The organism is Sphingomonas sp. P4_G2, assembly GCF_056401155.1.
The window spans coordinates 1-57,671 of the sequence record NZ_JBFUJY010000003.1 but is presented as its reverse complement, the minus strand read 5'-3'; the positions used below and the strand labels follow the sequence as shown (position 1 = coordinate 57,671).

Genomic DNA, 57,671 nt, shown 5'->3' with positions numbered 1-57,671 from the left:
CAAGACCTATCAGGGCGTGACCGCATTGCGCTGCCGCCGGCCATTGCCACCGGGGCACGACATGTCCTTGGTCTGGTCGGGCAAGATCGCCAGCGCGAGCGGCAAGCCCGCCGGCACCGACCAGCGCTTCGACTTCACCGTGCGCAAGCCGTTCGCGGCGCGGTTCGAATGCAGCCGCACCAATGCCCAGGCCGGCTGCAACCCGGTCGAGAAAGCCTATCTGCGCTTTACTGCGCCGATCCCGATGTCGCTCGCGCGCGAGATGAAGATCACCACTGCCGACGGCACGGTGATCGCGCCGCTGTTCGACAAGGATCAGCAGAAATCGGCGACGATCAGCGACATCACTTTCCCGGCGCCGATGCCCTATGCGACCACCGCCAAGGTCTCGATTCCCGCCGGCGTGAAGGACGAGAGCGGGCGGGTGCTGACCAATGCCGAGCGTTTCCCGCTCGATATCCGCATCGACCAGGCGCCGCCTTTGGTGAAGTTCGCCGCGGGCTTTGGTATCCTCGAGGCCAAGGAAGGCGGCGTGCTGCCGGTCACGGTGCGCAATGTCGAGCCGGCGCTGCAGGGCCAGAACCTCAATATCGGCGGCCAGACGTTGCGGGTCGAAGGCTCCGACGGCAAGATCGCCGAGTGGCTGCGCACGGTGAACTCCGCCGACGACACCAATATCGAGGACATCAAGAAGGGCGACGAGGTCGTCGGCCATATCCAGAATACCGGCGCGACCCCGATCCTGACCGGCGCCAATGCCGGCGCGTCGATGAAGATCGGCCTGCCGGGCAAGGGCAAGGACTTCGAAGTGGTCGGCATTCCGCTGACCAAGCCCGGATTCTATGTCGTCGAGCTGGCCAGCCCGGTGCTCGGGCAGGCTTTGCTCGGCCGCAGATCGCCGCGCTATGTCGCGACCGCCGCGCTCGTCACCAACATGGCGGTCCATTTCAAATGGGGGCGCGAGAAGAGCCTGGCCTGGGTGACCAATCTCGATACCGGCCTGCCGGTCGGCAATGCCGCGGTGGCGGTGACCGATAGCTGCACCGGGCAATTGCTCGCCAACGGCACGACGGACAAATCGGGCGCGGTGTTCATCCCCGCCGGGCTTCCCCAGCCGGCGACCTATGGCGGGTGCGAGAACGACTATCAGGAACACCCGCTGATGGTCTCGGCGCGCGCCGGCGACGATTTCAGCTTTACCCTGACCGATTGGGGCGAGGGTATCCGCCCGTACGATTTCGACCTGCCTTATGGCTATTCGGCGTCGGGCGACGTGTTCCACACCGTGTTCGACCGCGCGCTGGTTCGCCAGGGCGAGACGATCCATATGAAGCACATATTGCGCCAGCCCAACGGCGCCGGGTTCGCATTGGCGCCGGGCTTCAGCGGGACGTTGCGGCTGTCGCATCGCGGGTCGGATACCAATTTCGACCTGCCGCTGACGATCGACGCCAATGGTATCGGCGAGACCGAATGGGCCGCGCCCGCCGGCGCCCCGATGGGCGACTACGACATCTCGGTGATCGACGGCGACAAGACGATCTCGACCCAACAATCGTTCAAGGTCGACGAATACAAGCTCCCGACGATGCGCGCGACGGTGACCGGGCCCAAGGACGCGGCGATCCGGCCCAAGTCGCTGCCGCTCGATTTGTTCGTCGGCTATCTGGCGGGCGGCGGCGCGTCGAACCTGCCGGTCGAGATGCGGGTCGGCTATTTCGGCCGTTCGGCGACGCCCGACGGCTATGACAGCTATACGTTCGGCGGGACCGACGTGAAGGAAGGGACCAAGCCGCTCAACGGCGATGGCGAGGAGGAAAGCGCGCCGCTGCCGCCGACCCAGACCTTGCCCGCGACCCTGGGCAGCGACGGCACGACGCGGACCTCGGTCGATGTGCCGGCGATCGACTCCGCGACCGACATGCTGGTCGAGATGGATTATCAGGACGCCAATGGCGAAGTGCTGACCGCGTCGAAGCGTATCCCGATCTTCCCCTCGGCGGTGCAATTGGGCGCCAAGACCGACGGCTGGCTGATGAAGCAGGACGATCTGCGGCTGAGCTTCGTCGCGCTCGACACCGACAACAAGCCCAAAAAGGGCCAGGCGATCAGCGTCGCGCTCTATAGCCGCCAGGTGCTGACCGCGCGGCGGCGGCTGATCGGCGGCTTCTACGCCTATGACAACCAGATGAAGACGACCAAGCTCGCCGGGTCGTGCAGCACGACCACCGACGAGCTTGGCCTCGCCAAATGCACGATCGACCCGGGCGTGTCGGGCGAAGTCTATATCGTCGCCACCACGCGCGACGCCGACGGCAACGTCTCGCGTGCGGTGCGCTCGGTGTGGCTGGCGGGCGATGATGATTGGTGGTTCGGCGGCGACAATGGCGACCGGATGGACGTCGTCCCCGAACAACAGACCTACAAGGCCGGCGAGACCGCGCGCTTCCAGGTGCGCATGCCGTTCCGCGAGGCGGAAGCGCTGGTCACGGTTGAGCGCGAAGGCGTGTTGTCGAGCTTCGTGACCAAGCTGTCGGGCGCCAATCCGGTGGTCGAGGTCAAGATGCCGGGCAGCTATGCGCCCGACGTGTTCGTCTCGGTGATGGCGGTGCGCGGCCGCGCGCAGCCGGGCGTGTGGAGCTGGTTCCAGGGGATCGGCAAGGCCTTGGGCTTCACCAGCGCGCCGACCGAGGCGCAGGAGCCGACCGCCTTGGTCGATCTCGCCAAGCCAAGCTATCGCCTCGGCATCGCCAAGGTGAAGGTGGGCTGGGAAGCGCATCAATTGGGCGTGACGGTCAAGGCCAACAAGGAACGCTATGCCGCGCGCGACACCGCGACGGTCGACGTCTCGGTCAGGGATCCCGACGGCAAGCCGGCGAAGACCGCCGAAGTGGCGTTCGCCGCGGTTGACCAGGCGCTGTTGCAGCTTGCGCCCAATGACAGCTGGAACGTGCTCGACGCGATGATGGGCGACCGGCCCTTGTCGGTGCTGACCGCGACCGCGCAGACCCAGGTGGTCGGCAAGCGGCATTACGGCAAGAAAGCGGTCGAGGCCGGCGGTGGCGGTGGCGGCGATCTGTCGGGATTGAACCGCGAGAATTTCCAGCCGGTATTGCTGTGGAAGGGCCGCGTGACGCTCGACGGCAATGGTCATGCCCAGGTGCCGGTCCCGCTCAACGACGCGCTGACGAGCTTCAGGCTGGTGGCGATCGCCACCGACGGCGCGCAATTGTTCGGCACCGGCAGTGCTGACATCCGCACCGCGCAGGATTTGTCGGTCTATGCCGGCCTGCCCAGCCTGGTCCGCACCGGCGACAGCTATGCCGCGGGCTTCACGCTGAGGAACGGTTCCGACAAGCCGATGACGGTGACCGCGAACGTCGCGCTCGAGCCGCAGATCGCCAAGGGCAATCCGATCACGGTGACGATCCCGGCCGGCGGCGCCGCGCCGATCGCGTGGAACCTGACCGCGCCGGCACAAGGCGGCCAGCTCAAATGGACGGTCAGCGCCAAATCGTCGGACGGCAAGGCGGTCGACAAGATGACCACGGTCCAGGACGTCGTCCCCGCGGTCCCGACCGAAGTGTGGGCGGCGACGCTGGCGCGAGTCGGGCCCAATACCTCGATCGCGATCACCCCGCCCAAGGGCGCGCTTCCCGGCTACGGCGTGGTCGACATCAAGCTCGACGACAGCCTGGCGCCGCCGCTCGAAGGCGTGCGCCGCTTCATGGCGGCCTATCCCTATGATTGTTTCGAGCAGCGGCTGAGCCGGATCGTCGCCCTGGGCGATTCTGCCGGCTGGCTTCAGCTTGCGGGCGAAATCCCGACTTATCAGGCGGATGACGGGCTGTTGCGGTACTGGCCGCAGGCTTCGCTCAAGGGGTCGGAAGCGCTGACGTCCTATGTGCTCGAACTGACCAGCGATGCCGGGCTGCCGATCCCCGATGCCGCCAAGACCCGGATGGTCGAGGGGCTGAAGGCCGTGCTCGACGGGCGCTTGCGGCACGAGGATTATGGCGATGTCCGCCTGCAACGCCTCAACGCGTTCAACGCGCTGGCGCGTGCCGGCGCGGCGACCCCGGCGATGCTCGGCCAGATCGGCATCACCCCGCAGGAAATGCCGACCTCGATGCTGTCCGACTATATGATGGCGCTCGACAAGGTGTCGGGGCTGGCCAATGCCAATGCCTTGCGCGGCACGGCTGAGAACGTGCTGCGCACGCGCCTGGTCTATGAAGGCACGCGGCTCGATCTCTCGGATCAGTCGAACGCGCCCTGGTGGCTGATGTCGTCGGGCGACGAAGGCGCGATCAAGGCCGTCATCGCGACGCTCGGCCGGCCGGGCTGGAACGACGACGCGCCCAAGATGATGGTCGGCGTGTCGCTGCGCCAGCAGCGCGGGCGTTGGGACACCACCACCGCCAATGCCTGGGGCACGATCGCGGCGAAGAAGTTCGGCGGCCTCTATCCGGCGAGTGCGATCACCGGGACGACCAATCTGTCGTTCGGACAGCAATCGGTCCTGAAATCCTGGCCGCTCGCCGCCGATGCGCGCAAGGCGAGCTTCGCGCTGCCATCGGTCCAGACGCCGCTGGTGTTGCGGCAATCGGCAGGCTCCGGACCCTGGGCGACGGTCCAGGTCTCGGCCGCGGTGCCGCTGACTCAGCCTTTGTTCGCCGGCTATCGCGTGTCGAAGAAGGTCGAGCCGGTCAGCCAGCGCGTGAAGGGCCAATATAGCCGCGGCGACGTGCTCAAGGTGACTGTGCTGGTCGAGGCGACCGCCGAGCGCAATTGGGTCGTGGTCAACGACCCGATCCCGGCCGGCGCGACCCTGGTCAGCGATCTCGGCGGCCAGTCGCAGATGCTGGCCGGACAGGAGCAGGCGGGCGGCGGCTCGCGGTTCAACGTGACCGACAAGGACGGCAAGGTGTGGGACGTCCAGGCCGGGGTCTCGCCGGCTTATGTCGAGCGGCGGCGCGATTCGTGGCGCGGCTATTTCGACTGGGTCCCGCGCGGCAATTTCGCCATCGTCTATCTGATGCGGCTCAATGGGGCCGGCACGTTCAGCATGCCCTCGACGCGGGTCGAGGCGATGTATTCGCCGTCGATCAATGCTCAGCTGCCCAATGCGTCGATGACCATCGCGCAGAAGTGATGGGGTTTGAGGGTATCGGCCCAAAACTCCCCTCCCTGAAAGGGAGGGAGTGTTCGGGCCGAAATGCGCCCCGCGCATTTCTGAACCATGCCGGGGGCATGGTTCACCCGAACACTGGGTGGGTGCGCGCGCCTACTCGGCGACGCCTATTCCTAACCGTCATGCCGGGCTCGTCCCGGCATCCACCGGGCCGCAAGCGCGGGACAAGAAGCTCAAGGATTGCGCTTTGTTGCGCAGTGGATGCCGGGACAAGCCCGGCATGACGAATTGGGCAGTTGAATATCGATCCGCCCCCGCCCTGAGCGACGTTCGATGAGCGGGTGGCACGACCGCGCGCGGTCGGTATGGGCATGGGCTAGAACTGTTGAGCGCCGGGTCGACGAGGGCATCGCGACCGCCGGGCGTTGGCTAATCGACCACCGCCCACGCACCCGAGCGCATTGGATCGTCGCCACCCTCGGCCTGCTCATCGTCGCCGGCGGGGTGATCGACTATCTGACCCTGCCCCCGCCGATCCCGACCTATCGCGACGTCCGCGCCGGCTGGAAGTCGTCCGAGGCCTGGCTCTACGACCGCCACGGCGTGCTGATCGATTCGTCGCGGGTCGATTACGCCCGGCGCCGGCTGGCCTGGGTGCCGCTCGACAAGGTCGCCGACACCACCAGGACGACCCTGGTCGCGGCGGAGGATCATCGTTTCTACGATCACGGTGGCGTCGACTGGCTGGCGAGCCTGGGGGCGCTGCGCGACCGGATCGAGGGGCGCAAATCGCGCGGCGCCTCGACGCTCAGCATGCAACTCGCCGGATTCCTGTCGCCCGATCTGGCGCGGCCGGGTGCGCGGTCGTGGCTCGACAAGATCCGCCAGATGCGCGCCGGAATGGCGGTCGAGAGCGTCTGGGGCAAGGACGAGATCCTCGAAGCCTATCTCAACCTCGCCGGCTTCAGGGGCGAGGCGCAGGGGATCGGCGCCGCCGCGCTCGGTCTGTTCGGCAAGACCCCCGACGCGCTCAGCCGCGACGACGCGCTGATGCTCGCGGCCTTGCTGCCCGATCCGCAAGCCGGTGCGGGCACGGTGGCACGCCGCGCCTGCCTGCTCAGCCACGAGAAGGATTGCTCGCGGTTCGAGGGCGAGGCCTATTCGATGCTCGGCCCCGCGCGCAGCCTGATGCTCGATCCGGGTCTCGCGCCGCACCTCGCCAACAAGTTGCTGACCAAGGCGGGATTGCGCGTCACCTCGACGCTCGACGCCGACATCCAGCGACTCGCGATCGGCGCGCTCAAACGCCAGCTCGAAGGATTGGGCGGCAGCCGCGCGCGCGACGGCGCGGTAGTGGTGCTCGACAATGCGACCGGTGACGTGCTCGCTTATGTCGGCGGGATCGGCGGCAATTCGACCGCGCCCTCGGTCGACGCCGCGGGGGCCTACCGCCAGGCGGGGTCGACGCTCAAGCCGTTCCTCTATGCCGAGGCGATCGAGAAGGGATATCTCACCCCCGCCTCGATCCTCGACGATTCGCCGGTCCAGCTCGACACCGCCTCGGGGCTCTACGTGCCGCAGAATTACGACAAGGGGTTCAAGGGGCCGGTGTCGGCGCGCTCGGCGCTGGCGGGGTCGCTCAACGTGCCGGCAGTGCGGACCTTGCTGTTGATCGGCGTCGATTCGTTCCGCGATCGACTGTGGGACACCGGCTATCAGGGGCTGGTCGAGGACGGCGATTATTACGGCTTTTCGCTCGCGCTCGGCTCGGCCGAGGTGACCCTGCTCGAACAGGCCAATGCCTATCGCAGCCTGGCCAATGCCGGTCGCTTGGCGCCGGTGCGGATGACGGCGACCGACCCGGTCCCGGTGTCCAAGCCGATCACCACGCCGCAAGCCGCGTGGATCGTCGCCGACATGATGGCCGATCCCAATGCGCGCGCGGTCACCTTCGGGCTCGATTCGTCGCTGCGGCTACCGTTCTGGGCGGCGGTGAAGACTGGCACGTCTAAGGCGATGCGCGACAATTGGTGCGTCGGTTTTTCGGATCGCTACACTGTCGCGGTGTGGGTCGGGAATATGGAAGGCGACCCGATGCGCGCCGTCTCGGGCACCAGCGGTGCCGCGCCGGTATGGCGCGACGTGATGCTCGCGCTCCACGCCGACCGCGCCAGCAAGGCGCCGCCGATGCCGAGCGGGGTGGAAGCGCGCGCGATCCGCTTCGCCGACAATATCGAACAGCCACGGCGCGAATATTTCCTCGCCGGCACCGGCATGAACGTGGTCACGGCGGCGCCCGACACCTCGCGCCGGCCGCGCATCACCAACCCCGTCTCGGGCAGCGTCTATGCGATCGATCCCGACATCCCGATCGACCGCCAGCGCCTCGCGGTCGCGGTATCGGGCGACGCGGTCACCCACCGGCTGGTGCTCGACAAGCAGGATCTGGGCGACGCCAGCACCGCGCCGCTGATCCTGCCGGGCCCCGGGCGGCACCGGCTGGCGTTGCTCGATCTATCGGGGAAAGTGGTCGACCAGGTGATGTTTACGATGCGGTGACGGACTCGACGAATCCGCCGCCTATGCGGACCGATAATTTCCGATACCGCCTCACATCTCCAGTGATTACAGGGCGATTTAGGTAATCTGGCGAGGGGATCGCGATGACATCGGAGACGGCGCGCTATATGGATCGCCGCGATATTTTGGCGGCCGCGGCCGCGATCCCGTTATTGGCGCTTGATAGCATGCCCGCCGCCGCAACGGCGTCGCGTGGCGCCGGCGCCAATTCGGGACTTGCCGACTTCGAGCGCCGTGTGCGCGCGACGATGAGCGCGGAAGCGATCCCCGGTATGACGGCGGGTTTCGCGCGAGGCGCCATGCAATGGGTGCGCGGTTACGGCTTTGCCGATCTCGAGAACAAGGTGCCCGCGACGGCGATATCCGCCTATCGCTATGCCTCGGTGCAAAAGCCGATGACCGCGGTTGCCGTGCTGCAACTGGTCGAGCGCGGCAAGATCGACCTCGACGCCGATATTCGCGAGTACGTTCCCTATTTCCCGGACAAGGGCCATCGCATCACGCCGCGCCAGCTGCTCGGCCATATCGGCGGCATCCCCGATTATGCGAGCGAGGCCGACGAGCATCTCACCGAGCACAAGAATACGCGCGAGGCGATCGCGCTATTCGCCGATCGTGCGCTGATCGCGGAGCCGGGCACCAGGTTCAAATATACCAGCTACGGCTACAATCTGCTCGGCGCGGCGATCGAAACGGTGTCGGGCAAGGCCTATGGCGATTATATGCGCGAGCATGTCTGGGGGCCGGCAGGCATGACCTCGACACGGATGGAGGACCCGGCAGTCATCATCCCCAACCGGGTGCGCGGTTACCGCTTTGTCGACGGTCAGGTGCGCAATTCCGAGTTCGTCGACGTCAGCAGCCGGTTCGCGGCTGGTGCCTCGCGCGGTACGGTGCCCGATCTGCTGCGCTTCGGGACAGCGCTGAGCGAAGGGCGGTTGATCAGCCCCGCCAGCATGGCACTGATGCGCACGCCAATGCGGACCCGCGACGGCAGGATCGCGGGATTCCCGCGTACCGACGGCTATGCAATGGGTTGGAGCGTGCTCGGCCAAGGCAAGGATTGCGTGCTGTTCCACGACGGCGGCCAGCCAGAGACGCGCACGATGCTGATTGTCAGCCCCGAGGCTCGCCTAACGGTCGCGAGCGCGCAGAATTACGAGCGCGATATTCATCCGCCGCTGGCCTTCGCGCTCTATGCGGCGGCGACGGGCAAGGCGTTCCCGATCAAGCCGGCCTGAGCCGGGCTGGGGATCGCGAAGGAAAAAAACGGGGCGTCCGGGCGGGCATTGAAAACGCCCGGACGCCCCGCCTTCCACTGGGAGCTTACCAGTAGAAGTTGTGGATCACGCGCAGCACGATTCCGCGACGCGTATCGATCAGCAGGACGTCGTCATAATGGCGCACCCAGCGCTGGCCCCAGCCGGCGGGCGGCAGGCGATAGCGCCAGGGATCGTTGATCCAATAAGCCGAACCCCAATAGGTCGGCGCGATGCGCACGCCCGGGCGGAAGGCATAATAGCGGAACGGCGCCCGCCAGGTGCCGCGCGCATAGATGCCGCGGTTACGGCCGCGCCAGTCGCGCCAGTCATTGTCGCCCCAGCGCCGGTCACGGTCCGCGTGCCAATCGCGACGGTCCTCGCCCAAGTCGCGGCGGTCGCGTTGCAGATCGCGGCGGTCCTCGCGAATCTCGCGCTGGTCGCGACGGACGTCGCGCCAGGACTGCGCTTGCGCCGCGACCGGCATCACGGTCGCCGCGATCAGCGCGGTGAGGATCAATTTACGCATGATCGTCTCCTTCTTTTTCGGACGGCACGTCTCCAGCGCCGCCATGTCGGGGAGGATTAGGACCGCGACGCTGAACGCGTCGCGAACGTCTCGGTCAGGTTACAGCAAGGGTTTGCAAGGCCAGACGATGGTGCCAGGAACTGACGTCACCCCGGGCTTGTCCCGGGGTCCACTGATCCGCAAGCTGAGGGTTCTCGGCTCCGTGGATGCCGGCACAAGGCCGGCATGACGAATTAGAGCGTCGCCCGAAGACCCTACGGCTGGCTGTCGTCGCCGCCGCCGGTGCCGGCACCGGCCGCGCCGACCGAGCCGATATTGCCGAACAATTCCTCGAAGAAGCTGCGCTTGCGACCCAAGGTCGGCGTGGTCTTGCCGTACGGCCGGACCGACGCGACCTGATCCAGGCCAGTGCGGGTGATGTTCGACACGACGCCCTTCTGGTCGAACGCGATCTTCAGCGTCAGCTGGCTCCGCGCCTTGGGGTTCATATAAGCGAGGTTGCGGCTGTCGCGCGCGACATAATACCATTCGCCCGAATTGAACTGGCTGGCGAAGCTCGGCTTGCCCAGCGTCTGCATCACCGAGGCGCGGTTGTCGACACCCGGCTGGACCGAATTCACCAGGTCGGCATCGATGATATAGCCTTGGTGCGAGCGCAGCGAGGTGCAGCCGCCGGCGAGCGCCACAACCGCGATTGCCGCGGTCAGGCCGCCAAACCGACCAACCATCCGGACTGCCTTCACCATTCGATACTCTCCGTGCGCCGACGCCAATCACCCGGCGCATTTGCATCGCGCGCCGTTCGCCTCAATATGCGGGGTGGGCGGACGGCACAAGGCCGACGCCGCAATGGCCCCGCACAGGACTCCCAAAGGCGAGATTGATGGGTTTTTTCGACAGGTTCAGGGCGAAACGTGACGAAACCGCGGCGCTGTACGCGGCATTGGTGGCGCGCGCGCGCCAGCCGCATTGGTATCTCGACGGCGCGGTCGCCGATACGGTCGACGGACGGTTCGACATGATCGCGGCGGTGCTGGCGATGGTCATGCTGCGGCTGGAGGCCGATCCCGCCGGAGTCGCCGCGGCGGCGCACCTGTCCGAAGCGTTCGTCGACGACATGGATCCGCAATTGCGCGAGATCGGGATCGGCGACTTGCTGGTCGGCAAGCATGTCGGGCGGATGATGGGGATGCTCGGCGGCCGGCTGGGCGCCTATCGCGACGGGCTGGCGGCAGGCGACCTCAAGCCGGCGCTGGTCCGCAACCTCTATCGCGGCGAGGCGCCCGATCCGGCCGCGCTGGCGCATGTCGAGCGCGAATTGCTGGCGTTGCGCCAGGGCCTGGACGGCGTGGCGCTCGATGCCTTGGTCGCGGGTCAGCTCCCGTGACTGTCGAATTCGCGCGGCCGCAGCGCGTCGACACGATCGGCGACGACGCGCGCACGATCGAGATCGAGGCGGACGTGCAGGAACGCGCCGCGCTGGCCAAAAGATTCGACCTGATCGGCATCGAGAAGCTGACGGGCAAGTTCACTATTCGCCGCGACACCGCCGGGATCGTCGCCGAGGGACGCGTCGCGGCAGCGGTGACCCAGGCGTGCAGCATCACCGGCGACCCGCTGCCCGCGACGGTCGACGAGCCGGTTGCCCTGCGATTCGTCGCCGAAGAGGATTCCGGCCAGGACGAAGTCGAACTGGGCGACAGCGATATCGACGTGATTCCCTATGACGGCGGGACGATCGATTTGGGTGAAGTCGCCGCCGAGACGATGGCACTGGCGCTCGATCCCTTTCCCCGCGGGCCGAATGCCGAAGTGGTGCTGAAGGAAGCGGGTGTGTTGAGCGAGGAGCAGGCCGGGCCGTTTGGCGCGCTCGCCGGGCTGAAGGAAAAGCTCGCGAAGAAGTGATGAAGCGGCACGGTTAGTCGACGTCGAGGTCCTTGAGCGAATCCTGAATAGGAAGGCCGAGCCGGCGTCCATCCAGCCAACGCACATCGCGTCCATCGTCTTTGCGAGCTACCAAAAGATCGACATGTGCCGTTTGCATAGCGAGTAGCGCTGCCTGGATGGGATCAACGCCATAGATGGTGCGCCGGCGAGGCCCTTCCGGCCAGGCAATCTCGTAGGTGCAGCAATAGTCTCCCCGGTCCAGTTCCGGTTGGAAGAAGCTGCATCCGACCTCGACACCGTCCACCACAAAGGTGCGCGTCAACATCGGGGGGTGGCCGTCAATCGGCATCCGGCCCTAGCCCCGGGTCGAGATCGCGCGGGCGAACGAAAGTCGTGAGCGTGCAGCCGCCCGCCGCGACGTCGGCCCAGCTGTCGGCCTCGCACGTCATCACCGCCAGGCTGGCGGTCGGGAATTTGACCTCGACCTGGTCGCGCCGAGTGTCGCCATCGGGAACCAGCAGGAGGATCAGATCCTCGAGCCCTGGATTGTGCCCCGACAGGAGCAGGCTGTCGGCGATCACCGGCGCGTCGTGGACCAGTTCGAGCAAGGTCGCGGCAGAGGCGAGATAGGCGCGGCGGTCCCAATCGGGGTCGATGCGGCGGCCATAGCCTTGCGACGCCTGTTCGAGCGTCTCGATCACGCGCGTGGCGGGAGAGGCGATGGCATAGTCCCAGCTCAGGCCGATCGCGCGCATATGGCTGCCGACCGTGCGCGCGGCACGTTCGCCCTTGGGATTGAGGCCGCGGTCGAAATCGCGCACGCCGTGATCGTCCCAACTCGATTTGGCGTGCCGGAGCAGGATGAGCGTCTTCATGGCGCCTTCTGGTTCAACGAACAGTTTCGTTCCCTTGCCCGACCTGTGCGACAGAAGAAAGACGCGATCTCACGCGCGCGACCGCCTCATCGAGCGGCACCCGCGCGATCGGCACCCCGGCGGGGAACGCCGAAAGCAATCGGCTTGGCATCGCCGCCGACAGCAAGATGAAGGCGCCACGGTCGTCGGCGCGGCGGATCAGCCGGCCGAATGCCTGGGCGAGCTTGGCGCGGACGATGCGGTCGTCATAAGCGGAGCCGCCGCCCGCCAGCCGCCGCGCGGCGTGGAGCACGGTCGGCTTGGCCCAGGGCACGCCCTCCAGGATCACCTGGCGCAACGATTCGCCGGGGACGTCGACGCCGTCGCGCAAGGCATCGGTGCCGATCAGCGAGGCACGGCGATCGTCGCGGAACATGTCGACCAGGGTGCCGGGATCGATCGGATCGACATGCTGGGCGTAGAGCGGCAGACCATCGCGCGCGAGGCGGTCGGCGATCCGGGCATGGACGCCGCGCAGCCGGCGGATCGCGGTGAACAGGCCGAGCGTGCCGCCGCCCGCCGCCTCGATCAGCCGGGCATAAGCATTGGCAAGTGCGGCCAGATCGCCGCGCTTGACGTCGGTGACGATCAACACTTCGGCCTGATTGGGGTAATCGAACGGGCTCTGCGCCTCGAACAATCCGGCGCCGCGATCGAGATGCGGGACGCCGGCGCGTGCCTCGGCGGTCACCCAGTCGGGATCGCCCGCCTTGAGCGTCGCCGACGTCACCAGCACACCATGCGCCGGCTTGAGCACGGTTTGCGCGAGCGGGCGTGTCGGGTCGAGCCAGCGGCGATGCAGGCCGATATCGATCTCGCGCCCCTCGATCCGCTCGACCGCCAGCCAGTCGACGAAATCGGGATCGGCCGGGCCGCCGATCCGCGCGAGCAGGCCGATCCAGGCGCCCACCGTGTCGGTCCGCCAGCCGAGCGAGGCGATCGCGCCCTCGACCCGCGCACGCGCCTGCCCGTCCATCCAGTCGGGCGCTTCGGCCAGCACCGCTTCGAGCCGCTGGCCCAGCGCCATGAGCGGGCGGAGCAACGCTTCGAGCCCTTGCGCGGCCTCGGCGGCGGCCTCGATCAACGCGCAGTCGGGTTCGGCGAGTTCGGTTTCGAGACCATAGCCGGCATCGCCATCCTGCGCTGCCCGCGCATAGGTCAGTCCGCGTACCGCGGCGAGCAGGCGTTCGACCACGCCGAATGGCTCGCCTTCCGCGACGCGCTGCAACCAGCCGTCGCTGGCGAGAGCGCGCGCGGCCTCGACCGCGTCGTGGATCGCGCGCCCGCCGGGTTCGTCATAGCTGGCGACATCGCTCAGCCGCGCGGCAAGCCCCCGGCGGCGGCCGCGCGAGGTCGATTCGGGGCCGACGATCCAACGCCTGAGCTCGATCGATTCCTGGCCCGACAAAGCGACCCCGAACATCGAATCGGCGGCGTCGAACAGATGATGGCCTTCGTCGAACACGTAGCGAGTCGGGCGGCTATTGGCCTCGCGGCCGCGTGCCGCATTGACCATCACCAGCGCATGGTTGGCGATGACGATGTCGGCTTCGGCGCTGGCCCGCGCCGCGCGCTCGATGAAGCATTTGCGGTAATGCGGGCAGCCGGCATAGACGCACTCGCCGCGCCGGTCGGTCAGCGCGGTCGATCCGTTGCGGCGGAACAAGGTCGGCAGCCAGCCGGGCAGGTCGCCGCCGATCATATCGCCATCGGCGGTATAGGCCGCCCAGCGCGCGACGAGGTGGGCGAGGACCGATGCGCGGCCGGCGAACCCGCCTTGCAGCGCATCCTCCAGGTTGAGCAGGCAGAGGTAATTCTCGCGACCCTTGCGCGTCACCACGCGGCGGCGGCGCTCGACCGGGTCGGGGATCAGCCGCGACGTCTCGTGGTTGAGCTGGCGTTGCAGCGCCTTGGTGAAGGTCGAGATCCACACCGGCCCGCCCGCTGCCTCCGACCAGAGCGAGGCGGGGGCGAGATAGCCCAATGTCTTGCCGATCCCGGTGCCCGCCTCGGCCAGCACCATGTTGGGATTGTCGCGCAAGATGCGCGGGGCGAAGGCGGCGGCGCAGGCCTCGGCGAAGGCGCGCTGGCCGGGACGCTGCTCGGCGCCGGCGCCGGTCAGATAATCGAGCCGCGCGGCGATATCGGCGTCGCGCAACGTCACCGGCCGCGGCGCCGGCCGCGGCGCGGTCTCGTCCCATTCGGGCAATTTGGTGAACAGCCAGCGCTCGTGCTCGCGCGGTTTGGCGATGCGTTCGGCTACGAGCGGCGACCACGGCCAGCGCAATCGCGCCAGGCTCTGCGCGGCGGTCCAGGCGCCTTCGCGCTCGGGCCAATCGCCCTCGGCGAGCGCAAGCAACGCTGCGGCGGCGTCGCGCAGGAACGGGGCGATGCGATCCTCGCTCTCGGGCTCTGTCAGGCCGAGCGCGCGAGCGAAACCGCGCGGCGTGGGAGCGAGGAAGGTGGCAGGTTTGAGGAAGGCGTAGAGTTCGAGCAGATCGAGCCCCGACAGATCGGCATAGCCCAGCCGCTGTCCGATCAGCGGCGCGTTGAGCACGATCATCGGCGTATCCGCCGCCAACCGGATCGCTTCGCCCCGTCCGACCGCGCGGCAGCCGTCGCCATCGGCGATCCACACCCCGGCATGACTGGCGTGGAGGGCAGGATAAGGCGGGATCGGCATCGCGCGACGGTGCGCGATGCAGAACAGATTGGCAACAGTGATTGCGGCGGGCGGGCCGCGGCTCAATAAGCGGCGGGCGGGTTCCGGCACATGCCGGGAATGAGGACGATGTCGAACAGGAGCCAAACGCCTTGGATCAGGAGTAGAGATCCCCAAGTGCTGAAGCTGTACGGCGAGAGGTACATCACACAGAAACCGACCACCCCGATCACCGACTGCAGCACCGCCGAAATGTAGCGTCCGCAATAGATGCGGTGGGCAGCGAGGCCGCCAACGAAGAACCACAAAAGGTAGGCGATCAGCCGCGACTTGGTCCAGCTTCGTCCCGACGTCGGCGTATCCCATGCCAGGGTACGGACATCCTCTGCGCCGTTCGGCCGCTCTTGTGCAACGAAGCCCGTGCGCGGTTCGGCATAGGGATCGCGGCGCGCTACCGCCGGCGCGACCGGGCGCGACATTGGCGCGGGCGCGGCGGCGGCGCTGCCCGCTGGGAAGCCTTTGCGGCCGAACCCCTGAGCCTCCATTCTCTCGCCCTCCAATTTTTCGAAAGCGGAATAGCGGCATCCGCTTAAACCCGCGTAAACGGAGCGCGTTCGGCCCACTCCGTGGCAAGATTGTCGGATACCATCAGCCGATCGCAGCGACCAAAGCGCCCGCGAGGTTGCAAAACCGACCTGCTTCGCGCACTCGGCAGGCATCATGACAGCGGAAATCGAACAGACAGCAAACGCCCTGCGCACAGCGGCGATCGACTCCAAGGCTTGGCCGTATGAGGAAGCGCGCAAATTGCTCAAGCGCTACCCCGATGGCGCACCGGCCAAGGGGCATGTCCTGTTCGAGACTGGCTACGGACCGTCGGGCCTGCCGCATATCGGCACGTTCAACGAAGTGCTGCGCACGACGATGGTGCGCCGCGCGTTCGAGACCCTGTCGGACATCCCGACGCGGCTGATCGCCTTTTCGGATGACATGGACGGCCTGCGCAAGGTGCCGGACAATGTTCCCAACAAGGAGATGCTGGCGCAATATCTCGGCAAGCCACTGACCAAGATCCCCGATCCGTTCGGCACGCATGACAGCTTCGCCGCGCACAACAACGCGATGCTGCGCGACTTTCTCGACCGTTACGGCTTCGAGTACGAGTTCGTTTCGTCGACCGACTATTATCTGGGCGGCAAGTTCGACGACGCCCTGCGCAACGTCCTGCGCAATTATCGGGCGGTGATGGACATCATGCTGCCGACCCTGCGCGCCGAGCGGCAGGCGACCTATTCGCCAGTGCTGCCGATCAGCCATAAGTCGGGAATCGTCCTCCAGGTGCCGGTCGAAGTGGTCGATGCCGAGGCCGGGATCGTCCGCTTCGTCGATGAGGGCGAGACGGTCGAGCAGTCGATCCTGTCGGGCGGCGCTAAGCTGCAGTGGAAGGTCGACTGGGCGATGCGCTGGGTCGCGCTCGGCGTCGATTACGAAATGGCGGGCAAGGACCTGATCGATTCGGTGATCCAGTCGGGCAAGATCACGCGCGCTTTGGGTGGGCGCCCGCCCGAAGGCTTCAATTACGAGATGTTCCTCGACGAAAAGGGCGAGAAGATCTCCAAGTCGAAGGGCAACGGCCTGTCGATCGACGAATGGCTGACTTATGGCCCCGACGAAAGCCTGGCTTTCTACATCTATCGCGAGCCGAAAAAGGCGAAGTCGCTCCATCTCGGGCTGATCCCGCGCGCGGTCGACGATTATTGGCAGTTCCGCGCGAACTATGCGGGCCAGCCGGTCGAGCAAAGGTTGGGCAATCCGGTCCATCACATCCATAACGGCCCGCCGCCGGCGGAGACCTTGCCGGTGACGTTCGGGCTGCTGCTCAACCTGGTCGGGGTGATGGGCGGCGACGCGACCAAGGATCAGGTCTGGGGCTATCTCGGCAATTATGTGGCCGATGCGTCGCCGGAAAAGTATCCGGCGCTCGACCAGCTGATCGGTTATGCGCTGGCCTATGCCCGCGATTTCGTCGCACCGACGCTCCAGCGCCGCGCGCCCGAGGGTGTCGAGATCGAGGCGCTCAAGCGGCTCGATGCGGACCTCGCCGCGCTGCCGGCGGGCGCGCCGCCCGAGGATATCCAGAACATCGTCTACGAGATCGGCAAGACCGGCGGATTCGCCGAGCTGCGCGACTGGTTCAAAGCGCTGTACGAGACATTGCTCGGATCGAGCCAGGGACCGCGCATGGGCAGCTTCATCGCGCTCTATGGGGTGGACAATACGCGGAAACTGATCGCCGAGGCATTGGCGCGGTAGGATTACCAAGCTAACCAAAAACCTGCGTCACCCCGGGCTTGTCCCGGGGTCCACCGTGCCGCAAACCAACCGAGTGCGGCGCTTGCTGCACAGTGGATGCCGGCACAAGGCCGGCATGACGGAGTGAAGTGATGGTGGCGAAACGCGGGTCCATCCTCCGGGATTTCCTCAAGGACGAAGCCGCCGGCGGTATCGTCCTGATCGTCGCGGCCATGCTCGCGATGATCGCCGCCAACTCGCCGGTCGCCGCCGATTATTTCCACCTGCTCCATATCGAAACCGGCCCGGTGCTTGCGCCCAAGCTCGGACCGATGACGGTGCATCTGTGGATCAACGACGCGCTGATGGCGGGGTTCTTCTTCCTCGTCGGGCTCGAGATCAAGCGCGAGCTGGTCGATGGCGAATTGTCGCGGCCTGCCGATCGCACCTTGCCGGTGATCGCCGCCGCGGCCGGGATGATCGCTCCGGCGATCGTCTATCTCGCAGTCGTCGCGGGCGATCCGGCGTTGGTACGCGGCTGGGCGATTCCGGCGGCGACCGATATCGCCTTCGCGGTCGGGGTGATGGCACTGCTCGGATCCCGCGTGCCAGCGCCGCTCAAGCTGTTCCTGACCACGGTGGCGATCGTCGACGATATGGGCGCGGTGGCGATCATCGCGGTCGCCTATAGCCATGGGCTCGACCTCGTCTCGCTGGCCGGCGCGGCGGTCGTGCTGGGCATCATGATCGCGATGAACCGCGGCGGGGTGGTGCGCCTGCTGCCTTATATCATCCTGTCCGGCTTGCTGTGGTGGCTGGTGCTGCGATCGGGCGTGCACGCGACGATCGCCGGGGTGCTGGCGGCGATGACGATCCCGATCCGGACCTCGCCGGGCGCGCCTGACGATGTCGAATCGCCGCTGCATCGGCTCGAACACGCGCTCAGCCCGTGGATTGCGTTCATGGTGGTGCCGCTGTTCGGCTTCGCCAATGCCGGGGTGTCGCTCGGCGGTCAGGGGCTGCATGTCCTCGCCGAGCCGCTGGTCATCGCCGTCGCCGCGGGCCTGTTCGTCGGTAAGCAGACCGGCATGCTTGGCGCTGTCGCGCTCGCGGTGAAACTGGGCTGGGCGGAGCGGCCGGGCCGGGCGTCATGGACGCAGCTCTATGGCGTGCTGCTGCTCGCCGGGATCGGCTTCACGATGAGCCTGTTCATCGGCGGGCTCGCTTTCGTCGACCCGGTCCTGATCGACCGGGTCAAGGTCGGGGTGCTGATCGGATCGATCCTGTCGGGACTGGCCGGATTCGTGGTGCTGCGCTGGGTGGCGCGGCCGGCGCGCGAGGCATGATGCGCAACTTCTTCGATCCCCGGCAATTGCTCCACGCGCCGACTCGCGAACTGCACAATGGCGGCTTCACCGATTATGCCGAGACGCCGTCACGTGCAGAGGCGATCCTGGCCGCCGTCGGTGGAGCGGAAGCGCCTGAGGATCGCGGCGAGGCGCCGATCCTGGCGGTGCATGACGGCGACTATGTCGCCTTCCTCAAATCGGCGGCGGCGCGTTGGGCGGAGACCGGCCGGCCAGGCGACGTGGTCGGCTATGTCTGGCCGGTGGTTGGCCGCCGGCCGCTCCGGCTCGACCGGATCGACGCGCTGATCGGGCAGTACAGTTTCGACGCCTCGACTCCGATCACGCCGCAGACCTGGGACAGCGCTTATTGGAGCGCGCAATCGGCCCTCGCCGCGACGCACGCTGTGCTCGACGGCGATCGCGCCGCCTTCGCCTTGTGCCGGCCGCCAGGCCATCATGCCGGGGCGGATTATTATGGCGGCTATTGCCATCTCAACGCGGCGGCGATCGCGGCACAGGCGGCGCGCGATGCCGGCAAGCGCCGGGTCGCGATCCTCGACATCGACTATCATCACGGTAACGGCACCCAGGACATCTTCTGGACGCGCAACGACGTCTTCTATGCCTCGCTCCATGCCGATCCGGCGACCGACTACCCCTTTTACTGGGGGCATGGAGATGAGGCCGGCGAGGGCGAAGGGCTAGGCGCCACGCTCAATCTGCCATTGCCGCAGGGGACGACGCTCGATGCCTTTCGCGGCGCGCAGGCCCGCGCCTTGCAGGCAATCGCCGATTTCGGCGCCGAACTGCTAGTGGTGAGTTTCGGCGCCGACACCTATCTTGGCGATCCCATTTCCGCCTTCCGGATCGAGACGCCCGATTATGCCCTGCTCGCCCAGGATATCGCCGCCGCGGGATTGCCGACCGTGATCGTGATGGAAGGCGGCTATGCGGTCGATGCGCTCGGCGAGAATGTCGCGAGCCTGTTGAGCGGCTTCTGATGCCGCTCATTAAGGGCAGCGCCGATTACCGCCGGTTGACGCTTGCGATGTTGTTCGCCGGATTCTCGACTTTTTCGCTGCTTTATTCGGCGCAACCGCTGCTGCCGTTGTTCGCGCATGATTTCCACTTGAGCGCGGAAAGCGCGAGTCTGGCGATCGGGCTTGCCACCGGGCCGCTGGCGATCGGCATCCTGGTCGCGGGAGCATTGTCCGACCGCTGGGGACGGCGGCCAATGATGGTCGCGGCGATGTTCCTGGCGGGCGGGTTCAGCCTGGCGACGGCCGCGGCGCCGGGCTGGCCGGCATTGCTCGCCTTGCGCTTCCTGACCGGGGTGGCGTTGGCCGGGGTGCCGGCGGTGGCGATGGCCTATGTCAGCGAGGAGGTCGATCACGCCTCGGTCGGATCGGCGATGGGGCTCTATATCGGCGGCAGCGCGATTGGCGGGATGGCAGGGCGGCTAGGTGTGAGCCTGTTGACCGATATCGCGGGGTGGCGCGGCGCGGTGGCATTGGTCGGGGTAGCGGGCATCGCGATGGCGGAGGCGTTCCGCCGGCTCGCACCCGAATCGCGGCATTTCGTCCGTTCGGCACCGCCGCCGGGCGAGGTAGTGCGCGGATTCGTCGCCCTGTTTCGCGATCGTGCGATGCCGTTGCTGTTCCTCGAGGCGTTCGTGCTGATGGGCGTGTTCGTCAGCATCTACAATTATGCCGGGTTCCGGTTGATGGCACCGCCTTATTCGCTGGGCCATGCCGCAGTCGGCGCGATCTTCCTGCTCTATCTGCTCGGCTCGTGGAGCTCGGCCTGGTTCGGCGGCGTCGCCGGGCGGCTGGGGCGCCGGCGCATCTTCTGGATACCGGTCGTGTTGCTGATCGCCGGCGTGGCGCTGACCGCGGCCCGGCCGCTCGCTTTGGTCGTAGCTGGGATCGGTGTCGTGACGGTCGGTTTCTTCGGTGCGCACTCGATTGCCAGCGCCTGGGTCGGGCGTCGCGCGCTCGCCCAACGCGGGCAGGCAGCGGCGCTCTATCTGTTCTTCTATTATGCCGGGTCGAGCGTGCTGGGATCGCTGTGCGGGATCGCCTGGACGCGCGCCGGATGGCTGGGTGTGGCGTTCTTTTGCGGCGCGCTTGGCGTCATCGCGTTGATTCTGGGGCTGATCCTCAGGACGATCCCGCCGCTGCCGCAGAACGAGGTCACGTCGCCCAAACCACTCGGCACCGACTGAAATAATTTCGTCACAAGCGGGAACCCCGCGCGACACCGAGCGTTATTACCTAGCTTGAACGAAAGAGAGAGCATTTCGACGATCAGACGCTTCACGCGTAGGATCGTCTTAGGGAGCCCCGCCGCACTATGTGCGACGGGGCTTACTGCTTTTGGGGCCTACCCGATCTGCGATCGCGCAGTCGGTCGTCGCTCACCCGCACTTCCCTCAAACGGGCAACGACGCGGGAGCAAGTCCCGCGTCGTCGGTCGGCGCTGGAGCGCCGCCGGCCGTGCCCGCGCTCTTCGCCTTGCTCGTTCGCACCGGCGCGTAGCCCTGGGCTACGCGCCTCGCGCGGTCAGAGTTTCTCCGTCAATTCCGGCACGATCTTGAACAGATCGCCGACCAGGCCGATGTCCGCGACCTGGAAGATCGGGGCGTCCTCGTCCTTGTTGATCGCGATGATCGTCTTCGAGTCCTTCATGCCGGCGAGATGCTGGATCGCGCCCGAAATGCCGATCGCGACATAGACTTCGGGAGCGACGATCTTGCCGGTCTGGCCGACCTGATAGTCGTTGGGGACATAGCCGGCATCGACCGCGGCGCGCGACGCACCGACCGCGGCGCCGAGCTTGTCGGCGAGCGGCTCGATCACCGCGTGGAAGTTCTCGCTCGAGGCGAGCGCGCGGCCGCCCGAGACGATGACCTTGGCGCTGGTCAGTTCGGGGCGTTCGAGCTTGGCGATCTCCGACCCGACATAGGTCGACACCGACTGCTCCAGCCCGGCGCCATCGGTCGCGACGACCTGCGCAGAACCGCCCTCGGGCGCGGCCTTCTCGAACGCGGTGCCGCGCACGGTGATGACCAGCTTCTTGTCGCTGGTCTGCACCGTGGCGATCGCGTTGCCGGCATAGATCGGGCGCGTGAACGTATCGGCGCTTTCGACCGACAAGATATCGCTGATCTGCATCACGTCGAGCAACGCGGCGACGCGCGGCGCGATGTTCTTGCCGTTCGAGGTGGCGGGCGCGAGGAACGCGTCGTGATCGGCCATCAATTTGACGACCAAAGGCGCGACCGTCTCGGCCAGCGGGTGTTCGAGCGCGGCATTGTCGGCGGTCAGCACGTTGCTGACCCCGGCGATCTTGGCAGCCTCGGCGGCGACGGCATCGACACCCGACCCGGCGACCAGCAGATCGACCTCGCCGAGCTTGGCAGCGGCGGTGACCACGGCGAGCGTGGCGTCCTTGACGGTCTTGCCGTCATGTTCGACCCAGACGAGCGTCTTCATTTGGCGACTCCCAGAGCCTTGAGTTTGGCGACCAGCTCATCGACATCGGCGACCTTGACGCCGGCGGTGCGCTTGGGCGGTTCGACAACCTTGAGCGTCGTCAGCCGCGGCGCGACGTCGACGCCGTAATCGGCCGGCGTCTTCTGATCGAGCGGCTTCGACTTGGCCTTCATGATATTGGGCAGCGAGGCGTAGCGCGGCTCGTTGAGGCGCAGATCGGTGGTGATGATCGCCGGCAGCGACAGCTTCTCGGTCTCCGACCCACCATCGACTTCGCGCGTCACGGTGACGCTGTCGCTGGTCAGTTCGACCTTGGAAGCAAAAGTGGCCTGGCCGACGCCGAGCAGGCCCGCCAGCATCTGGCCGGTCTGGTTGTTGTCGTCGTCGATCGCCTGCTTGCCCAGGATGACCAGATCGGGCTTCTCGGCATCGACGATCGCCTTGAGCAACTTGGCCACGCCAAGCGGCTCGATCTTCTCGTCGCTGACGACCAGGATCGCGCGGTCGGCACCCATCGCCAGCGCGGTGCGCAAGGTTTCCTGCGATTTCTGCTCGCCGATCGACACGGCGACGATCTCGGTCACGCCCTTGTCCTTCAGGCGGATCGCTTCTTCGACCGCGATCTCGTCGAACGGGTTCATCGACATCTTGACGTTGGCCAAATCGACCCCCGTCCCGTCCGCTTTCACGCGGGGCTTTACGTTATAGTCAAGCACGCGCTTGACCGGCACCAAGACTTTCATTCCATCCACTCCTGTGGTCCCAACTCCTTCCCGGGGAGGAGAGGAGGAGGTTAGAAACTCTATCACCTTCTCCCTTTATGGGAGAAGGATACCGCAGCTTGGCGGCGCAGCCGCCTAGCGGAGGTTGGATGAGGGTGAGCGATTGCCTGGGCAATCGCGCGCTCGCAAGTGCGAGCGCTTACCCCTCTCCCAGCTCCGACTAGGGCCGCGCAAGAGCGCGACCCAAGTCTGCGCAACCCTCTCCCACAAGGGGAGAGGGAAAAGGCCGTCAAGCCGCCTTCTTTACCTCAGCCACGATCTTCTGTGCCGCGTCGCCGAGATCGTTGGCCGGAACGATCGCCAGGCCCGAATTGGCCAGGATGTCCTTGCCCTGCTGGACGTTGGTGCCTTCGAGGCGAACGACCAGCGGCACGCTCAGATTCACTTCCTTCGCCGCGGCGACGATGCCCTCGGCGATGATGTCGCACTTCATGATGCCGCCGAAGATGTTGACCAGGATCCCCTTCACGTTCGGATCGGCGAGGATGATCTTGAACGCCGCTGTGACCTTTTCCTTGTTGGCGCCGCCGCCGACGTCGAGGAAATTGGCCGGGAACATGCCGTTCAATTTGATGATGTCCATCGTCGCCATGGCGAGGCCGGCGCCGTTGACCATGCAGCCGATATCGCCGTCGAGCTTGATGTAAGCCAGGTCGTATTTCGACGCCTCGAGCTCGGCGGGATCCTCTTCGGTCTCGTCGCGCAGTGCGAGCAAGTCCTTGTGGCGGAACAGCGCGTTCGAATCGAAGCCGACCTTGGCGTCGAGCACCATCAGCTTGCCGTCATCGGTGACGGCGAGCGGATTGATTTCGATCTGGCTGGCGTCGGTGCCGAGGAACGTGTCGTAGAGCTTGCCGGCGACCGAAGCGGCCTGCTTGGCGAGATCGCCGGTCAGGCCGAGCGCGGCAGCGACGGCGCGGCCGTGATGCGGCATGAAGCCGGTCGCGGGGTCGACGTCGAACGTGTGGATCTTCTCGGGCGTGTCGTGCGCGACGGTCTCGATGTCCATGCCGCCTTCGGTCGAGACGACGAACGCGACGCGGCCGGTGACGCGATCGACCAACGCCGCGAGGTAGAATTCCTTGGCGATGTCGACGCCGTCGGTGACGTAGAGGCGGTTGACCTGCTTGCCATGCTCGCCGGTCTGAACCGTGACGAGCGTGTTGCCGAGCATGTCGGCAGCGGCGGCGCGGACGTCATCGAGCGTCTTGGCCAGGCGGACGCCGCCCTTGGCGTCGGGGCCGAGTTCCTTGAACTTGCCCTTGCCGCGGCCGCCGGCATGGATCTGGGCCTTCACGACATAAAGCGGCCCGGGCAGCTTCTTGGCGGCATCGACCGCTTCGTCGACGGTCATCGCGGCATAGCCGGCGGGCACGGGCACGCCGAATTTCGCGAGCAGTTCCTTGGCCTGGTATTCGTGAATGTTCATGAAGGGCCTTCTCTCGGCTTTTTCGAAGAAAGGGAATGGGGAGGCCTTAAGCACAGCGCGAACGATGAATCCACCCCCGCTCGCCTTGACCTATCAGTAGTTCTATAGCGCGCGCGATGACCTGGTTCCTCGGCATGCTGTTGTTCCTCGCTACCGTGATCGCGATGGAGGGGTTCGCCTATGTGATGCATCGCTGGGTGATGCATGGCCCCGGCTGGTTCCTCCATGCGAGCCATCACCGCCCGCGGGCCGGCCGATGGGAGCTCAACGATCTCTACGCGGTGATCTTCGCGGTGCCGTCGATCCTGTTGCTGCTCGGCGGCGTCGATCTCGGCTGGTGGTGGGGATGTAGCTGGATCGGCGCGGGAATCGCGGCGTACGGCGCGATCTATTTCGGCTTTCACGACGTCATCGTCCATCGCCGCGTCGCCACCCGCTATCTGCCGCGATCGGCCTATATGAAGCGGATCGTCCAGGCGCATCGGCTGCACCATGTGGTCGAGACCAAGCGCGGCACGGTCAGCTTCGGTTTCCTCTGGGCGCCGCCGCCCGAGACGCTCAAGGCCGAGCTCAACCGCCGCGGCAATGTCGGCGTGCGCGCGCCGGCCGGCGACCTCGCTCGCTAGATATCGATATCGACGCGCGGTGATCCTCGACTGGCATTTCTATGCGCTGGCGATCCCGGCGGTGCTGATGCTCGGCCTGTCCAAGGGCGGGTTCGCGGGACTCGGCGCGCTGTCGCTGCCGATGCTCGCCTTCGTCATCTCGCCGGTCCAGGCGGCGGCGATCCTGTTGCCGATCCTGATCGTCCAGGATGTGGTCGGGGTCTGGGCGTTCCGCCGCACGGTCGACTGGCGATTGCTCGGCTGGATGATGCCGGGGGCAATCCTCGGGATCGTGCTCGGCTATCTGTTCGCCGCACGCTTGTCGGAAAGCGCGGTGCTCGGCGCGGTCGGCGCGATCTCTTTGCTGTTCGGCATCTACCGGCTCTGGGCGGACCGCAACGGCCCGCCGCAGATGGCCAGGGGACTTCCCGAGTGGCTCGGCACGCTGTTCGGAATCGCCTCGGGCTTCACTAGCCAGATCGCGCATGCCGGCCAGCCGCCGTTCCAGGTCTGGGTGGTGCCGCGCCGCCTGCCGCGCGACGTATTGGTGGGGACGACCGCGATCTTCTTTGCCGCCGTCAATTGGATCAAGGTGCCGGCCTATGTCGCGCTCGGCCAGTTCACTCATGCCAATCTACTGACCGCCGCCGCGCTCCTGCCGGTTGCGATCGCCTCGACTGTCGCCGGCGTCTGGCTGGTGCGGCGCGTTTCGGCGGAGCGCTTTTATGTCGCGATCTACCTGCTGATGGTGCTGGTCGGCGCGAAATTGCTGTGGGATGCCTTCGCCTGACGGCCCATCGGTCCGGATCGGCCGGGTCTTTGCCAAATGTTAAGCGCGGCTAAGCATAATGTGCGTCATGGACACGCATTCGTTCGGATCCGATCGAGCGACTGACGGTGACGACGATCATCGCCACCAGCAGCGCGTGCCGATCGTCATGCGGGCGCGATTGCGCGACCGGCATTCCAACAAATATGATGTCCGCCTGCTCGATCTGTCGGTCACGGGATTCCGCGCCGAGGCGCATTATTCGCTCGATGCGGGACAGATCGTCTGGCTGGCGATACCCGGCATGCAGGGACTGGAAGCGACGATCGCCTGGCGCCAGGGCCTGAAGATCGGCTGCAGTTTCCGCCAGCCGCTCTACCCGCCGGTGCTCGATCACATCGTCAAGACGTTAGGGCATTAGCGCTTTTTTCGTGCTCCAGCGCGTCGATAGCCGGCCTCTCGCCGCGGCAAAGCCGCGTCGGACGGCGCCCTTGGCGCCGCCGGCCGGGCCAGCGTCTCTCCCGGGAATAGCGGCTGCTATTCCGGGGGCCGCTTGGCCTAGTCGAACAAACTCGACACCGAACTCTCGTCCGCAATCCGCCGGATCGCTTCGGCGAGCAGCGGCGCGATGGTCAAATGGCGGACCTTGTTCGCGGCGGCGATCGTGTCGTGGTTGCCGATCGAATCGGTGATGACCAGTTCCTCGAGCACCGATCCCTCGACCCGCGCGATCGCGCCGCCCGACAGCACGCCATGCGTGACATAGGCGACGACGCCCTCGGCACCTGCTTCCTTCAGCGCGGCGGCGGCGTTGCAGAGGGTGCCGGCCGAATCGACGATGTCATCGATCAGGATGCAGAAGCGCCCTTCGACGTCACCGATGATGTTCATCACTTCGGATTCGCCGGCGCGCTCGCGGCGCTTGTCGACGATCGCCAGCGGCGCGTTGTCGAGTCGCTTGGCCAGCGCACGGGCGCGCACCACGCCGCCGACATCGGGCGACACGACCATCAAATTCTTGCCCGAATGGCGCGCCAATATGTCGGTCGACATCACCGGCGCCGCAAACAGATTGTCGGTCGGGATGTCGAAAAAGCCCTGGATCTGCCCGGCATGGAGGTCGACCGAGAGCACGCGGTTGGCACCCGCGACGGTAATCAGATTGGCGACCAATTTGGCCGAGATCGGGGTGCGCGGGCCGGGCTTTCGATCCTGGCGGGCATAGCCGAAATAGGGCAGCACGGCAGTGATCCGCTTGGCCGATGCACGTCTCAGCGCATCGATGCAGATCAGCAATTCCATGAGGTTGTCATTGGCCGGGAACGACGTCGACTGCAGCACGAAGACGTCCTCGCCACGGACATTCTCGTTGATCTCGACGAAGATCTCCTCGTCGGCGAAGCGCCGGACGAGCGCATCGGTCAGTGGCAGTTCGAGATAGCCGGCAATCGCCTTGGCCAGCGGCAGGTTCGAATTGCCGGTCATCAGCTTCATTGGTGCTCGCCCCTTCGAGGTTTGCGCGCCTCCTTAGAAGGGAGTCTGCAGCCGGTCCAGCACCCCGCGTTCGGTGATGTAACCCGTGACCAGCCGCGCGGGCGTGACGTCGAAGCCGGGGTTATAGGCATCGGACTGGGTCAGGCGCACCGTTTCCAGCCCGTGATCGGTCGCGCCGGTGATCTCGGTCAGCTCGGCGGGCGAGCGTTCCTCGATCGGGATCGCATCGCCGCTCGGGGTCGCGGCGTCGAAGGTGGTATAGGGAAGCGCGACATAGAAAGGCACGCCGGTATCGTGCGCGGCGAGCGCCTTCAGATAGGTGCCGATCTTGTTGCACACGTCGCCATTGGCGGTGACACGGTCGGTGCCGACGATCACCGCGTCGACCTGGCCGCGCGCCATCAGCAAGCCGCCAGCATTGTCGGCGATCAAGGTATGCGGGACGCCATGGTTGCGCAGCTCGAACGCGGTCAGCAATGCGCCCTGGTTGCGCGGCCGCGTCTCATCGACCCAGACATGCAGGGGCAATCCGGCATCGTGCGCAAGATAGATCGGCGCGGTCGCGGTGCCGTAATCGACCGTCGCCAGCCAGCCGGCGTTGCAATGCGTCAGGATATTGAGCGGACGATCGGGGTTCCTGGCATGGAGGTCCCGCAGCAGCGCCAGACCGTGCTCGCCAATCGAGCGGCATAATTGCTCGTCCTCATCGACGATCGCCTGGGCGCGCGCGAACGCGGCGGCGGCGCGATCGGCTACCGGCAACGCGCGTACCGCGGCGGCGACCTGGTCGAGCGCCCATTTGAGGTTGATCGCGGTCGGGCGCGTCTCGTGCAGGCGTGCGTATGCGGCATCAAGCGCGGCATCGCCGGGATCGGCGGCGATCGCCATCGCCAGGCCGTAGCCGCCAACCGCGCCGATCATCGGCGCGCCGCGCGTCCACATGTCGCGGATCGCGACCGCCGCGTCGTCCTCGCTCCTGAGTTCGACCCAGCGCACTTCCCAGGGCAGCTGGCGCTGGTCGAGGATGCGCGCGCCCTTGCCATCGGCGGTCGGCATGATCGACCGCGTGCGTTCGCCGTCCAGGATCATGGCAATATCTCGGCAAAGCCGGCCACATCGCCCTGGCCGGTATCGCGGTCGATCAGCAGCGCGCGCAGGCCGGCCGATTTCGCCGCATCGGTCTCGGCGGCAACGTCGGACACGAATAGGATATCGGCAGGATCCACGTTCAGCGCGGCGGCAATCTTGGCATAGGATTCAGCTTCGCGCTTGGGGCCCGTATTCGTATCGAAATAGCCCGATAAATAGCCGGTCAGGTCGCCCGCCTCGCTATGCCCGAAGATCAGCTTCTGCGCCTCGATCGATCCCGAGGAATAGATGCAGACCTTGATCCCCGCCTCGCTCCAGCGTTTCAACGCCACGGGCGTGTCGGGATAGACATGCGCCTTGAGCTCGCCGGCTTCATATCCTTCGCGCCAGATGCGCCCCTGGATATGTTTGAGCGCGGTTTCCTTGGCGTCGACATCCATCCAGGCGAGCAATGTGGCGACCGGATCACCCGGCGGCATCGCGGCGATCACCGGCGCGAGTTCCTCGCAATGGATCGGCACCCAGCCAGGAATGCGCGCGCGGGCATAAGGGAACAGGACGTCCGCCACATAGGCGATGCTGGTAGTCGTCCCCTCGATATCGAGCAGGATCACTTTGGGCAGCGTATCGGTCATTGCGGACTCAGGAGGATCGGTTGGTCTTCGGCTCGCCGGCACCGCCATTGTGCCGCGGGAAGCGGTCGGCGATCGTGTCACCGGTGAATTTCGCGACCCAGCCATCGGGATTCTCGAACAGACGGATCACGGTGAAGCTCGGCTCGGGACCCATGTCGAACCAGTGGCGCATGCCGGCCGGAACCGAGATCAGGTCGCCGGCGGTGCACAAGACGGCGTGGATGCGGTCGTCGTCGGTGCGCAGCGTGAACAGCCCTTCGCCGGCGACGAAGAAGCGAACCTCGTCCTCCGAATGGCGATGCTCGGACAGGAATTTCTCGCGCATCGCGGCGCGATCGGGATGGTCGGGCGTCACGCCGATGATGTCGACCGACTGATAGCCTTGCTCGGCCTTCAGTTTGTCGATCTCGGGCGCGTAAGCGGTGAGCACGGCGTCGGTCTCGGCGCCGGCGGTGTCGCGCAACGGCCAGCGCTCATAGCGGACGCCTATCCGCTTCAGCGCATCGCCGATCCATTTGGGGTCGCTGGTGTCGAGCACCGGAGTATCGCCGTCATCGGCGGTAAAGACGCGAAGGCGAGTCATGACGCGCTCTCCCTGAAACTGCGTTCCGCCAGTTCGGCGGCGATCAGCCATTCGACGGCTTCGAGCACGCGCTCGGCTTCGTCAAGGTCCTTGCCCCAGGCATAAAGGCCATGGTCACGGATCAGATAAGCGGGCGCCGCGCCGGGCCGTGCCAAGGCCGGGGCGATTGCGGCTTCGATCACCGTCATGTCCTGACTGTTGTCGACGATCGGCAGCGCGATTTCGGTTTCGTGCGTGGTCTGGCCGGGAAACACCTTGAGCATTTCGTGGCCGACGAAGTTCCAGGCCTTGAGGTCGCGAAAGGCGCGGGTCAGGCCGACCGCTTGCGGCGAATGACCATGGAGCACGGCGCCCGCCGCCGGAAACTGGCGATAGATCGACAGATGGAGATGCGTTTCGGCCGACGGCCTGCCGGTGCCGACGACATGGCCATCCCTATCGAGACGCAACACGCCCTCGTCGCTCAGCCGTCCCTTGTGCCAGCCCGACGCGGTCACCGCGAAGCCGTCGTCGAGCCGGACCGAATAATTGCCTGCCGTCGCCGGCGCCCAGCCGCGCGCGTCGAGGCGGCGGCCCACCGCGATGATTCCGGCCCGTGCGGCGTCGAAACTGGTCGTCGTCATGCCGGCCACTTACGGCGAGTCACGCCGGCACGCCAGCGCGCCGTGGCTCAGGCAAAAAATCGGGCGCCGCTCCGGATAGAGCCGCGCCCTTAGGGGAGGAAAGTGTCATCGGCCGACCACGCTGCCGCTCGGAGCAGTCGGCGAAACCGAAATGGTAACCGGTGTCAGATTGAAGCGCAAGCAGGTAAGGCACTTGCCAAGCGCAACATGATACGGGCAGCACCCCGTTCCAGGTCGAGACGGGACTGGCCTGATGAAGTATCGATCGATTGCGATCGCACAAATCTCTGCTTCTTTGAGACGCCGATGCTTCGAGTGATCGGACCGCAACGGCCGGGAAAACATCATTGATACCGGTGTCATAAGTTTCTATCGATCGGATGCCCGCAAGGGCTTGGGAGAGTCGGCCGCCAACGAGCGTCCAGATGCGAAAGAGAGCGGCATGGCGAGCAACAAGCGGGTGGCATTGCTGGCGGCGGTTTGTGCCGCGGCGATGATCGGGTCGGGCGCGAACGCGCAGGAAGCGCCGCCCAAGCTGCTGTTCCATGTTTCCGCAGACAAGACGCTGGCCGCCGACACGGCGAGCGGCGAGGCCGTGCCCAATTTCCAGTCGAAGGTCGCGATCGTTCCCACCGGCAGATCGGGCGGCGCGATCGAGTGGCAGGATGACGGCTATGTCGCGTGGAAAGCACCGGGCAATATCTATGCGCGGCGCGGCACGCTCTCCTTCTTCTGGCGCTCGCGCACCCCGGTCGGCGAAGCGCCGTTCGTCCTGTTCCGCGTGGGCTTCGCCGACCACACCAGCTGGGACATGGCGTTCCTCCGGATCGACTGGAACGGCCACGGTTTCGACGCCTTCGTCACCGACAACAACCTCGCCCGAGAACGCGTGTCGTTCCGCATGGATACTTTGCCCAGCCCGACCGACTGGCATCATATCGCCTTTGCCTGGGACGAGGCGGTCGGCGTGCGGCTGTTCGTCGACGGCAAGGAAGTCGCGCGCAAGGACCAGAAAGCGGTGCTCGACAGCGGGCTCGACCAGTTCGGCCTGGCCGGGCGGATCATCTCGCCGCATCAGGTGCAGAGCCGCTACAACTTCATGCGCGGCAGCGATGTCGACGAGATCCGAATCTACGACCGGATGCTCGATGCCGGCGCGGTCGCCGCGCTCGCCAGCAACAACGCGCCGGCCGACGACAAGCCGGTCGCGAGCGACGAGCGCACCGCCTTCCTCCATCGCTATGGCTTCGACGGCGCCTCGCCGCCGCTGCTGACCGCCGACAAGACCAGCATCCGCAAGGTCGAGTTCGCCGACGCCAAGGATCTCAAGGAATGGATGTGGAAAGGCGTCGACGGCATCGCCGAGACGACCTGGCCGGGCGTGTACAACCGTTCGCGCCTGCCCGGGCGTGACGATTATTTCGAGCTGCCCGACTGGAACGTCTATGTCGAAGGCGGCAAAAGCTACGAATTGACCGTCCCCGCCAACGAGACCGTCAACCGCGTCGAGATTCGCGGCGCCGCTTATGGCGCGCTCGATTACGCGGCAGACGGCAGCAACTATGTCTCGCTGGCGAAGCGGCCGCAGGGCGCCGAGAAAACGATCACCAGCTTCGGCGACAAGATCGGCGGCAAATTGCGCTTCACCAATATCGCCCAGGAAACGCCGATCCAGGAAATCTGGGCCTATGACGTCAAGCAAGGCGCCGAGCCCAAGGGCACGTTCAAGCTCAGTTATGTCGTCGATTCGAAGACCGCTCCGGCCTTCGCCAATGTCGCGCCGCTGACCAAATATATCAGCGGCCGCTTTCCCGCCGACGAGCGCGCCACCGTCGTGGCGCTGCCGGCCAGCGCGGGACACGCCGCGCCCGGCGCGGGCAGTGCTACCGAAGTCGGCAATGCCGAGCGCGGGCGCAACGAGGCGCCGATCGTCCATATCCTGATCCCGTCGGATTTCGGTGACGCCTTCCCCGGCAAGCCGCTGGCGCGCGCGTGGAACTACACCTGGGCCAACGCCCATGACGGGCTCGACGGCATCGCGCTCGACCTCCCGGCGCTCAAGGTCGCGGCGAACAAGGACGGGGTGATCCCGCTCAATATCCGGATCAAGGACCCGATCTGGCCCGACCGCGATTTGATCGACGTGACGATATCGGTGAAGCCGGGCCAGGCGCGGACCTTGTGGCTCGACCTGCGCGATCGCCTCCTGACCAACGATCCCTTCTACATCACCGTCGCCAGCGCCTCGCGCGATTTCGGCGCGGACTCGCTCGACGGGATGAACGTGCGGCTGGTGTTCAAGGACCGCGACGAAGCGAAGAAGGAGCATGTCCTGGATCGCTTCAACCAGGTGAAGGACAATTGGGGCTTCCTGGTCGAAGAACATACCGCCTCGGGCCGCGAAGGGTTGTTCCGGCGCGTGAAGGGCGACATCACCGACCTGCTCCGCATCGATCCCGACAATCTCGAAGGGCGGCGTTACTGGGCCGATATCAGCTACGGCGCGACGGGCATGCCGCCCTTCACCCAGCCGACGCCGCCGGCCGGCGTGCCGCTCTGGGCATTCCGCCAGCTCGAGGATCTCAAGCTCACCCGTCAGTTCGTCGATTGGTGGATCGATAACCGCCAGGTGCCCTATGGCGATTTCGGCGGCGGCATTTCGGACGATGTCGACTTGCTCGGGCAATGGCCCGGCCTGGCGCTGATGGGAGTCGATCCCGACAAGATCAATGCCTCGCTCCGCGCACTGTCCGACTCGGTCTACACCAACGGCATGCGGGTCAATGGTCTCGGCTACATCACCACCGACGAGCTCCATGCTTATGAGGAAGGGCTCAATTCGGACGCCGAGCGGCTCTATCTCAATTGGGGCGAGCCGAAGGCGGTCGAGCGGTTGATGGCGACGGCCAAGGCGCTGACCGGCATCATCCTCAAGAACCCCGCCGGCCACATGCACTTCGCCAGCAACTGGTATGGCGGGCGCAAAATCTATCGCGAAGGGCCGTGGGAATGGCAGAAGCCATACAGCTTCACCGTCCTGCACGCGCCGATCCTGATGGGCGTGTACAATGCCAATCCCATCGCCACGGGCCTGGTGACGGGCGTGGTCGACGGCTGGATGGCGCATGGCAAGAAGGGGCCCGACGGCAATTGGACCTATCCCAACGAGATCAACTGGCGCACCGATGCGGAGCGCGCCGGTGACGGCGGCGGCGTAGGGACGCCCTATCAGTCGATCTGGGCCGCCTATCGCTTCACCGGTGACGACAAATATCTGATGCCGATCCTCAGCCGGACCGCCAAGAACGGCGCGGGCTCGCTCAACGACCTCAACGAGAATATCGTCGCGGCGCTCGGCAGGGCCGATTGGGGCAAGGCGCTGGCCGGATCCAAGAGCGATTTCGGCCGCATCGCCGGCTGGGACACGACCGGGAACCGCAAATTACTCGAAGACCAGGCGGCCGACGCGATCGCGTTCAAGTCGCAGCACATGTCCATGTACACCGAAGGCCATTGGTGGACCGACCGCGTCGACATGCCCAACGATCTGCTGCAGCGGCAGCGGCTCGGCGGGATCGCGTTGGTGCGCAACCAGACCTATCCGGGCAACACGGTCAGCTGGCGTTTCGCCAATCCCGGCGCGGCGGAAACGGTCGCGATCCTGGTGCCCGGCGCGACCACCGGCCATTTCAAGGTGATCGCCTATAACGCCAGCGATGCCGCGCAGCCGGCGACCATGTCGACCTGGAACGTGACCGCGGGCAAATGGAAGATGACCGCCGGGACCAGCGCGTCGGACGGCGACACCGCCGACGGCACGCCGGTCGCCAGCGAGGTCCCGCTCGAGCGCAGCGGATCGGTCGAAGTCAGCTTCGCGCCGCACACCACGACCGTGCTGGAATTCACGCTGGAGACGCCGGGTGTGCCGACCGAGCGCCGCGCGGATCTCGGTATCGGGGTAGACGATGTGAAGGTTGCCGGCCGTACGGTCGAGGTGACGGTGCATAGCCTCGGCGCGCTTCCGGCCAGCGGCGGCCGCGCCGAACTGATCGACGCGACGGGCAAGGTTGCCGCCAGCGTGGCGGTGCCGACGCTCGACGCGCCGACCGACCTGACGCCGAAGACCGCCGCTGTCCGGATGCCCTCGCCGGCCGGTGCCGGGGTGGGCTGGCGCGTGCGGGTCGCGCTACCGGACGGTGCGCCCGAAGTGACCTGGCTCAACAATGTGGTGGCGCTCCCTGCTGCGACCCGGCGACGGTGATGGCCAAAGATCGAGGGAAAGGAGCATGATCGGGCGGCGCTGCTTCCTGGCCGGGGCGACAGCGGCTACGACGGTGGCGGTCTTGCCCTTGGCCCATGCCGCGGGTGATCGGGATGCCGCGCTGCGTGCGACGCTCGACGGGTTGGCGAAGCTCGACAGCCCCACCGCCAAGCTGAAAAAGGTGGAGGGATTCGACAAGCAGGGCCTGTCGCCCGGCGCGCTGCTCGATCTCGAGGCGGCGCGCGAGGGGCTGGCGATCGACGCGCGGATCGCGGCGATCATGCCGTTCGGGCGGCTGGGGCGAAGTCCCTATTCGATCACGCCGTCCAGCGGAGCATGGCGCGACCTCGCCGCGCCCGATGCCGCAGACCGCATCGCGACCGATAGCGCTGCCGTACGCGAGGCGGCGGCGGCCGGGATTATCCTGCCGCGCGACGCCCTCGACCGTACCATCGCCGGCCTCTCGACAGCAGCAGCCGGCGCCACCGGCGCCGTTGCCACGGCGCTGGCGGAGCAGCGCCTATTGTTGTCGTCGCTGGCGCCGCGGGCCGGAGAGCCCGGAGTCGGCCGGCTACCGCACGGCGCCGACTATTTCGGCCTGTTGATCGATCGCCAGTTCGGCGGACGCGACGCGGCGGCGATCCATCGCCGGGTGATGGCCAAGGCGCGGGACGTGGCGGCGGAAGCAGACGAGTTGCTCGCGCGATTGGGCTATGCCGGCAAGACGACAGGCGAGCGCTTCCACGCCGCCTTTCGCGATCCGCGCTTCCTCTATGCCGACAGCGAAAGCGGCCGCGATCGCGCGGTTGCCGACATGAACCGCTGGCTGGGCCGCGCACGGGGGCGATTGCCGCGCCTGTTCGAGTCGCTCCCGCCGGAATGCGTGAACGTCGCCGTGCGGCGAATGACATCGGCGGAAGAGGCTGCGAAAAAAAGCGGCTATCGCGTCCTGCCGTCGCCCGATGGTGCGCCCGGCAGCTATTTCGTCGATCTGTCCGACATTCGCCGCCGGCCCGACTGGAGCCTGGCCAGCGTGGTCCATCACGAATTGCTGCCGGGCCATATGGTGCAGATGCCGCTCGACACGCGCGCGCGACCGCATGCTTTACGCACTGAATATACGGCGGGGTTCTCCGAAGGCTGGGCAATCTATGCCGAGCAATTGATGGCGCGGCAGGGCGCATTCGCCGGCGACGACCGCGCGCGGCTCGGCTTTCTGCACTGGATGATGTTCCGCCTGGGCAGATCGGCCATCGATACTGGTATTCATGCCGAGCGATGGTCCGTCAGGGAAGCGCGGGAGACGCTCGAGAAGATGCAAGGCGAGCCAGCCTTTTTCGCAACGTTCGATCAGGACATCGAGCGGGTGTGCCTGGAACCCGGCGCACGCGTCGGAGAAGCGCTCGCCTGGCTGGCACTAGCGGATCGCTGCGGTCGGGGTTCAGTCGCTGGACTAGTCCGGCGGCATCGGGCGGCGGTCGCCGACGGGCGCTTGCGCCTGTCATCGCTCGATCGGCGGCTGGCCGCGCGGACGGCGGGACGAGCGATCAGCGGATAGCCTGTCCCAAGGGCGACCCCGGCGAGCGTTCCCCGGAATGACGGCTGATCGTCATGTCGCTCGCCCGGAAACAGATCGGGCGCCGCCTCATGAAGAAGCCGGCGCCCTTAGTGGAGCAAACCAGCCCCGGCTTAGTGAGTGTAGCGCAGCCCGAACATGAAGGTGCGGCCGAAGTGATTGTTCTCGTAGTTCCGGTCGGCCTCGAGATCGACGTAGCGGTAGCGATAGGCGTCGGTCAGGTTGGTGCCCTCGACCGAAACTTCGAAATTCTTGGTGAGTTTGTAGCGGATTGACGCGTCGACATTGGTGATCGAGTCATAGCCCTCGAGCACATTGCCGGTGGCCGAGCCGTTGTCGACGAACCCGCTACGATAGGCGATCGACGCGCGCGCACTGAACTTGCCATCGTCATAATAGAGCGTTCCGTTGAGCGAACGCTTGGCAAGGCCGTAGAGGGTCGATGACGTGACGAACCCTGCATAACCGCCATTGGGTACTGTTGCCGGACCGTTGACGTTATAGTTGATGTTGCTCGATATGAGCGTCACGTTGGCGATCCCGCCGAAGTTGCGCAGAAAGCCGGGCAGGAAGCGGAACGGTCCCTGCAACCCGATCTCGACGCCGCGCACCCGACCGCCGGAGGCGTTGCCGATCGTCGAGATCGTCCAGAGCTGCCCCTCGGGGTTGGACGCCGCCGGCGAACTCGCCAGGATGACCGACAACGGCAAGCCGGTCGAGGCGAACGTGCCGGTGCGCGTCGTCGAGATTGGGAAGCTCTGGATGTTCTTCTGGAAGAAGGCGACCGACAGGACCGATTCCTTGGCGAAATACCATTCTGCCGCGGCGTCGAGCGCGGTGGCGCGGAACGGATCGAGGAACGGGTTGCCGAAGCTGACCTTGTAGTTGAATCCGTCGACCGACCCGCCCGGCGTGAGATTGCCCAGGCTCGGGCGCGTCATCACCTTGCTGATCGCGCCGCGGAGAATGAGGTTCTTCGCCGGGTAGAAGGCGACGTTGAACGAGGGTAGCCAGTCATCGTAGTTGCGCTGCACCGTCACCAGGGTGCCGCTATTATAACCGGTCGACGACTGGTCGGTCGCGACATAGCGGACGCCGCCATTGAAGGCGTAGTCGAGGCCGAGCAAAGTACCCTTGGCGTCGAACTGCAGGTAGAAACCCTTGTCGGTCTCGCGAACCGACCGGATGTTGGTCTGGTTGGGCACCGCGGTGCGTGAGTACAGCTTGGTGTAGGCGGTGGCCGCGGGCAGGTTCGCCACCACCCACGAATTGGTATTGCCCGCAGGCTGGCCGGCATTGCCCAGATTGAACACTTCGGTCAGTGCCGAGGTCACCGGGAAGCCGTAGACTGCCGCCGAGCCGAACACGTTCGACGCCGAACAGGTGATCGTACCCAGCACGACGTCGGGCGCCGCGGCCGGCTTGGTTGGGCAGACGACGGTATCGCGCGCCGCTTCATAGAGGTTGAAGTCGTAGCGGCGATAGACCCCGCCGGCGCGGATCTTGAATCCGTCGGCGACGTCCCAGGTCGTCTTGAGCGAGACCGTGCGGAACTTGTTGGTCGTGTTCGACGGCCGGTCGCGAATCTCGGCGAGCTGGAAATTGGTCGGATCGGTGACGCTGGTACCGAAGGTCAGCTTTGGCGACTTCATGTTGGTATAGTCGTAGCTATACCCCTGCGCGTCACGGTCATCGAGGATGATCGTCGTTTCCTGCGGGATGTCGGCGTCCGATTTCGACAAGCCGGCGAGCAATTCGATATGGATCTTGTCGCCGATGTCCTGCTTCCAGTTGCCGCTGAACTGGTAGAAGGTGGTGTTGAGCTTGCGCTGATAATGTTCGACGCGGACCCAGGCGTCGTTGATCGTCGCTTTGATGAGATTATTATTCGAATCGATCGTATAGTCGGTGACGTCGATCGACCGCTCGTTTGAGCGGAACAGCACCTCGCCCCAGCGCTCCTCGCGCAGTTCCTTGTAGCGCGACCATAGGCCGTCGAACGAGATCTTGGTGCGATCGGTCGGCGCCCATTGGATGCTGCCGGTGATGCCCAGTCGCTCGCGGTTGTGCTCGATCAGGCCGTAACGCGGAATGCGCGGGTGGAATGCCAGCGCGACGGCGTCGCACGCCGCGACGCGTCCGTTAGTGTAGGTGCCGCCGGTGTTCCGCACGGCGGTGTTGCTGGTCGCCGACGTATAGAAGCACGGGACGCCGTTGACCGAGTCGAAGCGCGGCCCGTTAACCCAACGCACGCTGTTGTTGCCGAGTTCGAACTGGTCCTGCTTGCTATAGGCGGCCGACAGCGACACACCGAACTTGCCATCATCGGATTTCCAGCCGATCAGCCCGGCAACACGTGGGCCAAGGTCCTTCGACAGATCATTATACTGGCCCTGTGCGGACAGCGCGAAGGTCAGCCCCGGCTTGCCCGCGAGCGGGTTGCCGGTGTTGAGATCGACCACTGCGCCCAGCGACCCCTCGTCGAGTTGCGGTTCCGCGGTCTTGTTGACCACCAGCGAAGTGAACAGTTCAGACGCGAAGACGTTGAAGTCGAACGCGCGTTCGCGGTCGGCGCTGGCGCCGTCGCTGGTCGTGGTCAGCGCCTGCATGCCGTTGACGCGGACCGCGGTAAACTGCCCCGACAGGCCGCGCACGGTGATCGACCGGCCTTCGCCGCCGTCGCGCTGGATCGAGATGCCCGGGATGCGCTGGAGCGATTCGGCGAGGTTTTGGTCGGGGAATTTGGCGATATCCTCGGCAACGATCGCATCGACCGAGGAGACTGATTCGCGCTTCAGGTCGAGCGCCTTGTTGAGCGAGGCGCGAAAGCCGGTGATGACGATATCGGACGCCTTGTCGTCGGTGCTCTGGTCGGCGGCCGCGGGGGCCGGCGCTGGGGTTTCCTGAGCCGCTGCGGCGGTCTGGTCGGCCGGTAGGGTAGCGGGCTTGTCGGCGGCGCAGGCCCAGCCCGGCTGCATCAGGCCGAAAGCGAGCGCGATGGTCGACCCTCCTTGCGCCATCCGCACGATGCGCACTGCCAACGGTTTCGCTCGGTCTTGCATTATCGTCTCTCCCCTGACTCATGTCGCCATGACACCGGTTGTTGCACCGCGTGCCGCCGGACCGCGCAACAGGTTGGAGAGTTGGTTGTGGGTGGTGTGCCCCTTTTTCCCTCTCCTGACGGCTGCCGGCTTTCCCACCGGTCTTGCCGCTGTTACCTGTCTATTGGTAACCGGTGTCAACGACATGCGACGAGGAGATAATCATGTCAATACGTATCGCCATCGCGGCTGCAGCGGCGTTGCTCACGCAGGAGGCGGCGACGCCCCGAATGGTCGTGATCGACGGAGAAGCGGTCAAGCGCGACGAGCCGCCGCCGCACGGCAATATCGGGATGAGCACCGCCTATCGTTACAGCGACGCGGTGCCTGGCCGCGCGATGGAGTTCCGCAAGCGCGTTCTCCATGTCGGCGCGGCGATCGGCGCGCACAAGCTCGCGCACGACGAAGTCTATTACGTGCTGTCGGGCGAAGGCGAGGCGTTCTCCGGCGACCGCATTGCGCCGGTGAAAGCGGGCCAGGCGATCTATTTCTTCGACGGCGAGACGATGGGGATAAGACAGAAAGGTGCGCAGCCGCTGGCGCTGATCATCAGCTATCCGCTGGCGGTGCGGACGAAGAACTGAGATTCGGCTTGGTTGCTAGGCCGTGAACCCATAAATGCCCGCATCAGTACAAGGGCTGAGCGGCTGAAAATGGGTGGTTTGCTGCCTGTCTCGTTTCCACTGCAAAGCGAAGTTAGCTGCCGTTGCTGGTGCGCTAGAGAACAATGTCTTGCGTGCCGACGCCGCTCAAACGTTCGTCCACGAATTTCACCGCCAAACCTAGGCTTGGCTCCCAAGTGCAGTCGAACAGCAAACCGACGACTCGCTCAGGCGGCTTCCCAAAGGATTCCTGAATGATCACTTCTGACGGCGTCACCAGATGAGATAAGTCTTTGGCGCTAGCGATCTCAGGTGCACACTGATCGGCGAATTGCGGGCCGAAGCGCGCGCGCAAATCCGGCAAATTCTCACGATAGTATGCGAAGATCGCATCTCTCGCAGTGTCGGTCATTTCCACCTTGCACTGCTCAAAAGCCGCATAAGCCTGTCTTTGGGCCGCGCTTATGTCAGCATGTTCTTCGCACGGAATTATCAAACGCGTGTGAGCAAGGTCACCGAGGAAGGGCCACTCGCATTGGCCGACCCACCCAAATTCATATTCGAGGTCACCAAAAAGCGCGTCGTTCACGAACTCTCCTCCGCTGTGGCCGCTGGGGTTTACGTCTGTTCGAAGATTGTCCGCTATTGGGTTGAGCTACAACCATTGAATGCGGCAAATTCTGGGTCGCCTGCCGACAGACCGCTTTATGAGTCTACAGCCTAGACTCCTCCCCGGCGAAGGCCGGGGCCCAGTATCGACGTGGTGGCGACGGTATCCTGCCCAAATGAGCGTGTCGCGACTGGGCCCCGGCCTTCGCCGGGGAAGCGCATTTCAATTCCATCGAATCAAGGCTTAAGCGACAGCCAGCCATCCGCGGCTCTTCGCCCATGCGACGAACAATTCGGGCCAGGCGGCGGCCGGCTTGCCGACGATACCCCGCAAGCCGAACCCATGTCCGCCTTCGCCGAACAGATGGAGTTCGACCGGCACCTTGGCCGCGCGCAATGCCGCGTGGAGCAACAGGCTGTTCTCGACCGGCACGGTCGCGTCGTCCTCCGCGGCGCAGAGGAAGCAGGGCGGGCAGGCGGACGTGATGTTGCGGTCGGGCGAGTGCGCCGCGATCAGCGCAGGCGAGGGATCGGGACCGAGCAGCGCCTGGCGCGACCCGGCATGCGCGACCGACAGGTCCATCGACACCACCGGGTAGATCGGCGCCGCGATCATCGGCCGCGCCGACAGCGCGTCGGCGGCGTCGACGGGCTCGTACGTCTTCGCCGCGAACCGCGCCACGAGGTCGGCGCACAAATGCCCGCCTGCCGAAAACCCCATCGCGCCAATGCGGTCGGGGTCGAGCCGGTATTTCGTGGCGCGCGACCGGATCAGCCGCATCGCCCGCTGCGCGTCCTGCAGCGGCACGTCGGCGCGGTTCGCCCAACCCTCGCCGGGCAGGCGGTAGAACAGGACGAACACGGTGACGCCGCGCGCGGCCAGCAGGCGGCCGATCTCATAGCCTTCCTTGTCCATCGCCATCCGCACGTACCCGCCGCCGGGAAAGACGAGCAGCGACGCGCCGTTCGGCTTGGCGGGACGGAAGACCGCCATACGCGGCGTCGATACGCCGGCGACTGCGCGGTCGTTGAGCTTGGCGGTGTCCTTGCTGCGTTCGGTGGTGACCTCGACCGGCGGTTTGGCCGGCATGCCAGGCGCTTCTTTGGGCCACAGGTCGATCGTCTCGTCGGGCTGCGACAGGGTCAGCGGCAGGTTGCCCGGAGCGGCCGGGAGCGCGGTCTGCGCTGCTGCGCCGCTCGCCGCCACCGCCGCGCCCACTGTCGCGAACAAGGCGGTGCGGCGGTCGAACTCGGTCATGTCAGGTGCCCGGCTGGATATAGGGAATGCGCGCGAACAGCTCGCGCTGCCATTTGCGCGGGTCGTTCTCGATATGGCTGTCGACGTCGAACACCATCGTCGCACGGCGCGCCAGGTCGTATTTCGGCCAGACCGGCAGGCCGGGATGGTTGGGATTGCCGGTCTTGGCGAAGGCGACGAAACTGTCCTGCACCGCTTTGGACGCCGCGCGCGCGTCGAGCCCGGTACCGGTCTGCGATCCCGCCGCGTCGAGCGTGCCGAACGCCAGCGGGATGTCCATCGTGTGGAAGGCGCCGCGGCGCGGGTCGGTGCGCGAGCCGAAGTTCACTTGATAGACCCAGGCCGGGGCACCGGCGCGGGCGCGCTCCTCCGCCTCGATCACCTGGCCGCGCCAGCTCCGTCCGGCAGTGACCGCGGCATAGAAGACGTCGCTCGGCGACCAGGTCGGGAATTGCCTGCGATATTCGGCCACGACCCATTCGGGCAAAGCATCGATGCGCAATTCGGGCGCGAGGCGATCGGGCATATTGCCCCAGGTCAGGCCCTTCACCTTGTCCGAATCGGGCGCGATGAACGCGCGCGCTTCGTCATGGACATTGCCCAGGATCAGCGGGATCGACAGGCCTTGCGGATTGGCGTCGGGCCAGAAGGGATGGCGCGTGAGCCATTTCATGTCGAGCACCGGGCCGAAATAGATCCCGCCGCCAAGGACTGGATCGTCAGCCGACAGCGCCTCGACCAATTTTTCGGTCGGTGCCGACAGCAACGGGCCGAGATCGCGCTCGCTCACCCCGAGCTTGCGCAGATAGGCGCGCGCGCGGTCGGTGGCGTGGAGCGGGCCGGAGGCGGTGACCTGCTGCCCCGACATCGTCACGCCGCGATGGAACAGGCCCCTGGCGGCCGGCATGCCGGTCAGCGTGGCGATCTTGGCGCCGCCGCCCGACTGGCCGAACAGCATCACGCGATTGGGGTCGCCGCCGAACGCCGCGATATTGTCGCGCACCCATTTGAGCGCGAGGATCAAATCGAGCTGCCCGCAATTGCCGCTGTCGGCGAAGCGCGGATCGAGCCGCGCGAGATAGAGATAACCGAACGCGTTGAGGCGGTGATTGACCGTCACCACCACGACATCGCCGCGCGCCGCCAGATTGTGCCCGTCGTTGAGCGGATCGGTGACGCTGCCGTTCGAATAGGCGCCGCCATGGATATAGAGCATCACCGGCTTCTTCGCCGCCGGATTTGGCTCGGCGGTCCAGACGTTGAGGTAGAGGCAATCCTCGGATTGCGGCTGATATTTGCCCGATTGCGGACAGACCGGCCCGAACTTCTGGACCTGGCGCACCTGTCCACGCGCGGCGTAAGGCACCGGCGCGCGGAAGCGTTGCGCCACGCCGTAACGGATGCCGCGATAGGCGATGACGCCGCGGTCGCTTTCGCCGACGAAATCGCCCGCCGGCGCGCGCACATAAGGCGCCGCGACTGCGCGCGCCGTACCCGACAGCAATATTGCCGCCCCCGCGCTCGCGCCGGCGCCGATCAGAGCGCGACGGTTCCAGCCATCAGCGTCGGACATCCAGACCCCCTGCCAGGTACGCGTCGATATCGGCCTGGCGGAACAGACTGGCATCGCCTGGCAGCGAATGTTTGAGCGCGGTCAGCGCCAGGCCCGTGCGCGCGGCGTCGTCGATGCCGCCGCCGTTGCGCAGCGCATGAAGGACGCCGGCGGCGAAGGCATCGCCCGCGCCGATCCGGTCGACGATGCCGGCCAGCGTGATCTCGGCCGATTGTGCATGCGCGTCGCGCGTATCGATCCGCGCCGACAACAAATGGCGATCGACATCCTCGGTGTGCCGTGCGGTCGAGGCGATCGTCTGGAGCTTGGGGAAAGCGGCGAAGGCGGCGTCGGCGGCTTCGCGCCGGCGGTCCTCGCCATCGCCCGAAAACGGCTTGTCGAGCAGCAAGGCGATGTCGCGATGATTGCCGAACATCAAATCGGCTTGTGCCACCAGCCGCGACAGGATCTCGCGCGGCTTGCCGTCCCAGCGTTCCCAGAGCTTGCCGCGCCAATTGCCGTCGAACGAGACCGGGATGCCGCGCGCCGCGGCGGCCTCTGCGGCGGCGATCGCGGCCTGGGCCGGCACCGGGCCGAGCGCGGGGGTGATGCCCGACAGATGGAGACGGTCGACGCCCTTGAGCAGCGTATCCCAGTCCCAGGCATCGGCGGGCGCCTCGGCGAAACTCGAATGCGCGCGGTCGTAGATCACTTCGGTCGCGCGCATGCCGGCGCCCGAGGTGACGAAATAGAGCCCCATCCGGTCGCCGCGGCGCTGGACGGTGCTGGTGTCGATGCCGTGGCCGCGCAGCGTGGCGATCGCGGAATCACCAAGGTCGTTGGCGGGGACGGCGCTGACGAAGCCGACCTCGTGACCGAGCCGGGCGAGCGCGGTCGCGACATTGGCCTCGGCGCCCGCCACCCAGACGTCGAACTTGGGTGTTTGCAGGAGGAGTTCGCGGCCCGGGGGAGAGAGCCGCAGCATGATTTCGCCGAACGCGAGGAATTTGCCCATTACTTTGCCCCTCTAACCCAACCGTCATGCCGGCCTTGTGCCGGCATCCACGGAGCCGCAGGCGCAAGGGTTTGGGGCTCGGTGGACCCCGGGACAAGCCCGGGGTGACGATGACACCGAAACGCGGTCACAGCACCATCACCGCGCGAGCCAGCCGCCATCGACCGCCAGGATATGACCCTGGACATAATCCGCCGCGCGGCTCGCCAGGAATACGGCCGCCCCGCCCAGGTCGCTCGCGTCGCCCCAGCGCCCTGCCGGGATGCGGTCGAGGATCGACTTGTTGCGCACTTCGTCGGCCTGCAGTGCCGCCGTATTGTTGGTCGCGATATAGCCCGGCGCGATCGCGTTGACGTTGACGCCTTTCGACGCCCATTCGTTGGCCAGCAACTTGGTCAGCCCGCCGATCCCGCTCTTCGATGCGGTATAGCTCGGCACACGGATGCCGCCCTGAAAGGTCAGCATCGACGCGATGTTGATGATCTTGCCGCCGCCATTCCCGATCATGTGCCTGCCCGCCGCCTGGCACAGGAAGAACACCGATTTGAGGTTGGTGTCGACCACCGCGTCCCAATCTTCCTCGGTGAAATCGACCGCGTCGGCGCGGCGGATGATGCCGGCATTGTTGACCAGGATGTCCAGCCCGCCGAGCTTGTCCACCGTTTCGTCCACAATCCTTTGCACAGGCTCGATCGTCGACAGATCGGCCGAGACGATCTCGGCGCGACGGCCCAATGCGCGCGCTTTCTCGACCGTTTCCTGAGCAGGGGTACGGCCGACGGCGGCGATATCGGCGCCGGCCTCGGCCAGTGCCAGCGCGATGGCCTGGCCGATGCCGGTATTGGCGCCGGTGACGATGGCGACTTTGCCGGAAAGGTCGAAGGGGTTGGTCATTGCTGTTTCCGAGTTCCCCTCCCGCTTGCGGGAGGGGTTAGGGGAGGGCCTGTCGAGAGGAGTGGGAAATTGGGACACGCCCTCCCCGACCCCTCCCGCAAGCGGGAGGGGAGTTACGCCAGCTGGCAGATATCCAGCACGTTCATGTCGGTATAATCCTGGTTCTCGCCGGCCATCGCCCAGATGAAGGCATAGGCCTTGGTGCCCGCGCCCATATGGATCGACCAGGGCGGGCTGATCACCGCTTCCTCGTTCTGCATCACGATGTGCCGCGTCGCCTCGCCTTCGCCCATGAAGTGCATGACGCGATCGGTGTCGAGATTGTCGAGCTCGAAATAGAAATAGATCTCGCTGCGGCGCTCATGGATGTGCGGCGGCATCGTGTTCCACACGCTGCCCGGCTTGAGCACGGTCAGGCCCATGACGAGTTGCGCCGAGTCGCACACGCCGGGGATGACGAGCTGAAAGATCGTGCGCTCGTTCGATTCCTGCAGGCTGCCGCGCTCGAGCGCATTGGCGTCGGCGATCCCGAGCTTGCGCGTCTGGAAGGCTTTGTGCGCGGGGCACGAGGCGAGATAGAAACGCGCGCCCTGACCGGAGAATTCGACGTCGGTCGCGCCCATCGTGACGTACAGGCAATCCTTGTTGCCGAGCGTGAATTCCTCACCGTCGACAATGACCTTGCCGTCGACCGTGCCGACATTGACGATCGCGAGTTCACGGCGCTCGAGGAAGGGATGACCGACGGCCGAAGGCGGCTCGGTCTGCGCGGGCAGCTTGACCGGCGCTCCGCCCACCGCGACGCCGCCGATCACGAAGCGATCGGCATGCGTATAGTTGAGCACGCACTCGCCCTCGCGAAACAGGCCCTGGATCAGATAGCGGTCGCGCAATTCCTCATTGGAGACGCACTCCATCATATCGGGATGGGTGGCGTAATAGGTACGGTCGAACATCGGGGTCTCCGTCGGGGATCAGGCCGCGCGGGCGGCAAAATGGGGGTCGTCGATCTTGTAAGCACGGCGCACCAGGCCGCTGGTCAACTCCTGGATCAGCTCGGCCGCTTCCCAATCGTGAAGGCGATGCTCGGCGACCAGTCGGGCGAGGAATGCGCAATCGACCCGCCGCGCGACATCGTGCCGCGCCGGGATCGACAGGAAGGCGCGGGTGTCGTCGTTGAATCCGACGGTGTTGTAGAAGCCCGCCGTCTCGGTGGTCATCTCGCGGAACCGCCGCATCCCTTCGGGACTGTCGTGGAACCACCAGGCGGGGCCGAGCTTGAGGCAGGGATAATGGCCGGCCAGCGGCGCGAGCTCACGGGCATAGGTCGATTCGTCGAGCGTGAAGAGGATGATCGACAGATCGCGCTCATTGCCGAACCGGTCGAGCAACGGTTTCAGCGCATGGACGTAATCGGTCCGCGTCGGGATATCGGCGCCCTTGTCGCGGCCATGGCTGGCGAACAGCCCGGCATTGTGGTTGCGGCAGGAGCCGGGGTGGATCTGCATCACCATCCCGTCCTCGACCGACATCGCCGCCATCTCGGTCAGCATCTGCGCGCGGAACAGCTCGGCATCGGCCGGGGTCCAGGTGCCGGTGACGATCGTACGGAACAGGCGTTCGGCCTCGCTTGGCGACAGATTGGCGGTCGCCGCGGTCGGATGGCCATGGTCGGTCGCGGTCGCCCCTGCCGCACGGAAATCGGCGCGGCGCTTGCGATGCGCGGCGAGATAACCCTTCCAGTCATAGACATCCTCGCCGGTCAATTCGGCGAAGCGCGCCATTGCCGGCTTGAACGCCTCATGCTCGACGTCGATCACGCCGTCAGGGCGATAGGTGGTGACGACGCGCCCGCCCCAGCCCGAGCGGCGGATGGCGTGATGGTGCGACAGATCGTCCTGCGCACCCTCGGTCGTCGCCAGAAAATCGATCCGGAAGCGGTCGAACAGCGCGCGCGGGCGGAAGGCGTCGCTCGCCAGTCTCTCCCCGATCGCGTCGAAATAGGTGTCGGCGGTCGAGGCGTCGAGTTCGCGGTCGATCCCGAACACCACCGAAAAGACATGATCGAGCCACAGCCGCGACGGCGTGCCGCGGAATAGATGGTAATGCGACGCGAACAGCCGCCAGGCCGCGCGCGGATCGGTGGCGGGGACGCCGGCGCGCGATGGGATCGCCAGCGCGTCGAGGTCGACCCCCTGGCTGTAGAGCATGCGGTAGAGATAATGGTCGGGGGACAGCAACAGGGTGGTTGCATCGGTCCATGTGTCGTTATTCGCGAACCAGGCCGGGTCGGTATGGCCGTGCGGGCTGACGATCGGCGAATCGGCGACGGCGGCATACAAATCGCGGGCGATCGACCGCGTGCCCGGATCGGCGGGAAACAGACGATCGGGGTGTAATTCCAGCGTGCCAGCCATCAGCCTTCTCCATCCTCCCCGCTTCTGTCGAGCGGGGCTCTGGTAACCGGTGTCACCTAATAGTTCAACCGCTCCCGACGCGTTCAATCGACCGGTGGCGACACCGACCCGCGGCGGATCAGGGTCGACAGGAACATCGACGGTTCCGGGACGCTCGAATCGTCGTCATTGTCGGCGATCCCGGTGATCAGCTTGAGCGCGGCGGACCGCGCCATCGAGGCGATCGGCCAGCGCACGGTGGTCAGCGGCGGCCACATATGCGCGGCGATCGGCGTGTCGTCGAACCCGATCACCGACAAATCGCGCGGAACTATCAACCCGCGCTGGCATGCAGCGTGGATCACGCCCGCCGCCATTTCGTCGTTGCTCGAGAAGATCGCGGTGGGGCGCGGCACCACGTCGAGCAGGCGCTCGGCCGCGATCAGCCCCGATTCGAAGGTATAATTGCCCTCGGCGATCATGCTGCGCGGGAGCGAGATGCCGGCGTCGCGCATCGCTTCCTCGAATCCCAGCCGGCGTTCGTGCGCCGAGCGGAAGCCATGTGGGCCCGCGATCAGCCCGATGCGGCGATGCCCCTGCGCGATCAGATATTGCGTCGCCTCGCGCACGGCCTCGCGATCGTTGGAGGCGACCATATGTTCGGGCGTGTCGAGCTCCGCCGAGCCCATGCGAACGTAGCGGCAGCCGAGGTTGCTGCACAATTTGGCGACCGCGTCATTCTCGCTGATCGGCGGCATCAGCAGCACGCCGAACAGTCGCTGGCGCTCGAGGAAGAGGCGCAAATCCTCGAGCATCGTCGGAGAGCCGCGATCGACCGGGCGCACGACCATCTCGAATTCGCTGTCGTGGATCGCTTCCAGCATGCCCTGCTGGACGTTCATCACCGTCTGGGCATTGGGATTGTCGTGGACCAGCCCGACCAGGAAATTGCGCCGCAGCGCCAGCGCGCGCGCCTGCGGATTGGGGACGTAGCCGAGCTGGCCGATGACGTCCTCGACCTTCTTGCGGGTATCCTCGTTGAGCAGCGGGGATCGGTTGATGACGCGGCTGACGGTTTTCTTCGACACCCCCGCGATGCGCGCGACATCGTTGATCGTCGGCTGGCCGGTCTTTTCCATCGTCACAGGCATAGCGAGCCGCGCGCTACTGGGCTAGCCTTGCTTCCGGACGGCCGGGCGGGCAAAGCTGACACCGGTTACTCAAGACAGCGAGACCAGAAGGCGAGAGATGACGGCAAAGGCGGTTCGGATCGATCCGAGCGACAATGTGGCGACCTTGCTGGCCGATGCGGCGGCGGGTGAGGCGGTGGTCGCCGATGGTGCGCCGGTAACCGCCGCGACGGCGATTCCGCGCGGGCACAAGATCGCGCTGGCGCCGATCGCACCGGGCGAGGCGGTGATCAAATACGGCTTCCCGATCGGACGCGCGACCGCGTCGATCGCGGTGGGCGAACATGTCCATTCGGACAATGTCGCGACGGCCCTCGCCGGACAACAGGCCTATGCCTATGCGCCCACGCCGCGCGCCAATCTCGCGTCCGGCGACGCCACGTTCCAGGGCTATCGCCGCGGCGACGGGCGGGTCGGCACGCGCAACGAAATCTGGGTGCTGCCGACGGTCGGCTGCGTCGCGCGAACCGCCGAGCGGATCGCCGCGCGGGCGGGGGCGGCGCTGGCCGGAAAAGTCGATGGCGTCCACGCCTTCATGCACCCGTTCGGCTGCTCGCAGCTCGGCGAGGATCTCGATGGCACGCGGGCGATCCTGGCCTCGCTCGCCTGCCATCCCAATGCCGGCGGTGTGCTGATCCTCGGCCTGGGCTGTGAGAACAACCAGATCGCCAAGCTGGTCGAGACCATTCCCGAATGGCGCCGCCCGGCGATCCGCACGCTGGCGACGCAATTGGCCGGCGACGAGGTCGCGGAAGGCGTCGCCTTGGTGGAGGAACTGGCTGCGCAGGCACAATGCGAACGGACCGAGGCGACGCTCGCCGACCTGGTGCTCGGGGTCAAATGCGGCGGGTCGGATGGCCTGTCGGGGCTGACCGCGAACCCGCTGGTCGGCCGGATGAGCGATCGCGTCACGGCGTCGGGCGGGCGCGTCGTCGTGACCGAAATCCCGGAGATATTCGGGGCCGAGCAGATGCTGATGAACCGCGCCGCCGACGAGGACGTGTTCGGCGGCGTCGTCGGCGTGGTCAACGATTTCAAGCAATATTTCATCGATCACGGCGAGCCGGTGTCGGAAAATCCTTCCCCCGGAAACATCGCCGGCGGCATCACCACGCTCGAGGAGAAATCGCTCGGCGCGGTGCAGAAAGCGGGCCGCGCGCCGATCGCCGACGTCATCCATTATGGCGAGCGCGTCGCCAAAGACGGGCTCACCCTGCTCGAAGCGCCGGGCAATGACGCGGTGTCATCGACCGCCTTGGCGGCGGCGGGCGCGACTGCGATCCTGTTCACGACGGGGCGCGGCACGCCGCTCGGCTTTCCGGTGCCGACGATCAAGATATCGTCGAACAGCGATCTCGCCGCGCGCAAGCCGGCCTGGATCGATTTCGATGCAGGCATGGTGCTCGATCAAGGGTTCGAGACGATGGAGGCGGCACTGACCGAGCGGCTCTGCGCGATCGCCTCGGGCGAGCCGACCGCGGCCGAGCGCAATGGCGAGCGCGAAATCGCGATCTGGAAGCGCGGAGTGACCCTGTGACCCGGTTGTCGCGCGCTGCCCTGGCCGGGCTGCCGATGGGGATATCCGCGCCGCGCACGCGCGGTCCGATCGCGACGGGGATCGTCCATTTCGGTCCGGGTGCCTTTCATCGCGCGCACCAGGCCGCGTATGTCGACCGCTTGCTCGACCAGGATCCGCGCTGGGGAATCGCCGCGGTGTCGCTGCGCAGCCGCGGCACGATCGAGGCGTTGGCGGAGCAGGACGGGCTTTACACGCTCGCCATTCGCGACCTGGAGTCGAGCCTGCGCGTGATCGGCGCGCATAAAGAGTTCCTGGGGCCGGAGGACGCGGCGCGGACCTTGGCCTTGCTCGCCGCGCCCGACACGCGGCTGGTCACCACCACGGTGACCGAGAAAGGCTATTGCCTGGCGGCGGACGGAACGCTCGATTTCGGCCATCCCGATATCGTCCACGATCTGGCGCGGCCGGCCGTCCCGACCAGCGTGATCGGCTGGATCGTCGCCGGGCTGGCGGCGCGGCATGCCGGCAGCATCGCGCCATTCGTGCCGATGCCGTGCGACAATCTCGCCGCGAACGGCGCCAAGCTCCATGCTGCGCTGGTGGCGTTCGCCGGGAGGCTCGACCCGGCGCTGGGCGATTGGGTGGCGGGCGAAGTGTCCGTGCCGTCGACCATGGTCGATTCGATCACTCCGGCGTCCGACGACGCGCTCTATGCCGATGTCGCGGCGGCGCTGGGCGTCGAGGATCGCGCCGCGGTCCAGCGCGAGGCGTTCGCGCAATGGGTAATCGAGGATGTCGGCGCGCTGCCCGATCTTGGCGCGGTCGGCGCGACCCTCACCGCCGATGTCGGCGGCTATGAGCGCGCCAAGCTCAGGATCCTCAACGGCGCGCATTCGACGCTTGCTTATGCCGGATTGCTGCGCGGTCATGTCAGCGTTGCCGAGGCGATCGGCGATCCCCTGCTGGCGCGCTTCGTCGATGCGATGATCCGCGAGGATATCATTCCGATGCTGCCCCCGGTGCCGGGGCTGGACCTCCAGACCCATGCCGATGCGGTGCTGCGGCGCTTCGCCAATCCGGCGATCGTCCACCGGCTCGATCAGATCGCGCAGGATGGATCGCAGAAGCTGCCGTATCGGCTCGGCGATACCTTGCTCGCCAATCGCGCGGCCGGGCGCATGCCGCGCCATGTCGTCGCGGCGCTGGGCGGCTGGGTCGCATTTCTCATGCAGCGGGCGCGGGCGGGTAGCAGAATCATCGATCCGGCGGGTGACCGTCTTGCCGCGCTGGCCTTGGCCGAAACGCCTGCTCGCGTGGTCGAAGGGCTGATCGACGAGGGGTTGGGCTTTCCGCCCGCGATCGAAGGCGACGCAGAGCTGGTCGCACTGCTGAAAACCGCCGCGAACGCCGCCTTTCGCGGCGAAATTCCAGCCGAGATGCACGCCTGACACGTTGCCGGGCTTGTCATTGACACCGGTTTCCCATACGCAGTCGACCAGGAAGAAAGCCATCAGGGCGAGGAGGGGTTCGGCGGTGCAGCCAGACGATAACGTCGACAATATCACGCGTATTGCGCGCTCGTTCGTCGGCGCGCGCCGCGACGGCCACGCCCTGCCCGATTATCCCGGTGACATGCCGGCCGAGCTCGACGATGCCTATGCCGTGCAGGACGCCGCGCTGGCGCTGACCGAGGGCAAGGTTGCCGGATGGAAAGTCGGGCGGATCAATCCGCCGATCGGCGCGGTCGACCGGCTGGCCGGTCCGATCTTCATCGATCAGGTCGTCATCGCCGACGGTTCGCCGATCGCGATGCCGGTGTTCGCGGACGGCTTCGCCGCCGCCGAGGCCGAATTCCTGCTGCGCATCGGCACCGCGCCCGATCCGGCCAAACACCATTATACGATCGACGACGCACGGGCGCTGATCGATGCGGTCCATGTCGGGATCGAGATTGCCAGTTCGCCGTTTCCCGGGATCAACGATCACGGCGCGCCAGTCACCATTTCCGATTTTGGCAACAATAACGGCCTGATCGTCGGCGCGGCGGTCGAGGGCTGGCGCGACATCGACCTCGACGCCTGGCCGGTCGAAACATGGATCGAGGGCGAGCGTGCCGGCGCGGCCACGACCGCGACGATGCTCGACGGGCCATTCGGGGCGGCGCGTTTCCTGTTCGAACTGATGGCCGCGCGCGGTATCGCGCTGGAGGCCGGACAATGGATATCGACCGGCGCGGTAACTGGGGTACACCCGGTACGCATCGGCGACCGCGTCGAGGCGAGATTCGATGACCGGTTGACGGTCGAGTGCACGATCAAGGCCCGTTAAGAGGTCACTTTCGAGGGAGAGAGAGACGATGGCGACGACCGGGATGCCGGACGCCGGACGGGTGGATATGCGGGTCGGCCGCTATCGCTGGGTGATTTGCGGGCTGCTGTTCGCGGCGACCGCGATCAACTATGTCGATCGCCAGATGATCGGCGTGCTCAAGCCGACGATTTCAGCCGAACTGGGCTGGAACGAAACCACCTATGCCGACATCGTCTTCTGGTTCCAGGTCGCTTATGCGATCGGTTATCTGAGCTTCGGCAAGATCGTCGATATGGTCGGCGCGCGGATCGGCTACTCGATCGCGTTCGTGATCTGGACCGCCGGCCACACCTTGTGCGGCCTCATCACCGGACCGTTCAAGCTGTTCGGCACGATGATTTCCCCGGCGATGCAATTCAACGGCGCGCGGTTCGTGCTCGGCGTCGGTGAATCGGGCAATTTCCCCGCCGGCCTCAAGGCGGTCAGCGAATGGTTTCCGGCCAAGGAGCGCGCCTTCGCCACCGGTGTGTTCAATGCCGGATCGAATGTCGGCGCGATCATCACGCCGCTGATCGTGCCCATGATCACGCTGGCCTACGGTTGGCGGATGGCGTTCATCTCGACCGGCGTGTTCAGCCTGATCTGGCTGGTCGCCTGGATCGCGATCTATCGCCGTCCACGCGAGCAACCCCGCGTGTCGGCGGCCGAGCTTGCCTATATTGAGAGCGACCCCGCCGACCCGCCGCAAAAGATCGGCTGGCTCAAGCTGCTCGGCTATCGCGAAACCTGGGCCTATGCCTTGGGCAAGTTCCTGATCGATCCGATCTGGTGGCTGTTCCTGTTCTGGACGCCCGATTTCCTCGCCAAGACCTATCATCTCGATCTCAAGAACTTCGGTCCGCCGCTGGTCGCGATCTATTTGATCTCCGATATCGGCAGCGTCGCCGGCGGCTGGTCGTCCTCGACCCTGATGAAGCGCGGCTATAGCGCCAACGCGGCACGCAAGCTCACCATGCTGGTCTGCGCCTTCCTGGTGATGCCGATCTTCTTCGCGCAATATGCCGCCAGCGTGTGGCTGGCGGTCGGGATCGTCGGGCTGGCGACGGCGGCGCACCAGGCATTCTCGGCCAATCTCTACACCATCCCGTCGGACATGTTCCCGCGGGCCGCGGTGGGGTCGGTGATCGGCATCGGCGGCACGGTCGGCGCAATCGGCGGCATGGGGATGGCGAAGTTCACCGGCTATATCCTGCAGACGACGCACAGTTACACCCTGATCTTCGCGGTCGCCGGCAGCGTCTATCTGATCGCGATCGGCGTGGTGCATCTGCTCAGCCCGAAGCTGGCGCGGGTCGACGTGCCGGCCTGACCCCGTCGCGGCCGGCACGTGCCGGCCGCTAGAAGGACTGGATCAACACCAGTTGCGGGAGTTGCTGGGTCCAAATTTGGCGCCGTAAGTCAGAAGCCGCATCCAGAGCACCTAACCGGCCGCGACACGCATATCCTCCCCCGCCAACGAGGAGGTGGGCGCGCTCAATATCGGACGCTCCAATCCGGTTCGTGCCGATTACCCGGACTAGTTCCTGAGCATCGCCGCATTGCCCCATGTGACGACCGTCGGCATCTTGTTCTTGGTGGATTTGCCGCGCGCTACCAGTTCGACGATCTTCACGCCGGCAATCTTGGCGCGCAATGTCTGTACGGCCTGGCCAAAACGCGCCGGTGTTGAGGTCGCCAGCAGTTTCCCGTCGCCATAGACGGAGAAGGTCACGACATCGTCGGTATCGAATGTCGAATCATCGACGCCGACATCAGCGACGAAGCTACGGAATTCGCCATTCGCCTTGATCTCGAACCGGGAGTTGGAAAGGGCGCCCAGGCCCGTTCGGTACATCGCGCCATGGACACGTAATGCCTGACGATAGGGTGTGGCATCGGCCTGCGCACCGCCCCATCCGGTATAGGCGGGCGGTTCGCCGGTATCGGCGGTGCTACCCCATGGAGTGATCATGCGATGGATCGTGGGGTCCGGTTGCGGGACGACCACGCCATCAACGGCTGGGTTCACCCGTCCCGGCATTTCCGACAGATAGACGCCATCCGCCAGGGCCCGCGTGCCCGCCGCATCGAAGATGAGTGTCTCACGCGGGTCGAGATGGAGCTTCAATTCGCCGGAAAAGGCGGGAAGCGTGGCGCCGCTCCACAGATTCCTGAGCGTAACCGGGGAGGTCCCGGCGAACTTCATGTGCTCGGCCGTCAAGGTCACGTCGGCGGGCGCGAGTCCACGGTTGAAGACGGCCACCGCCTTGTGGCCATTGCTGAGCACTTTGACCAGGATTTGAACGTCATCGCTATCATAGGCCAGTACCGCCTGATTTCCCGCACGATCCTGATCGATCGCGATGATGTCGCTATTGCCGAAAATGTCCATCAGCGGTTGCGGCGCGTGCCTCAGGTCGTATCCGATCAAAAGTGGCGCCGACAGCATCGACCACAGCGCGAAATGCGATTTCGCTTCGGTCAGATGATGCTCGTCGAAGTCGCCCTGGCCGACAAAGAGCATGTCAGGATCATTCCACGAACCGGGATGCGCATAAAGCGCGCGGTTGGCCGTGCTGTCGAAATTGGCCAGCATCCGCGTCCAGCTGGGCGTGAGGTCATCGCTGGTCCGCGAAAGATTGCCCACGTTTTTGGCCCAGGTACGGACGTCGGCCGATCCCCAAACACAGATCGAGAAAACATAGTCGCCATCGGGATTGGTGCGATGCAGGGCGTCGGCGACCCGTTGGTAGAGATCGCGAACGGCCGAAATGTCGGTGCGGCGAATTTCCATTATGTCGACCAACGGTCCGAGCGCGCGGTATTGGCCGGATTTGACGCCTTGGCTGTCGGGGCCGAAGGCACGGATGCCGCAGCCGTCGACCTTGATGTAATCGAAGCCCCAATCGCCGAAATAGAGCTTAATATCCTGATCGATATGACCATATAGGCCGACCTCGCGCTCGGCGACATTGCCCTCGGGAAGGTTCGGTGCATTGGGCGAGAAGGCCTGCGAACAGGTGTTGGCGCCGATATCCGAATAGATGCCGGCCTTCAGGCCCATGGCGTGAAGATGATCGGTGAAAGGCTTGAAACTGTCCTGTCCGGGTCCGCCGACGGCCGCGGAGGGAAAGGTCGAGGTCCGCACCATCATGCGGCCGTCCGTCGCGCGCCGTTTCAGCCACCAACCATCGTCGAGGTTGATGTAGCGATAGCCCTTTCTGGCCAAGCCACTGTCAACGATTACCTTGGCGGAATCCAGGACGCCGGCCTCGGTGACGCCTGTGTGAAAGGCATTCCACGAGTTCCAACCCATTGGCGGGGTTGCCGCTTGTCCGGTGGTAACGGCGGTCCAGCGAGCGGTCGGCGCCAGTGGATCGGGTGAAGCATAAGCTGCTCCGTTCAGCAGCGATACCGACAGAACGCCGAAGGACGTCCAACGAACAAACCGCTTCATGACACCTCCACTGTCGATTTTTTGTAATTATAATAGATAATTAGACGAATATTGTCGCGACGGATTCACGGAAAGAGTTTCTGTTGCCGTGCGAAATTGAGGAAAAGCGGGAGCCACAGGCCGTCGGGTGCGCCTGGTCGCCCCCCAACGCCGAAGCCGTGACCGCCATGGGCGAACAAATGGGTCTCCACCGTAATCTTGGACGCGACCATCGCGTCGCGCAGTCGTACGGAGTTGGCCACGGGCACGGTGCCGTCGTCTTCGGCATGTACCAGGAAAGCGGGTGTGGCCGCCGGCGTGACGTTCAGATCAGGCGACCATTCGCGAATTTGTGCCGTGGTCGGCGACCCACCAAAAAGCGACGGCGCCACTCCGTCATAAGCGTAAGCCGGGTCGACCGTCTGGACCGCATAGATTGGTGCCGTGAGGAAGGGCCGCGCGCTCAATTGGTCGGCGGCATCGACGGGAGCGTAGAATGATGCGGAATGCCGCGTGGCCAGGGTGGCGGTCAGGAAGCCGCCCGCGCTGAACCCCATGACGCCGACCTGGTCGGGGTCGACATGGAAATGCGTGGCGCGGGCGCGGATGACGCGCATCGCGCGCTGAGCGTCGGCTGGACCAACGCTCGCCGGATTGCTCCACCCGTCCTGAGCCAGGCGATAGATCAGCACGAAACAGGTAATGCCGGCACGATTGAGGATGTCGGCGACACGATAGCCTTCATGCTCGAAATAGTTCCAGGCGAAGCCGCCGCCGGGAATGAGCAGCATGGCCGAACCGTTCGGTTGGGCCGCCGGGAAAGCGATGACGCGAGGCCTGGAGACGCCCTTGATACGCCGGCTGCTATAGGCCGGGTCCGACGAGCTCTGTTCGACAATTTCGGTCATACCCGAATGCAGAGCGCCGGCGGGCGGACGCGGCCATAGCTCGATGATCTCGCCTGATCCCGTCGCGGGGAGTCCGCTTCCCGTGTCGGCCCTCGCGGACGCCATCGCGGATGCACCTGCGAGCGCCAAGGACGATGCCACGAGATCGCGTCTGGAAAGCCTCATGAGAAAATCCCTTTTGAGTGCCGGGGGACAAGAAAGAAGCTCGTCCATCGCGACGAGTCCCGGCCCGCGGTCATCCAACGCGCGCTGTGCGATCTGGCAGCTGTTGCTGGTGGTCGTGACAGACCGGAATGTCTGGATTCCGCTGCCTGGGGCCATCCCCGCGCCGGTGAAGGATACCGCAATTCGTTCCAACCCTCTCCGCTCGATGGCCTGCGGCGCGCGGCTTGTAACAATCGCGCTACATTTTAGGTAGCGCTATCATAATTAGAGGGCGTGTCAAACGATGTGGCGCTCGATAGCGCGTCGCAGCGCGAGCGCAGCCGCGCCGTCGCCGAGTTCTTCCAGCCAATCATATCGGTGAACGAGAACGTAATGCTCAGCTGGGCGAAAGCGTCAAGCCAGCCAAGAGCGCCAGGCTTTCTCTTTAGTCTCAACCTCTTGCGAGGGAGAATGGTGCGGCCGAGAAGACTCGAACTTCCACGTCCTTTCGGACACAACGACCTCAACGTTGCGCGTCTACCAGTTCCGCCACGGCCGCACGTGTTAGATGCCATCGGACGGGGCCGCTGGCTGGCAGGCGAGCGCCCCTAGCAAAGCGATCTGTGCGACGCAACCGGAGTTTATCGGGCGGCGCGATCGGCGCCCGATCCGCAGGCGCCTTAGAATCTATTTGGAAATGCGCCGCGGGCGCATTTCGCGGTGCCGGCCCGCTCCCCCACCCGGCCTCCCAA

44 protein-coding genes and 1 tRNA gene (1 of these 45 running past the window's edge) are annotated in these 57,671 nt (G+C 65.8%); 19 read left to right on the top strand and 26 right to left on the bottom strand.

Features of this window, described 5'->3' with window-relative positions:
- The 3 genes from AC1DRD_RS09830 to AC1DRD_RS09820 form a co-directional block, all read left to right on the top strand.
- Nucleotides 1-5,155: the 3' portion of an alpha-2-macroglobulin family protein gene (locus tag AC1DRD_RS09830; RefSeq protein WP_478041255.1), read on the top strand. The gene continues 650 nt to the left of window position 1, outside the view; the window shows 5,155 of its 5,805 coding nt (coding positions 651-5,805); its start codon lies off the left edge, out of view; the stop codon is at nucleotides 5,153-5,155.
- 312 nt (nucleotides 5,156-5,467) lie between these two features.
- Nucleotides 5,468-7,693 carry a penicillin-binding protein 1C gene (gene pbpC, locus AC1DRD_RS09825; RefSeq protein WP_478041254.1) on the top strand — a complete coding sequence of 742 codons (2,226 nt, stop codon included), beginning with the start codon at nucleotides 5,468-5,470 and terminating at the stop codon, nucleotides 7,691-7,693.
- Nucleotides 7,694-7,797: 104 nt separating this feature from the next.
- A complete protein-coding gene (locus tag AC1DRD_RS09820) occupies nucleotides 7,798-8,955 on the top strand; it encodes a serine hydrolase domain-containing protein (RefSeq protein WP_478041253.1) in 1,158 nt (385 codons plus the stop codon).
- Nucleotides 8,956-9,040: 85 nt separating this feature from the next.
- Here the strand turns inward: AC1DRD_RS09820 and AC1DRD_RS09815 are convergent, their stop codons facing one another.
- Together AC1DRD_RS09815 and AC1DRD_RS09810 are read right to left on the bottom strand one after the other, a co-directional pair.
- Nucleotides 9,041-9,502 carry an RcnB family protein gene (locus tag AC1DRD_RS09815; RefSeq protein ID WP_478041252.1) on the bottom strand — a complete coding sequence of 154 codons (462 nt, stop codon included), beginning with the start codon at nucleotides 9,500-9,502 and terminating at the stop codon, nucleotides 9,041-9,043.
- 254 nt (nucleotides 9,503-9,756) lie between these two features.
- The gene (locus tag AC1DRD_RS09810) at nucleotides 9,757-10,248 is read right to left on the bottom strand and encodes an outer membrane protein assembly factor BamE (RefSeq protein ID WP_478041251.1); all 492 of its coding nucleotides are present in this window, start codon (nucleotides 10,246-10,248) and stop codon (nucleotides 9,757-9,759) included.
- Between the two features lie 137 nt (nucleotides 10,249-10,385).
- Between AC1DRD_RS09810 and AC1DRD_RS09805 the strand changes: the two genes are divergently transcribed.
- Together AC1DRD_RS09805 and AC1DRD_RS09800 are read left to right on the top strand one after the other, a co-directional pair.
- Entirely contained in the window at nucleotides 10,386-10,889 is a 504-nt protein-coding gene (locus AC1DRD_RS09805) for a ubiquinol-cytochrome C chaperone family protein (protein ID WP_478041250.1), read from the top strand.
- Entirely contained in the window at nucleotides 10,886-11,407 is a 522-nt protein-coding gene (locus AC1DRD_RS09800) for a YceD family protein (protein WP_478041249.1), read from the top strand. Before AC1DRD_RS09805 ends, AC1DRD_RS09800 begins: the two co-directional genes overlap by 4 nt.
- 13 nt (nucleotides 11,408-11,420) lie before the next feature.
- On the opposite strand, the gene AC1DRD_RS09795 is transcribed toward AC1DRD_RS09800, so the two are convergent.
- The 4 genes from AC1DRD_RS09795 to AC1DRD_RS09780 all read right to left on the bottom strand — a co-directional run bounded on the left by AC1DRD_RS09795 (nucleotide 11,421) and on the right by AC1DRD_RS09780 (nucleotide 15,510).
- A complete protein-coding gene (locus AC1DRD_RS09795) occupies nucleotides 11,421-11,714 on the bottom strand; it encodes a DUF6968 family protein (RefSeq protein WP_478041248.1) in 294 nt (97 codons plus the stop codon).
- Between the two features lie 13 nt (nucleotides 11,715-11,727).
- The gene (locus AC1DRD_RS09790) at nucleotides 11,728-12,264 is read right to left on the bottom strand and encodes a SixA phosphatase family protein (protein ID WP_478032512.1); all 537 of its coding nucleotides are present in this window, start codon (nucleotides 12,262-12,264) and stop codon (nucleotides 11,728-11,730) included.
- A gap of 13 nt (nucleotides 12,265-12,277) precedes the next feature.
- Entirely contained in the window at nucleotides 12,278-14,986 is a 2,709-nt protein-coding gene (locus AC1DRD_RS09785; protein WP_478041544.1) for an ATP-dependent DNA helicase, read from the bottom strand.
- Between the two features lie 62 nt (nucleotides 14,987-15,048).
- Nucleotides 15,049-15,510 carry a TM2 domain-containing protein gene (locus AC1DRD_RS09780; RefSeq protein WP_478032514.1) on the bottom strand — a complete coding sequence of 154 codons (462 nt, stop codon included), beginning with the start codon at nucleotides 15,508-15,510 and terminating at the stop codon, nucleotides 15,049-15,051.
- Nucleotides 15,511-15,685: 175 nt separating this feature from the next.
- Here AC1DRD_RS09780 and AC1DRD_RS09775 point away from each other — a divergent pair, with 175 nt between their 5' ends.
- The 4 genes from AC1DRD_RS09775 to AC1DRD_RS09760 all read left to right on the top strand — a co-directional run bounded on the left by AC1DRD_RS09775 (nucleotide 15,686) and on the right by AC1DRD_RS09760 (nucleotide 20,830).
- Nucleotides 15,686-17,278 carry a lysine--tRNA ligase gene (locus tag AC1DRD_RS09775; protein WP_478041247.1) on the top strand — a complete coding sequence of 531 codons (1,593 nt, stop codon included), beginning with the start codon at nucleotides 15,686-15,688 and terminating at the stop codon, nucleotides 17,276-17,278.
- A 131-nt stretch (nucleotides 17,279-17,409) separates the two neighbouring features.
- Nucleotides 17,410-18,603, top strand: a complete 1,194-nt coding sequence (nhaA, locus tag AC1DRD_RS09770) for a Na+/H+ antiporter NhaA (RefSeq protein ID WP_478041246.1) — start codon at nucleotides 17,410-17,412, stop codon at nucleotides 18,601-18,603.
- A complete protein-coding gene (locus tag AC1DRD_RS09765) occupies nucleotides 18,603-19,607 on the top strand; it encodes a histone deacetylase family protein (protein WP_478041543.1) in 1,005 nt (334 codons plus the stop codon). Before nhaA ends, AC1DRD_RS09765 begins: the two co-directional genes overlap by 1 nt.
- The gene (locus tag AC1DRD_RS09760) at nucleotides 19,607-20,830 is read left to right on the top strand and encodes an MFS transporter (RefSeq protein ID WP_478041245.1); all 1,224 of its coding nucleotides are present in this window, start codon (nucleotides 19,607-19,609) and stop codon (nucleotides 20,828-20,830) included. Before AC1DRD_RS09765 ends, AC1DRD_RS09760 begins: the two co-directional genes overlap by 1 nt.
- A gap of 337 nt (nucleotides 20,831-21,167) precedes the next feature.
- Here the strand turns inward: AC1DRD_RS09760 and AC1DRD_RS09755 are convergent, their stop codons facing one another.
- From AC1DRD_RS09755 to sucC, 3 genes are all read right to left on the bottom strand, one after another.
- Nucleotides 21,168-22,100: an electron transfer flavoprotein subunit alpha/FixB family protein gene (locus tag AC1DRD_RS09755; protein WP_478041244.1), complete on the bottom strand. Its 933-nt coding sequence runs from the start codon at nucleotides 22,098-22,100 to the stop codon at nucleotides 21,168-21,170.
- Complete coding sequence (locus tag AC1DRD_RS09750; protein WP_478041243.1) at nucleotides 22,097-22,843, bottom strand: electron transfer flavoprotein subunit beta/FixA family protein; 747 nt, start codon at nucleotides 22,841-22,843, stop codon at nucleotides 22,097-22,099. Before AC1DRD_RS09750 ends, AC1DRD_RS09755 begins: the two co-directional genes overlap by 4 nt.
- 268 nt (nucleotides 22,844-23,111) lie before the next feature.
- Entirely contained in the window at nucleotides 23,112-24,311 is a 1,200-nt protein-coding gene (sucC, locus tag AC1DRD_RS09745) for an ADP-forming succinate--CoA ligase subunit beta (protein ID WP_478032521.1), read from the bottom strand.
- 116 nt (nucleotides 24,312-24,427) lie between these two features.
- Between sucC and AC1DRD_RS09740 the strand changes: the two genes are divergently transcribed.
- The 3 genes from AC1DRD_RS09740 (at nucleotide 24,428) to AC1DRD_RS09730 (ending at nucleotide 26,106) form a co-directional block, all read left to right on the top strand.
- Nucleotides 24,428-24,937, top strand: a complete 510-nt coding sequence (locus AC1DRD_RS09740; RefSeq protein WP_478041242.1) for a sterol desaturase family protein — start codon at nucleotides 24,428-24,430, stop codon at nucleotides 24,935-24,937.
- 19 nt (nucleotides 24,938-24,956) lie between these two features.
- Nucleotides 24,957-25,706 carry a sulfite exporter TauE/SafE family protein gene (locus AC1DRD_RS09735; protein ID WP_478041241.1) on the top strand — a complete coding sequence of 250 codons (750 nt, stop codon included), beginning with the start codon at nucleotides 24,957-24,959 and terminating at the stop codon, nucleotides 25,704-25,706.
- A gap of 67 nt (nucleotides 25,707-25,773) precedes the next feature.
- A complete protein-coding gene (locus tag AC1DRD_RS09730; protein WP_478041240.1) occupies nucleotides 25,774-26,106 on the top strand; it encodes a PilZ domain-containing protein in 333 nt (110 codons plus the stop codon).
- Between the two features lie 137 nt (nucleotides 26,107-26,243).
- On the opposite strand, the gene AC1DRD_RS09725 is transcribed toward AC1DRD_RS09730, so the two are convergent.
- Genes AC1DRD_RS09725 through mtnB form a run of 5 tightly spaced genes read right to left on the bottom strand, consistent with a single transcriptional unit; the run spans nucleotide 26,244 to nucleotide 30,109 of the window.
- Complete coding sequence (locus AC1DRD_RS09725; RefSeq protein WP_478032528.1) at nucleotides 26,244-27,179, bottom strand: ribose-phosphate pyrophosphokinase; 936 nt, start codon at nucleotides 27,177-27,179, stop codon at nucleotides 26,244-26,246.
- A 33-nt stretch (nucleotides 27,180-27,212) separates the two neighbouring features.
- Complete coding sequence (mtnA, locus tag AC1DRD_RS09720; protein ID WP_478041239.1) at nucleotides 27,213-28,268, bottom strand: S-methyl-5-thioribose-1-phosphate isomerase; 1,056 nt, start codon at nucleotides 28,266-28,268, stop codon at nucleotides 27,213-27,215.
- Nucleotides 28,265-28,903, bottom strand: coding sequence for an acireductone synthase (mtnC, locus tag AC1DRD_RS09715; protein WP_478041238.1), 639 nt, complete (start codon nucleotides 28,901-28,903; stop codon nucleotides 28,265-28,267). The genes mtnA and mtnC overlap by 4 nt, the downstream gene beginning before the upstream one ends.
- 7 nt (nucleotides 28,904-28,910) lie before the next feature.
- Nucleotides 28,911-29,486, bottom strand: a complete 576-nt coding sequence (locus AC1DRD_RS09710; protein WP_478041237.1) for a 1,2-dihydroxy-3-keto-5-methylthiopentene dioxygenase — start codon at nucleotides 29,484-29,486, stop codon at nucleotides 28,911-28,913.
- Complete coding sequence (mtnB, locus tag AC1DRD_RS09705; RefSeq protein ID WP_478041236.1) at nucleotides 29,483-30,109, bottom strand: methylthioribulose 1-phosphate dehydratase; 627 nt, start codon at nucleotides 30,107-30,109, stop codon at nucleotides 29,483-29,485. The genes AC1DRD_RS09710 and mtnB overlap by 4 nt, the downstream gene beginning before the upstream one ends.
- Nucleotides 30,110-30,551: 442 nt before the next feature.
- Between mtnB and AC1DRD_RS09700 the strand changes: the two genes are divergently transcribed.
- Nucleotides 30,552-34,370 (top strand): LamG-like jellyroll fold domain-containing protein, encoded by a 3,819-nt coding sequence (locus AC1DRD_RS09700; protein WP_478041235.1) that lies wholly within the window; start codon nucleotides 30,552-30,554, stop codon nucleotides 34,368-34,370.
- Nucleotides 34,371-34,395: 25 nt separating this feature from the next.
- The gene (locus AC1DRD_RS09695) at nucleotides 34,396-35,928 is read left to right on the top strand and encodes a DUF885 family protein (protein ID WP_478041234.1); all 1,533 of its coding nucleotides are present in this window, start codon (nucleotides 34,396-34,398) and stop codon (nucleotides 35,926-35,928) included.
- Between the two features lie 131 nt (nucleotides 35,929-36,059).
- On the opposite strand, the gene AC1DRD_RS09690 is transcribed toward AC1DRD_RS09695, so the two are convergent.
- On the bottom strand, nucleotides 36,060-39,008 hold the full coding sequence (locus AC1DRD_RS09690; RefSeq protein WP_478041233.1) for a TonB-dependent receptor: 2,949 nt from the start codon (nucleotides 39,006-39,008) through the stop codon (nucleotides 36,060-36,062).
- Between the two features lie 203 nt (nucleotides 39,009-39,211).
- Between AC1DRD_RS09690 and AC1DRD_RS09685 the strand changes: the two genes are divergently transcribed.
- The gene (locus tag AC1DRD_RS09685) at nucleotides 39,212-39,631 is read left to right on the top strand and encodes a cupin domain-containing protein (protein ID WP_478041232.1); all 420 of its coding nucleotides are present in this window, start codon (nucleotides 39,212-39,214) and stop codon (nucleotides 39,629-39,631) included.
- A gap of 133 nt (nucleotides 39,632-39,764) precedes the next feature.
- Here AC1DRD_RS09685 and AC1DRD_RS09680 read toward each other — a convergent pair whose 3' ends face one another.
- From AC1DRD_RS09680 to AC1DRD_RS09645, 8 genes are all read right to left on the bottom strand, one after another.
- Nucleotides 39,765-40,238, bottom strand: a complete 474-nt coding sequence (locus AC1DRD_RS09680; RefSeq protein WP_478041231.1) for a DUF6985 domain-containing protein — start codon at nucleotides 40,236-40,238, stop codon at nucleotides 39,765-39,767.
- Between the two features lie 264 nt (nucleotides 40,239-40,502).
- Nucleotides 40,503-41,516 carry an alpha/beta hydrolase gene (locus AC1DRD_RS09675; RefSeq protein WP_478041230.1) on the bottom strand — a complete coding sequence of 338 codons (1,014 nt, stop codon included), beginning with the start codon at nucleotides 41,514-41,516 and terminating at the stop codon, nucleotides 40,503-40,505.
- Between the two features lies 1 nt (nucleotide 41,517).
- Entirely contained in the window at nucleotides 41,518-43,089 is a 1,572-nt protein-coding gene (locus tag AC1DRD_RS09670) for a carboxylesterase/lipase family protein (protein ID WP_478041229.1), read from the bottom strand.
- Nucleotides 43,076-44,083 (bottom strand): sugar kinase, encoded by a 1,008-nt coding sequence (locus AC1DRD_RS09665; protein WP_478041228.1) that lies wholly within the window; start codon nucleotides 44,081-44,083, stop codon nucleotides 43,076-43,078. Before AC1DRD_RS09665 ends, AC1DRD_RS09670 begins: the two co-directional genes overlap by 14 nt.
- Before the next feature lie 138 nt (nucleotides 44,084-44,221).
- Nucleotides 44,222-44,977, bottom strand: a complete 756-nt coding sequence (gene kduD, locus AC1DRD_RS09660) for a 2-dehydro-3-deoxy-D-gluconate 5-dehydrogenase KduD (protein ID WP_478041227.1) — start codon at nucleotides 44,975-44,977, stop codon at nucleotides 44,222-44,224.
- Between the two features lie 113 nt (nucleotides 44,978-45,090).
- Complete coding sequence (gene kduI / locus AC1DRD_RS09655; protein WP_478032781.1) at nucleotides 45,091-45,933, bottom strand: 5-dehydro-4-deoxy-D-glucuronate isomerase; 843 nt, start codon at nucleotides 45,931-45,933, stop codon at nucleotides 45,091-45,093.
- An 18-nt stretch (nucleotides 45,934-45,951) separates the two neighbouring features.
- A complete protein-coding gene (gene uxaC / locus AC1DRD_RS09650; protein ID WP_478041226.1) occupies nucleotides 45,952-47,394 on the bottom strand; it encodes a glucuronate isomerase in 1,443 nt (480 codons plus the stop codon).
- A gap of 83 nt (nucleotides 47,395-47,477) precedes the next feature.
- A complete protein-coding gene (locus AC1DRD_RS09645) occupies nucleotides 47,478-48,512 on the bottom strand; it encodes a LacI family DNA-binding transcriptional regulator (RefSeq protein WP_478041542.1) in 1,035 nt (344 codons plus the stop codon).
- A gap of 109 nt (nucleotides 48,513-48,621) precedes the next feature.
- Here AC1DRD_RS09645 and AC1DRD_RS09640 point away from each other — a divergent pair, with 109 nt between their 5' ends.
- The 4 genes from AC1DRD_RS09640 to AC1DRD_RS09625 all read left to right on the top strand — a co-directional run bounded on the left by AC1DRD_RS09640 (nucleotide 48,622) and on the right by AC1DRD_RS09625 (nucleotide 53,761).
- Nucleotides 48,622-50,100 carry a UxaA family hydrolase gene (locus AC1DRD_RS09640; protein WP_478041225.1) on the top strand — a complete coding sequence of 493 codons (1,479 nt, stop codon included), beginning with the start codon at nucleotides 48,622-48,624 and terminating at the stop codon, nucleotides 50,098-50,100.
- Nucleotides 50,097-51,530: a mannitol dehydrogenase family protein gene (locus tag AC1DRD_RS09635; RefSeq protein WP_478041224.1), complete on the top strand. Its 1,434-nt coding sequence runs from the start codon at nucleotides 50,097-50,099 to the stop codon at nucleotides 51,528-51,530. Before AC1DRD_RS09640 ends, AC1DRD_RS09635 begins: the two co-directional genes overlap by 4 nt.
- An 85-nt stretch (nucleotides 51,531-51,615) precedes the next feature.
- Entirely contained in the window at nucleotides 51,616-52,410 is a 795-nt protein-coding gene (locus AC1DRD_RS09630; protein ID WP_478041223.1) for a 2-keto-4-pentenoate hydratase, read from the top strand.
- Nucleotides 52,411-52,438: 28 nt separating this feature from the next.
- Nucleotides 52,439-53,761, top strand: coding sequence for an MFS transporter (locus AC1DRD_RS09625; RefSeq protein WP_478041222.1), 1,323 nt, complete (start codon nucleotides 52,439-52,441; stop codon nucleotides 53,759-53,761).
- Between the two features lie 207 nt (nucleotides 53,762-53,968).
- On the opposite strand, the gene AC1DRD_RS09620 is transcribed toward AC1DRD_RS09625, so the two are convergent.
- The 3 genes from AC1DRD_RS09620 to AC1DRD_RS09610 all read right to left on the bottom strand — a co-directional run bounded on the left by AC1DRD_RS09620 (nucleotide 53,969) and on the right by AC1DRD_RS09610 (nucleotide 57,478).
- Entirely contained in the window at nucleotides 53,969-55,888 is a 1,920-nt protein-coding gene (locus tag AC1DRD_RS09620; RefSeq protein WP_478041221.1) for an NPCBM/NEW2 domain-containing protein, read from the bottom strand.
- A gap of 65 nt (nucleotides 55,889-55,953) precedes the next feature.
- Complete coding sequence (locus tag AC1DRD_RS09615; protein WP_478041220.1) at nucleotides 55,954-56,775, bottom strand: alpha/beta hydrolase; 822 nt, start codon at nucleotides 56,773-56,775, stop codon at nucleotides 55,954-55,956.
- Nucleotides 56,776-57,391: 616 nt separating this feature from the next.
- Nucleotides 57,392-57,478 (bottom strand) — tRNA-Leu (locus AC1DRD_RS09610).
- Between the last annotated feature and the right edge of the window lie 193 nt (nucleotides 57,479-57,671).

Excerpts from the sequence above, each read along its gene's own strand:
- AC1DRD_RS09740 (WP_478041242.1), top strand. The coding sequence starts at position 24,428 with ATGACCTGGTTCCTCGGCATGCTGTTGTTCCTCGCTACCGTGATCGCG.
- AC1DRD_RS09780 (WP_478032514.1), bottom strand. The coding sequence starts at position 15,510 with ATGGAGGCTCAGGGGTTCGGCCGCAAAGGCTTCCCAGCGGGCAGCGCC.
- AC1DRD_RS09765 (WP_478041543.1), top strand. The coding sequence starts at position 18,603 with ATGCGCAACTTCTTCGATCCCCGGCAATTGCTCCACGCGCCGACTCGC.
- AC1DRD_RS09690 (WP_478041233.1), bottom strand. The coding sequence starts at position 39,008 with ATGCAAGACCGAGCGAAACCGTTGGCAGTGCGCATCGTGCGGATGGCG.
- AC1DRD_RS09615 (WP_478041220.1), bottom strand. The coding sequence starts at position 56,775 with ATGACCGAAATTGTCGAACAGAGCTCGTCGGACCCGGCCTATAGCAGC.
- AC1DRD_RS09810 (WP_478041251.1), bottom strand. The coding sequence starts at position 10,248 with ATGGTGAAGGCAGTCCGGATGGTTGGTCGGTTTGGCGGCCTGACCGCG.
- sucC (WP_478032521.1), bottom strand. The coding sequence starts at position 24,311 with ATGAACATTCACGAATACCAGGCCAAGGAACTGCTCGCGAAATTCGGC.
- uxaC (WP_478041226.1), bottom strand. The coding sequence starts at position 47,394 with ATGGCTGGCACGCTGGAATTACACCCCGATCGTCTGTTTCCCGCCGAT.
- AC1DRD_RS09645 (WP_478041542.1), bottom strand. The coding sequence starts at position 48,512 with ATGGAAAAGACCGGCCAGCCGACGATCAACGATGTCGCGCGCATCGCG.
- AC1DRD_RS09805 (WP_478041250.1), top strand. The coding sequence starts at position 10,386 with ATGGGTTTTTTCGACAGGTTCAGGGCGAAACGTGACGAAACCGCGGCG.
- AC1DRD_RS09665 (WP_478041228.1), bottom strand. The coding sequence starts at position 44,083 with ATGGGCAAATTCCTCGCGTTCGGCGAAATCATGCTGCGGCTCTCTCCC.
- AC1DRD_RS09685 (WP_478041232.1), top strand. The coding sequence starts at position 39,212 with ATGTCAATACGTATCGCCATCGCGGCTGCAGCGGCGTTGCTCACGCAG.
- AC1DRD_RS09755 (WP_478041244.1), bottom strand. The coding sequence starts at position 22,100 with ATGAAGACGCTCGTCTGGGTCGAACATGACGGCAAGACCGTCAAGGAC.
- AC1DRD_RS09820 (WP_478041253.1), top strand. The coding sequence starts at position 7,798 with ATGACATCGGAGACGGCGCGCTATATGGATCGCCGCGATATTTTGGCG.
- pbpC (WP_478041254.1), top strand. The coding sequence starts at position 5,468 with ATGAGCGGGTGGCACGACCGCGCGCGGTCGGTATGGGCATGGGCTAGA.
- AC1DRD_RS09695 (WP_478041234.1), top strand. The coding sequence starts at position 34,396 with ATGATCGGGCGGCGCTGCTTCCTGGCCGGGGCGACAGCGGCTACGACG.
- AC1DRD_RS09625 (WP_478041222.1), top strand. The coding sequence starts at position 52,439 with ATGGCGACGACCGGGATGCCGGACGCCGGACGGGTGGATATGCGGGTC.
- AC1DRD_RS09710 (WP_478041237.1), bottom strand. The coding sequence starts at position 29,486 with ATGACTCGCCTTCGCGTCTTTACCGCCGATGACGGCGATACTCCGGTG.
- AC1DRD_RS09750 (WP_478041243.1), bottom strand. The coding sequence starts at position 22,843 with ATGAAAGTCTTGGTGCCGGTCAAGCGCGTGCTTGACTATAACGTAAAG.
- AC1DRD_RS09815 (WP_478041252.1), bottom strand. The coding sequence starts at position 9,502 with ATGCGTAAATTGATCCTCACCGCGCTGATCGCGGCGACCGTGATGCCG.
- AC1DRD_RS09675 (WP_478041230.1), bottom strand. The coding sequence starts at position 41,516 with ATGACCGAGTTCGACCGCCGCACCGCCTTGTTCGCGACAGTGGGCGCG.
- AC1DRD_RS09670 (WP_478041229.1), bottom strand. The coding sequence starts at position 43,089 with ATGTCCGACGCTGATGGCTGGAACCGTCGCGCTCTGATCGGCGCCGGC.
- kduD (WP_478041227.1), bottom strand. The coding sequence starts at position 44,977 with ATGACCAACCCCTTCGACCTTTCCGGCAAAGTCGCCATCGTCACCGGC.
- AC1DRD_RS09725 (WP_478032528.1), bottom strand. The coding sequence starts at position 27,179 with ATGAAGCTGATGACCGGCAATTCGAACCTGCCGCTGGCCAAGGCGATT.
- AC1DRD_RS09730 (WP_478041240.1), top strand. The coding sequence starts at position 25,774 with ATGGACACGCATTCGTTCGGATCCGATCGAGCGACTGACGGTGACGAC.
- mtnC (WP_478041238.1), bottom strand. The coding sequence starts at position 28,903 with ATGACCGATACGCTGCCCAAAGTGATCCTGCTCGATATCGAGGGGACG.
- kduI (WP_478032781.1), bottom strand. The coding sequence starts at position 45,933 with ATGTTCGACCGTACCTATTACGCCACCCATCCCGATATGATGGAGTGC.
- AC1DRD_RS09790 (WP_478032512.1), bottom strand. The coding sequence starts at position 12,264 with ATGAAGACGCTCATCCTGCTCCGGCACGCCAAATCGAGTTGGGACGAT.
- nhaA (WP_478041246.1), top strand. The coding sequence starts at position 17,410 with ATGGTGGCGAAACGCGGGTCCATCCTCCGGGATTTCCTCAAGGACGAA.
- AC1DRD_RS09760 (WP_478041245.1), top strand. The coding sequence starts at position 19,607 with ATGCCGCTCATTAAGGGCAGCGCCGATTACCGCCGGTTGACGCTTGCG.
- mtnA (WP_478041239.1), bottom strand. The coding sequence starts at position 28,268 with ATGATCCTGGACGGCGAACGCACGCGGTCGATCATGCCGACCGCCGAT.
- AC1DRD_RS09640 (WP_478041225.1), top strand. The coding sequence starts at position 48,622 with ATGACGGCAAAGGCGGTTCGGATCGATCCGAGCGACAATGTGGCGACC.
- AC1DRD_RS09795 (WP_478041248.1), bottom strand. The coding sequence starts at position 11,714 with ATGTTGACGCGCACCTTTGTGGTGGACGGTGTCGAGGTCGGATGCAGC.
- mtnB (WP_478041236.1), bottom strand. The coding sequence starts at position 30,109 with ATGACGACGACCAGTTTCGACGCCGCACGGGCCGGAATCATCGCGGTG.
- AC1DRD_RS09620 (WP_478041221.1), bottom strand. The coding sequence starts at position 55,888 with ATGAAGCGGTTTGTTCGTTGGACGTCCTTCGGCGTTCTGTCGGTATCG.
- AC1DRD_RS09700 (WP_478041235.1), top strand. The coding sequence starts at position 30,552 with ATGGCGAGCAACAAGCGGGTGGCATTGCTGGCGGCGGTTTGTGCCGCG.
- AC1DRD_RS09785 (WP_478041544.1), bottom strand. The coding sequence starts at position 14,986 with ATGCCGATCCCGCCTTATCCTGCCCTCCACGCCAGTCATGCCGGGGTG.
- AC1DRD_RS09775 (WP_478041247.1), top strand. The coding sequence starts at position 15,686 with ATGACAGCGGAAATCGAACAGACAGCAAACGCCCTGCGCACAGCGGCG.